At 66.9% G+C, this 47,079-nt stretch carries 47 protein-coding genes (1 of these 47 cut by a window edge); 30 read left to right on the top strand and 17 right to left on the bottom strand.

Going from position 1 to position 47,079, the window contains the following annotated elements:
• Positions 1-147 (top strand): DNA translocase FtsK (locus AC07O0_RS29280; RefSeq protein ID WP_494628243.1); only part of this gene is annotated, 147 nt, incomplete at its 5' end.
• A gap of 10 nt (positions 148-157) precedes the next feature.
• On the opposite strand, the gene AC07O0_RS29275 is transcribed toward AC07O0_RS29280, so the two are convergent.
• Positions 158-787 carry a hypothetical protein gene (locus tag AC07O0_RS29275; RefSeq protein ID WP_494628239.1) on the bottom strand — a complete coding sequence of 210 codons (630 nt, stop codon included), beginning with the start codon at positions 785-787 and terminating at the stop codon, positions 158-160.
• Between the two features lie 120 nt (positions 788-907).
• Here AC07O0_RS29275 and AC07O0_RS29270 point away from each other — a divergent pair, with 120 nt between their 5' ends.
• Entirely contained in the window at positions 908-1,171 is a 264-nt protein-coding gene (locus AC07O0_RS29270) for a hypothetical protein (RefSeq protein WP_494628237.1), read from the top strand.
• A gap of 7 nt (positions 1,172-1,178) precedes the next feature.
• Here the strand turns inward: AC07O0_RS29270 and AC07O0_RS29265 are convergent, their stop codons facing one another.
• The 4 genes from AC07O0_RS29265 to AC07O0_RS29250 all read right to left on the bottom strand — a co-directional run bounded on the left by AC07O0_RS29265 (position 1,179) and on the right by AC07O0_RS29250 (position 6,078).
• On the bottom strand, positions 1,179-2,570 hold the full coding sequence (locus tag AC07O0_RS29265; RefSeq protein WP_494628235.1) for a M20 family metallopeptidase: 1,392 nt from the start codon (positions 2,568-2,570) through the stop codon (positions 1,179-1,181).
• 23 nt (positions 2,571-2,593) lie between these two features.
• Positions 2,594-3,490 (bottom strand): ABC transporter permease, encoded by an 897-nt coding sequence (locus tag AC07O0_RS29260; protein WP_494628234.1) that lies wholly within the window; start codon positions 3,488-3,490, stop codon positions 2,594-2,596.
• Between the two features lies 1 nt (position 3,491).
• Positions 3,492-4,409, bottom strand: a complete 918-nt coding sequence (locus AC07O0_RS29255) for an ABC transporter permease (RefSeq protein ID WP_494628232.1) — start codon at positions 4,407-4,409, stop codon at positions 3,492-3,494.
• Positions 4,410-4,551: 142 nt separating this feature from the next.
• Complete coding sequence (locus AC07O0_RS29250; RefSeq protein ID WP_494628230.1) at positions 4,552-6,078, bottom strand: ABC transporter substrate-binding protein; 1,527 nt, start codon at positions 6,076-6,078, stop codon at positions 4,552-4,554.
• Between the two features lie 159 nt (positions 6,079-6,237).
• Here AC07O0_RS29250 and AC07O0_RS29245 point away from each other — a divergent pair, with 159 nt between their 5' ends.
• Positions 6,238-7,188, top strand: a complete 951-nt coding sequence (locus AC07O0_RS29245; protein ID WP_494628229.1) for a LysR family transcriptional regulator — start codon at positions 6,238-6,240, stop codon at positions 7,186-7,188.
• A complete protein-coding gene (locus tag AC07O0_RS29240; protein ID WP_494628227.1) occupies positions 7,185-8,630 on the top strand; it encodes an SNF2-related protein in 1,446 nt (481 codons plus the stop codon). Before AC07O0_RS29245 ends, AC07O0_RS29240 begins: the two co-directional genes overlap by 4 nt.
• A gap of 131 nt (positions 8,631-8,761) precedes the next feature.
• On the opposite strand, the gene AC07O0_RS29235 is transcribed toward AC07O0_RS29240, so the two are convergent.
• The gene (locus AC07O0_RS29235) at positions 8,762-8,944 is read right to left on the bottom strand and encodes a hypothetical protein (protein WP_494628225.1); all 183 of its coding nucleotides are present in this window, start codon (positions 8,942-8,944) and stop codon (positions 8,762-8,764) included.
• A 125-nt stretch (positions 8,945-9,069) separates the two neighbouring features.
• Between AC07O0_RS29235 and AC07O0_RS29230 the strand changes: the two genes are divergently transcribed.
• Entirely contained in the window at positions 9,070-9,831 is a 762-nt protein-coding gene (locus AC07O0_RS29230; RefSeq protein WP_494628224.1) for an SDR family NAD(P)-dependent oxidoreductase, read from the top strand.
• 56 nt (positions 9,832-9,887) lie between these two features.
• The gene (locus tag AC07O0_RS29225) at positions 9,888-10,286 is read left to right on the top strand and encodes a VOC family protein (protein WP_494628222.1); all 399 of its coding nucleotides are present in this window, start codon (positions 9,888-9,890) and stop codon (positions 10,284-10,286) included.
• Here AC07O0_RS29225 and puuE read toward each other — a convergent pair.
• A complete protein-coding gene (gene puuE, locus AC07O0_RS29220) occupies positions 10,283-11,707 on the bottom strand; it encodes an allantoinase PuuE (RefSeq protein ID WP_494628220.1) in 1,425 nt (474 codons plus the stop codon). The genes AC07O0_RS29225 and puuE overlap by 4 nt on opposite strands.
• 68 nt (positions 11,708-11,775) lie before the next feature.
• Positions 11,776-12,129, bottom strand: a complete 354-nt coding sequence (gene uraH / locus AC07O0_RS29215; RefSeq protein WP_494628218.1) for a hydroxyisourate hydrolase — start codon at positions 12,127-12,129, stop codon at positions 11,776-11,778.
• A 166-nt stretch (positions 12,130-12,295) separates the two neighbouring features.
• Between uraH and AC07O0_RS29210 the strand changes: the two genes are divergently transcribed.
• Both AC07O0_RS29210 and AC07O0_RS29205 read left to right on the top strand, forming a co-directional pair.
• Positions 12,296-13,528, top strand: coding sequence for a urate hydroxylase PuuD (locus AC07O0_RS29210; RefSeq protein WP_494628241.1), 1,233 nt, complete (start codon positions 12,296-12,298; stop codon positions 13,526-13,528).
• 179 nt (positions 13,529-13,707) lie between these two features.
• Positions 13,708-16,182, top strand: a complete 2,475-nt coding sequence (locus AC07O0_RS29205) for a putative glycosyltransferase family protein (protein WP_494628216.1) — start codon at positions 13,708-13,710, stop codon at positions 16,180-16,182.
• 171 nt (positions 16,183-16,353) lie between these two features.
• Here AC07O0_RS29205 and AC07O0_RS29200 read toward each other — a convergent pair whose 3' ends face one another.
• Together AC07O0_RS29200 and AC07O0_RS29195 are read right to left on the bottom strand one after the other, a co-directional pair.
• On the bottom strand, positions 16,354-17,424 hold the full coding sequence (locus tag AC07O0_RS29200; RefSeq protein WP_494628214.1) for an NAD(P)/FAD-dependent oxidoreductase: 1,071 nt from the start codon (positions 17,422-17,424) through the stop codon (positions 16,354-16,356).
• A 126-nt stretch (positions 17,425-17,550) separates the two neighbouring features.
• Positions 17,551-17,985: a GlcG/HbpS family heme-binding protein gene (locus tag AC07O0_RS29195; protein ID WP_494628213.1), complete on the bottom strand. Its 435-nt coding sequence runs from the start codon at positions 17,983-17,985 to the stop codon at positions 17,551-17,553.
• Between the two features lie 265 nt (positions 17,986-18,250).
• On the opposite strand from AC07O0_RS29195, the gene lysM reads away from it, so the two are divergent.
• The 9 genes from lysM to AC07O0_RS29150 all read left to right on the top strand — a co-directional run bounded on the left by lysM (position 18,251) and on the right by AC07O0_RS29150 (position 27,364).
• Complete coding sequence (gene lysM / locus AC07O0_RS29190) at positions 18,251-18,694, top strand: peptidoglycan-binding protein LysM (RefSeq protein ID WP_494628211.1); 444 nt, start codon at positions 18,251-18,253, stop codon at positions 18,692-18,694.
• A 328-nt stretch (positions 18,695-19,022) separates the two neighbouring features.
• The gene (locus AC07O0_RS29185; protein ID WP_494628209.1) at positions 19,023-20,075 is read left to right on the top strand and encodes a TRAP transporter substrate-binding protein; all 1,053 of its coding nucleotides are present in this window, start codon (positions 19,023-19,025) and stop codon (positions 20,073-20,075) included.
• Between the two features lie 7 nt (positions 20,076-20,082).
• Entirely contained in the window at positions 20,083-20,586 is a 504-nt protein-coding gene (locus AC07O0_RS29180) for a TRAP transporter small permease (RefSeq protein WP_494628207.1), read from the top strand.
• Positions 20,583-21,902 carry a TRAP transporter large permease gene (locus tag AC07O0_RS29175; RefSeq protein ID WP_494628205.1) on the top strand — a complete coding sequence of 440 codons (1,320 nt, stop codon included), beginning with the start codon at positions 20,583-20,585 and terminating at the stop codon, positions 21,900-21,902. Before AC07O0_RS29180 ends, AC07O0_RS29175 begins: the two co-directional genes overlap by 4 nt.
• A 19-nt stretch (positions 21,903-21,921) precedes the next feature.
• Entirely contained in the window at positions 21,922-22,236 is a 315-nt protein-coding gene (locus tag AC07O0_RS29170) for a rhodanese-like domain-containing protein (protein ID WP_494628204.1), read from the top strand.
• 100 nt (positions 22,237-22,336) lie between these two features.
• Entirely contained in the window at positions 22,337-23,290 is a 954-nt protein-coding gene (locus tag AC07O0_RS29165) for a YiiG family protein (RefSeq protein WP_494628202.1), read from the top strand.
• Positions 23,291-23,409: 119 nt separating this feature from the next.
• Positions 23,410-25,719, top strand: coding sequence for a xanthine dehydrogenase family protein molybdopterin-binding subunit (locus AC07O0_RS29160; protein WP_494628200.1), 2,310 nt, complete (start codon positions 23,410-23,412; stop codon positions 25,717-25,719).
• A gap of 132 nt (positions 25,720-25,851) precedes the next feature.
• Positions 25,852-26,283 carry a c-type cytochrome gene (locus AC07O0_RS29155; protein WP_494628198.1) on the top strand — a complete coding sequence of 144 codons (432 nt, stop codon included), beginning with the start codon at positions 25,852-25,854 and terminating at the stop codon, positions 26,281-26,283.
• 145 nt (positions 26,284-26,428) lie between these two features.
• Positions 26,429-27,364 (top strand): c-type cytochrome, encoded by a 936-nt coding sequence (locus tag AC07O0_RS29150; protein WP_494628196.1) that lies wholly within the window; start codon positions 26,429-26,431, stop codon positions 27,362-27,364.
• Between the two features lie 36 nt (positions 27,365-27,400).
• On the opposite strand, the gene AC07O0_RS29145 is transcribed toward AC07O0_RS29150, so the two are convergent.
• The 4 genes from AC07O0_RS29145 to AC07O0_RS29130 all read right to left on the bottom strand — a co-directional run bounded on the left by AC07O0_RS29145 (position 27,401) and on the right by AC07O0_RS29130 (position 30,593).
• The gene (locus AC07O0_RS29145; RefSeq protein WP_494628194.1) at positions 27,401-28,021 is read right to left on the bottom strand and encodes a helix-turn-helix domain-containing protein; all 621 of its coding nucleotides are present in this window, start codon (positions 28,019-28,021) and stop codon (positions 27,401-27,403) included.
• 119 nt (positions 28,022-28,140) lie between these two features.
• Complete coding sequence (locus tag AC07O0_RS29140) at positions 28,141-29,070, bottom strand: DMT family transporter (protein ID WP_494628192.1); 930 nt, start codon at positions 29,068-29,070, stop codon at positions 28,141-28,143.
• A gap of 133 nt (positions 29,071-29,203) precedes the next feature.
• The gene (locus AC07O0_RS29135; protein ID WP_494628190.1) at positions 29,204-29,656 is read right to left on the bottom strand and encodes a GNAT family N-acetyltransferase; all 453 of its coding nucleotides are present in this window, start codon (positions 29,654-29,656) and stop codon (positions 29,204-29,206) included.
• Between the two features lie 157 nt (positions 29,657-29,813).
• Positions 29,814-30,593 (bottom strand): SDR family oxidoreductase, encoded by a 780-nt coding sequence (locus AC07O0_RS29130; RefSeq protein ID WP_494628188.1) that lies wholly within the window; start codon positions 30,591-30,593, stop codon positions 29,814-29,816.
• A 127-nt stretch (positions 30,594-30,720) separates the two neighbouring features.
• On the opposite strand from AC07O0_RS29130, the gene AC07O0_RS29125 reads away from it, so the two are divergent.
• Entirely contained in the window at positions 30,721-31,554 is an 834-nt protein-coding gene (locus AC07O0_RS29125) for a UDP-2,3-diacylglucosamine diphosphatase (RefSeq protein WP_494628185.1), read from the top strand.
• Positions 31,554-32,654, top strand: a complete 1,101-nt coding sequence (locus AC07O0_RS29120; protein ID WP_494628183.1) for a glycosyltransferase family 4 protein — start codon at positions 31,554-31,556, stop codon at positions 32,652-32,654. The genes AC07O0_RS29125 and AC07O0_RS29120 overlap by 1 nt, the downstream gene beginning before the upstream one ends.
• A 21-nt stretch (positions 32,655-32,675) precedes the next feature.
• On the opposite strand, the gene AC07O0_RS29115 is transcribed toward AC07O0_RS29120, so the two are convergent.
• Positions 32,676-34,463 (bottom strand): cation:proton antiporter domain-containing protein, encoded by a 1,788-nt coding sequence (locus tag AC07O0_RS29115; RefSeq protein ID WP_494628181.1) that lies wholly within the window; start codon positions 34,461-34,463, stop codon positions 32,676-32,678.
• A gap of 180 nt (positions 34,464-34,643) precedes the next feature.
• On the opposite strand from AC07O0_RS29115, the gene AC07O0_RS29110 reads away from it, so the two are divergent.
• The gene (locus tag AC07O0_RS29110) at positions 34,644-35,489 is read left to right on the top strand and encodes an AAA family ATPase (protein WP_494628179.1); all 846 of its coding nucleotides are present in this window, start codon (positions 34,644-34,646) and stop codon (positions 35,487-35,489) included.
• Here the strand turns inward: AC07O0_RS29110 and AC07O0_RS29105 are convergent.
• Positions 35,464-36,096: a hypothetical protein gene (locus AC07O0_RS29105; RefSeq protein WP_494628177.1), complete on the bottom strand. Its 633-nt coding sequence runs from the start codon at positions 36,094-36,096 to the stop codon at positions 35,464-35,466. The two genes, AC07O0_RS29110 and AC07O0_RS29105, sit on opposite strands and share 26 nt — an antisense overlap.
• 79 nt (positions 36,097-36,175) lie before the next feature.
• On the opposite strand from AC07O0_RS29105, the gene AC07O0_RS29100 reads away from it, so the two are divergent.
• From AC07O0_RS29100 to AC07O0_RS29090, 3 genes are all read left to right on the top strand, one after another.
• Positions 36,176-36,739 (top strand): DUF2975 domain-containing protein, encoded by a 564-nt coding sequence (locus AC07O0_RS29100; RefSeq protein WP_494628175.1) that lies wholly within the window; start codon positions 36,176-36,178, stop codon positions 36,737-36,739.
• Positions 36,740-36,825: 86 nt separating this feature from the next.
• The gene (locus AC07O0_RS29095; RefSeq protein WP_494628173.1) at positions 36,826-37,386 is read left to right on the top strand and encodes a DUF2975 domain-containing protein; all 561 of its coding nucleotides are present in this window, start codon (positions 36,826-36,828) and stop codon (positions 37,384-37,386) included.
• Between the two features lie 9 nt (positions 37,387-37,395).
• Positions 37,396-37,641, top strand: coding sequence for a helix-turn-helix domain-containing protein (locus AC07O0_RS29090; protein ID WP_494628171.1), 246 nt, complete (start codon positions 37,396-37,398; stop codon positions 37,639-37,641).
• Positions 37,642-37,646: 5 nt separating this feature from the next.
• Here the strand turns inward: AC07O0_RS29090 and AC07O0_RS29085 are convergent, their stop codons facing one another.
• A complete protein-coding gene (locus tag AC07O0_RS29085; protein WP_494628169.1) occupies positions 37,647-38,909 on the bottom strand; it encodes an ABA4-like family protein in 1,263 nt (420 codons plus the stop codon).
• A gap of 101 nt (positions 38,910-39,010) precedes the next feature.
• Between AC07O0_RS29085 and AC07O0_RS29080 the strand changes: the two genes are divergently transcribed.
• The 7 genes from AC07O0_RS29080 to AC07O0_RS29050 form a co-directional block, all read left to right on the top strand.
• Entirely contained in the window at positions 39,011-39,715 is a 705-nt protein-coding gene (locus tag AC07O0_RS29080; RefSeq protein WP_494628167.1) for a TetR/AcrR family transcriptional regulator, read from the top strand.
• A gap of 9 nt (positions 39,716-39,724) precedes the next feature.
• Complete coding sequence (locus tag AC07O0_RS29075; RefSeq protein WP_494628165.1) at positions 39,725-40,252, top strand: SixA phosphatase family protein; 528 nt, start codon at positions 39,725-39,727, stop codon at positions 40,250-40,252.
• Positions 40,253-40,265: 13 nt separating this feature from the next.
• On the top strand, positions 40,266-41,714 hold the full coding sequence (locus tag AC07O0_RS29070; RefSeq protein ID WP_494628163.1) for a YcjX family GTP-binding protein: 1,449 nt from the start codon (positions 40,266-40,268) through the stop codon (positions 41,712-41,714).
• A 13-nt stretch (positions 41,715-41,727) separates the two neighbouring features.
• Positions 41,728-42,729 (top strand): YcjF family protein, encoded by a 1,002-nt coding sequence (locus tag AC07O0_RS29065; protein WP_494628161.1) that lies wholly within the window; start codon positions 41,728-41,730, stop codon positions 42,727-42,729.
• A gap of 347 nt (positions 42,730-43,076) precedes the next feature.
• Positions 43,077-44,486, top strand: coding sequence for a flagellar hook protein FlgE (locus tag AC07O0_RS29060; protein ID WP_494628159.1), 1,410 nt, complete (start codon positions 43,077-43,079; stop codon positions 44,484-44,486).
• 78 nt (positions 44,487-44,564) lie between these two features.
• Positions 44,565-46,430: a flagellar hook-associated protein FlgK gene (flgK, locus tag AC07O0_RS29055; protein ID WP_494628157.1), complete on the top strand. Its 1,866-nt coding sequence runs from the start codon at positions 44,565-44,567 to the stop codon at positions 46,428-46,430.
• An 11-nt stretch (positions 46,431-46,441) separates the two neighbouring features.
• A protein-coding gene (locus AC07O0_RS29050; protein ID WP_494628155.1) for a flagellar biosynthesis protein FlgL crosses the window boundary here: on the top strand, positions 46,442-47,079 show its 5' end (the start). It continues 877 nt past the right edge of the window; only the first 638 of its 1,515 coding nucleotides appear in the window; it begins with the start codon at positions 46,442-46,444; the stop codon falls past the right edge of the window.

Here is a 47,079-nt window from a genome sequence, read left to right as displayed (position 1 = left end):
ATCCAGCGCCGGCTGCAGATCGGCTACAACCGCGCCGCCTCGATCATGGAGCGGATGGAGAACGAGGGCATCGTCGGCCCCGCCAACCACGCCGGAAAACGCGAGATCCTCGTCGAAACCGGAAGGGCGAGGGAAGACGGGGAGTGAGGGCGACGGCTCAGTCCGGCCAGGACAGCAGGATCTCGTAGGCTGTCGGCTTGACGAGGCGCATGTCGGGGTTCGACGAGGAGAATTCCTTGTCGCCGGAGAGCCGGTCGAGCGCCTTGGCGTCGACGCCCTTGGGATAACCAAAGCGGATCGTCAGCGAGCAGCCGCCGAAGGCCTTCGCCAGCTTGCCGCCCTGCCAGTCGTTGGCGGTGCCGGAATAGTCCCAGTCGAAGCCGAGGATGCTGAAGGGCTTACCATTGGCGGTCTCGACCGTGGCCAGGGCGCTGCCGATGGCGAGGCGCTCACCCGCCGGCCCTGAGATGGCCCAGGCCGAGCCCTCGCGGACATAGATCGTGCCGGGCCCACGGCGCTTCTTGCCGTCGCGCCAGACCAGCTCGAGCCGGCGCTTTTTGTCCTTTGGGAAAAGGATGGCGCCGGCCGCTTTCTCACCCTCGCCGATCTCGATGCGGGCGCGCTGGACGTTTCCGGGACCGAAGGCCTTGATCAGGGCCGCCTCGTCAGCCTCGCGGGCGAAGGGACCGGAGCAGGCGAGCAGGTCGGCCGTCTGTGCCCGAGTCGGGCTCGCCGCGGCGATGAGGGCCAGAGCCGCGAACCGGAGCATTGAAGCGGCGATCTGCATCGAAGAATCCGATCTGTCGACATTGGCATGGTTGCCTGTCTTAGCCATTGCGCGGGTCTGAAGCAGGACCGAACCTTTGCGGGGCGCAAGCGTTTCCTCGGAGACTAAGAGGATGACGCGATGACAGCCACTCACCAGTCCGGCGGACCGCCGGGCGGCGTGCCGACCAGCCCGACGCCACCGCCGGAACTGCCACCGATGAACCCGGGCGAGGTGTCGCCGGCGCCGCCGATCGAGAATCCGCCAGATAACGAGCCGAACGGCATCCCCAACGATCCGCCGCCGGAACTGCCGCCGAACGCGCCGCCCGAGGGGCCGCCGGCGACGCCGATCGACCTGCCGCCGGCACGTGATCCGCGCGAACCGCAGGAACCCGGACGCTGAGCCGGGCTCAAACCGCCGGCCGGTCGCTCTCGCCGAGGTCCCAATAGAGCCCGGCCATCAGGCCGAGGGCCTCGCGCGGGATCGCGACCGGGACGTGCTCGTTCGGGGCATGCTGCGAGCAGCCGGGATAGGAATGCGGCACCCAGATCGTGCGCATGCCGACGATATCCGCGAAGATGTCGTTGGGCAGGCCGCCGCCGAGATTGGGGAGAAGCGCCGGCTTCTTGCCGGTGCTCTTGGCGAGCGAAGCCAGCGCCCATTCGACCCACGGATCGTCCGGATCGAGCCGGGTCGCGTTGAAGACCGCGTCGCGCGCCTTGGTGACCTCGACCATGTCGAAGCCATGGCGCTTCAGGTGGCGCTGCAGCGCCGGGATGACATCGTCCGGATCGATGCCGACGACGAAGCGGAGCGCACAGCGGGCCCAGGCGCTCGGCGGCACGGCGTTGACCGGGGTCTCCGGCACGCCGGACTTCATCGCCAGCACGTCGAAGGAGCACCAGCCAAAAACCTGTTCGGCCGGCGAGAGGCCCGGCTCGCCCCATTCCGGATCGATGGTGGGGCCGTCCGGTCCGCCGTCGATCTCGCAATCGGCGAGGGCCTTGCGCACCGCCGCCGGCAATTCCTTCGGCACCCATTCATGGATGCGGATCTGGCCGGTCGGCGAGGTGATGGAGGCGATGGCGTGGGCGAGCTGGATCGCGGGATCGGAGAGGATGCCGCCCCAGTTGCCGGAATGGTGGCCGCCCTCACGTGCGTTGATGGTGAGGTCGAAGGTGACGCCGCCGCGCGCGCCCAAAAAGATGGTCGGGCGCTCGGCATTGAGGCGCGGCCCGTCGGAGGCGATCAGCACGTCCGACTTGAACAGCTCCTTCTGCTCGGTGCAGAGCTCGCGCAGGCCGGGCGAGCCGCATTCCTCGCCCATCTCGATCAGGTATTTGACGTTGAAGCCGAGCGTGCCGCCGCGTGTCTCGAGCACGGATTTCAGCGCGCTGATGTTGATCAGGTGCTGGCCCTTGTTGTCGACGACGCCGCGACCGTACCAGCGGTCGCCGCGCTCGGTGAGGGTCCAGGGCGAGAGGCCCTCGGCCCATTGCGCGTCGAGGCCGCGGATGACGTCGCCATGGCCGTAGCCGAAGATGGTCGGCAGGCCCTCGGCCTCGATGCGCTGCGCAAAGAGGAAGGGCCCCTTGGCCTTGGGGTGGTTGAGGATCGTGCAGGTGAAGCCGAGGCTCTCCAGCAGCGGCAGCATCTCCTTGTCGAGATACTCGGCAAGGACCGGTGCGCGATCCGGGTTCTGGCTCTCGGTCGGCATGGCGATCAGGCGCGACAGGTCGCTCTTGAAGCTGCCGGAGTCGAAATAGTCGAGCGCATGGGCGATCGCCTTGGCGCGGGTCATGGTGGTCACTCCGTCAAAAAGGATCAGTTGCGCTTTTCGGGCGAGATCACGTCGCGCAGGCCGTCGCCCGCGAGGTTGATCGCGAAGATCAGCAGGGCCAGCGCCGTGCCGGGCAGGGCGATCAGCCAGAACGAGAAGAACATGTAGGCCTTGGCCTCGGAGACCATCAGGCCCCAGGAGGGCAGCGGCGGCTGCACGCCGAGGCCGAGGAAGGAGAGCGCGGCTTCGAGCAGGATGGCGCTCGCCGCCTCCAGCGTCGCCACCACGATCAGATGCGGGGCGATGTTGGGCAGGACCTCGCGCAGGATGATCCGGGCCGTGCTGGCGCCTGAGGCCTGCGCCGCCGTGATGTAGTCGAGCGAGCGGACCTGCTGCGTCGCGCTGCGCATCACCACGGCGAAACGGTCCCATTTCAAGAGGCCCAGCACCAGGATGACGATCCAGAGCGAGGAGCCGATGATGGCGACGACGGCGAGCGCCACCAGGATCACCGGCATGGCGAGGCGGGTGGTGACCATGAAGGTCACGGCCATGTCGATGCGGCCGCCGAAATAGCCGGCGAGCAGGCCCATGGTGGTGCCGATCAGCCCGGCGATGGCGACGACGCTGATGCCGATCAGCAGCGAGATGCGGGCGCCGTAGAGCAGGCGCGAGATATAATCGCGCCCGAGCGGGTCGGTGCCGAGCGGGTGGATCCAGTTGCCCTTCTCGTACCAGAACGGCGGGACGTTCCGCGCCGTTAGGTTCTGCAGATAGGGATCGTGCGGCGCCAGCACCGGCGCGAGCAGAGCCAGCACCACGAACAGCAGCAGCAGGCCGAAGCCGAACAGGAAGGATTTCTGGGCCAGCGCCCGGCGCAGCAGGCGGCGCCCGCCGGTGACGTCGCTGGCTGCGAGGGGGAGAGAGGTCGCGTCGCTCATCTCAGGACACCCGGATGCGGGGATCGAGCCAGGCATTGGCGATGTCGGCCAGCAGCGTCAGCAGGACGTAGACGACCGAGAGCAGCAGGACGATGACCTGCATGACCGGGAAATCCTTGTAGGTGATGCTCTGATAGGCGAGGTAGCCGAGCCCATCGAGCGCGAAGATGGTCTCGATCACGACGGAACCGCCGAGCAGGAAGCCGAGCTGCACTGCCGTCAGCGCCACCACCGGCACGGCAGCGTTGCGCAGCGCGTGGGTGATGACGACGGCGTAGGGCGAGAGGCCCTTGGCCCGGGCGGTGCGGATATAATCGGCCGAGAGCACCTCGATCATGCCGGCGCGGATCAGGCGCATGAAGGCCGGCGCGGTGTAGTAGCCGAGCGCGATCGTCGGCATGACGTAGTGCAGCCAGGTCCCCGAGCCGGAGACCGGCAGCCAGCGCAGCGTGATCGAGAACAGCATCACCAGGATCAGCGCGAAGAAGAAGTTCGGCATCGCCTGGCCGAAGACGGCGATGGCGAGCGCCAGCCGGTCGATCCAGCTGTTGGAATAGATCGCGGCGAGCACGCCGAGCGGGATCGAGATCGCCAAGGCGAAGGCGAGCGAGGAGAGGCCGAGGATCAGCGTCACCGGCAGCTTGGCGAAGACCAGCGCGGAGACGTCGGTCTTGAAATAGATCGAGGTGCCGAAATCGCCTGACAGCGTCTTGAACAGCCAGTCGAGATACTGGACGACGAGCGGCCGATCGAGCCCGTAGGTCTTGCGGATGACGTCGAGATCGGCCTGCTGCGCGCCCTCGCCGGCGATCGCGACCGCGATGTCGCCGGAGAGGCGCAGCAGGAAGAAGGCGATGGCCGAGACCGCAAGCGCGACGAGCAGCGCCAGGCCGAGCCGTTTGACGATGAAGCCGAGCATGGCTTGCTTCCAATTGTGAAGGTGATGTCCGCGCCGGTCTTACGAAAAAGCCCGGCGCGTCATGGTCGGCCTTGAGCCGACCATCTCTTTCAGGAGATTCTCGGGTCTGCGCTTCGCTTCGCCCGAGAATGACGCTTGCGCGTCACTTCCAGCCCATCTCCCAGAAGCGGACGAGCTCGTCCGGATAGGCCTTGAAGTTCAGGTCCTTGTTGGCGACGTAGTAGACCGGCAGCGAATAGAGCGGCACGGCATAGGCCTTGTCGGCGATGATCTTCAGGCCGGCCTTGTAGGCCTCCTTGCGCACCGCCGGATCGACCGAGTTGTTGCCCTTCTCCAGCAGGTCGCGCACGGCCGCGTCGCGGGTGATGTCCTCGCTGCGGAAGGCGAAGTAGTTCGGCGTCGCGGCCGAAACGTCGTTGACCGAGAACGAGCCCCAGGTCTGGTGCGTCAGCATCGCCTTGTTGGTGGCGATCTGCTCGCGCATCGCGGCGTATTGCAGGAAGCGCAGATTGGTCTTGATGCCGACGGCCTGGAGATAGCCGATCAGCGCCTCGGTCTGGTTGCGCTCGCGATAGGCGACGATGTCCATGGTCAGGCTGGGATGGCCGGCTTCCGCCAGCAGCGCCTTGGCCTTGGCGGGATCATAGGGGTAGCGCGCTGCGCCCTCGTCGGTGCAGCCGAACTGCGAGGGGAAGCAGATCGTGTTGATGACGCGCGAACCGGTGCCGACGATGTTCTTGACCATCGCCTCGCGGTCGATGGCGTGGATGATCGCCTTGCGGACGCGCTCGTCCTTGAGGGCGGGAGCAGGCGTGCCGTCCTGGATGTTCATCTGCATGAAGACGATGCGCATCGTCTCGCCGGACACGACCTGCAGCGTCGGCACCGTCTGGAGCTGGTCGGCCTGGTCCTTCGGCACGTGCATGATCAGATCGGCGCCGCCCGAGAGCATCTCGGCCATCTGGGTCTGGCGGTCGGGGATGAAGCGGATCTCGAACTTGCCGACCTTGGGCTGAGGCTTGGGCGAATCCTTGAAATAATCCTTGTTGAGCTCGAGCGTGATCGACTTGCCCGGCACATAGTTCGAGACCTTGTAGGGGCCCGAGCCGACCGGCTTCTCGTTCTGGCCCTTGGGGCCGACCTTCTCGTAATACTCGTTCGGGTGGATCACGACCGGGCCGGCGAGATACTCGATCGCGGCTGGGAAGATCTCCTTGGTCGTCAGCCGGACCTTGTACTTGTCGAGCTTCTCGGCCTTGGCGACCCAGTTGACGTTGCCCTGGGTGACGACCTTGTTCTCGGGCTTGGAGATGAAGTTCAGCGTGTAGACGACGTCGTCGGCGTCGAACTCCTCGCCATTGTGGAACTTCACGCCCTCGCGCAGTTCGAAGTCGATGGTCTTGTCGTCGACCTGCTTCCAGCTCTTGGCGAGCTGGCCCTTGTACTCGTTGGTGGCGGGATCGCGGTAGATCAGCGTATCCCAGACATTGGCGCCGATGATCACGCCGATGCGGACATTGTTGAAGAACGGATCGACGCTCTCCGGCGCCTGGTCATAGGCGAAGCGGACGGTGTTGGCGGCCTTCTGGGCGAAGGCCGGCGTCGCAATGGCGGTCGCAGCCATAACGGTCGCGGCCAGGGCCGTGGAGGCCTTGTCGAAGAAGCGCATGTTTTCCCCTCGCAGCATTATTGCTTGTCTCGTTCGGCGGGCAGCCCTAGGCCGCCGTCACGCCGGCGACACAAACTCTGCACAGCTTCGTGCTTGCCGCCATAAGAATGAATCGAAAGGATCGTTGCCGAGATGGCAAGGTGCGGCTACTGCACGCCCATGCAGACTCCGGCCTTGCGGTATTTCCTGGCGGTGGTGCGGACCGGCTCGATCAGCGCCGCGGCGCAGCGTCTGCGCGTTGCTGGCTCGGCCGTCAGCCGCCAGATCGCCAATCTCGAAAAGGAGCTGGACGCCGCGCTGTTCGAGCGGCGCTCGCACGGCATGATCCTGACCCAGGCCGGCCAGACGCTCGCGGCCTATGCACAGCGGCTCGAACTGGAGAGCGAGCAGGTCGTCAGCGAGATCCGCGAACTACGCGGCGCCAGCAAGGGCTTGATCAGGCTCGGCGTCACCGAGGGCTTCGCCGTCAGCTTCATCCCCGAGGTGATCTATGCCTTCCGCCAGCAGCATCCGGACGTCGCCTTCGACGTCAAGGTGATGTCGCCGCAGGTCGTCACCGAGCATGTCCGCACCGGTACCATCGATCTCGGATTGACCTTCGTGCTGCAGCAGGAGCGCGGCGTCACCATCAACTGGCAATGTGCGGCGCGGACCTATGCCTTCGTCGCGCCGCATCACCCGCTGGCGGGCAAGGAGGCGATCAGGATCGAGGACATCTTCGTTCACCCCATCGCGGTGCTCGACAGCGAGGCGACGGTGCGCAAGATCGTCGACATCTATTTTTCGGCGCGCGGCCTGACCGTCGACGCCGTGCTGACCTCGACCAATGTCGCGAGCCTGCGCCATTTCTGCAAACTCGGCGGCGCCGTGATGTTCGCCAGCTCGATCTCCTTCGGCGCCTCGATCCGCGACGGTTCGGTGGTGGCGTTGCCGCTGAAGGATGGTGACCTGCCGCCGCGCAGCCTGCAGATCCAGAGCATGTCGGGCCGGGCACTGCCCAAGGTGGTGACCAATTTCATGGGGGCGCTGATCGAGGAGCTGCAGCAGGCCGATACTCTCGCGACCATGGCGACCGAGCGAGCTGCGGTTCCGGAGGTCCGGCAAGCATGAGCGTTGTGGCGAAGGGCGATGCGCCCGAGATCATGGTGCCGCATCCGCACCAGCTCGTGGCGCGCGACGCGATCCTGGCGGCGCGCGCCGCCGGCAAGCCGGGCTTCCTGCTCGGCGACCTCACCGGCCTTGGCAAGACGCTCTCGGCCTGGCTCGCCATCTCGGCGATGCCGGAGCAGGAGGTGCTGGTGATCTGCCCGAAGGGCGCGATCCCGCAATGGCGGCGCACCATTGCCCATGCCGGGCTGCCGGCGAAGAAGCTCACCTTGATGAACTTCGAGCGGACGAAATCGCTGCTAGCGCCGCCGCCGGCCAGCAACAAGCGCTCGACGCGGGCGAAGAACAACGAGATTGCCAAGCATGGCACGCCAAAGCGGGTCTGGCCCCTGGTCGTGATCGACGAGGCCCATCGCATCCGCAATCCGAACTCGCAGCAGGGGCTGGTCTGCCGGCAGATGGCGGCCGCCGCGCAGTTCACGATCTATATGAGTGCGACGGCTGGGCAGGCGCCGCACGAGCTGTCCTATCTCGCGCGATTGCTGGCCGATGCCACCGGGGCGCCCGGCGCCGATCTCGACGGCTTCCGGGCGCTGATGAAGCGGCTGAAGATGGGCCGGGCCAAAGGGCGCTGGAAGAACTGGAGCTGGGAGCCGAACGAGAGCGACCGCAAGGTGATGGCGGGCCTGCTCTATCGCGGCGCTAACGCGATCGGTCTGCGGCGCCGGCCCGAGGAGATCGCCGGCTGGCCGGAGGTGCAGCGCGAGCTCGCCCCCGTTGCGCTCGATACGAGCGAGCGCAAGCTCTACGATGCGACTTGGCGCGAGTTCCGGCGCGAGCTCGGCCTCGCCGGCGGCTCGACCCGCAAGCCCGCCGGCTGGGCGGCCGATCTGCGTTTTCGCCAGAAGGCGAGCCTCTTACGCACTGCCGGTACGGCGGAGTTCTGCCAGGACCTGCTCGAGAATGACGAGCAGGTTGCGATATCCGTCGCCTTCCTCGAAACCGGGGCGATGCTGGCGGAGAAGCTCTCCGGCAAGGGCTGGCGCGTCGGCTCGATCACCGGCGAGTATTCCGGCGAGGCCAACGAAGCGACGCGCATCGCCTTCCAGACCGGCAAGCTCGACGCCGTCGTGTTCACCGTGACCGAGTCGATCTCGCTGCATAAGGCCGAGATGCCGGGCGGCGAGCGCGAGCGGGCGCTGGTCGTCCATGATCTGCGCCACAGTGCGATCCAGCTGCAGCAGATCGAAGGCCGCTGCCATCGCGACGGCCAGCACGCCACGATCTTCTATGCCTATGCCGAGGATACGGTGGAAGAGAAGGTCGCCGCGACCGTGCTCGCCCGCATGGCGGCGATGGAAGGCTTGGCTGGCGACGAAACCGCGCTGCTCGACGCGATCGCCGGAGAAGTCGAGCGGGCGGCGCTGGCGCGGGAGGCGGCCTAAGCCGCGGCTCGGTCCGTCATGGTCGGGCTTGTCCCGACCATCCACGTCTTTGTCTCGCTGATCGAGTGCAGTGTTCAAGACGTGGATGCTCGCCACAAGGGCGAGCATGACGGTGTGGGAGCGCTGATCGTTCAATTCATCTGCGAGCGCGGCGGTTCGTCCGGCGTGCGCTCGCCGACACGCTTGGCCTGGTCGACGACGCGCTCGGTCGCACCGACGGCCTTGTACCAAAGGTCGCGCGTGTAGGCGCCCTGATGGACGATGGCGTCGTAGCCGATCGCGATGACCGCGATCACCAGCAGAATGCGAAACATGGGAAATCCCCCGTCCGAATTGGTCCTCGGCGAAGAACGCTCGGGCGGCGGCAGGGTTCCTGTGCGGCGAGGTTGACCACCGCCGCGCGGCATTGTCCCCTCCCGCCGGCAGGGAGGCGTATCGGATGTTCGACGATCTCAAGGGCAAGCGGATTCTGGTGACGGGTGCTTCCTCGGGGCTCGGCGCGCATTTCGCGCGGCTGCTCGCGGGGAAGGGCGCTCTTGTCGCCGCCGCAGCGCGCCGGACCGAGCGTCTTCAGGAGCTGGCGCGTGAGTGCGAGGGCGTGCCGGGCAAAGTCTTGCCGCTTGCGCTCGATGTGAGTTCCGTCGCGGCGGTCGAGAAGGGCGTCGCAGAGGCCGCAAGGGCTCTCGGCGGGCTCGATGTGCTCGTCAACAATGCCGGTGTCGGCGAGACGGAAGCTGCGCTCTCGGTGAGCGAGGCGCAATGGGACAATCAGCTCGACGTCAATCTGAAGGGCTGCTTCTTTACCGCGCAGGCCTCAGCGAAGCTCATGGCCGAGCAGGAAGGCGGCGGGGCGATCGTCAACATCGCCTCGATCCTGGGCGAGCGCGTCGCCGGCCGGGTCGCGCCCTATGCGATCTCCAAGGCCGGGCTGATCCAGATGACCAAGGCGCTGGCGCTGGAATGGGCGCGGCACGCGATCAGGGTCAATGCGCTGGCGCCGGGCTATGTCGTCACCGACATCAACCGCGAGTTCTTCGCCGGGGAGGCGGGCGAGGCGCTGAAGAAGCGCATCCCGATGCGCCGGGCCGGCGAGCTCGACGATCTCGACGGGCCGCTCTTGCTGCTCTGCTCCGATGCCGGGCGCTACATGACCGGCTCGGTCGTCGCCGTCGATGGCGGGCATCTGGTCAGCGGGCTGTAGGCGGCGGGAACAGCCGGTTGCTCGCTAAGTTTCCTCGCAAGAGGCAGGAGGATGCCATGCACAAGCCCGAGGGGCACAACGCCGTCTCGCCCTATCTCCTCGTCGCAGATGCCGAACAGGCGCTCGCCTTCGCCAAGGCGGTGTTCGGGGCCGACCCGAGCTTCATCGCCCGGCGCGAGGATGGCGGGATCATGCATGCCGAGTTCAGGATCGACGATTCGATCGTGATGCTGGGCGAAGCTCCGGGCGGGCCGGAATGCCATGTCCATGTCTATGTCGCCGACCCCGACGCCCTGATTGCGAAGGCGGTGGCGGCCGGCGGTACGCTGATCCAGGCGCCGGCGGAAAAGGGCGACGGCGATCGCCGCGGCGGGGTCAAGGACCCGGCCGGGACGAGCTGGTGGCTGGCGCGGATGGTCGATCCGGCCGGGCGGACCAAGACGAACGCACTCTAACCTGCCGGCAGCAGATCCCGCAGCCGGATCAGGGCGATCTTCTCTACCTGGGCGAGGGCGGTGGCGAATTCCTGCTCCGGCGTGCTCTTCAATCGTTCTTCGAACGAGGCGAGGATGTCGGCCTTGGTCAGCCCCTTGACCGCGAGGATGAAGGGGATGCCGAAGCGGGCCTTGTAGGCCTCGTTCAGCGCGGTGAAGCGGGCGCGCTCGTCCGATGTCAGCCGGTCGAGCCCGGCCGAGCCCTGCTCATTGGCCGATTCCGGCGTCAGTTCGCCGGCCGCAGCGATCTTGCCGGCAAGGTCGGGATGGGCGTCGAGCAGGGCCTTTTGTCGTTCGCGCGGCGCGTTGCGCATCACCGCGACCATCGCTTTGTGCAGGCCCTCGGCGTTGTCCTGCTCGGACGAGAACCCGGAGGCGTGGGTCTGCTCGGCGATCCAAGGCGAGTGCTCCCAGACCCGGCCATAGACCTCGGTGAACAGCGCCTGCGGCAGCCGGGAGGGCTGGTAGCCGCCTTCCGGCGGATGCGTGCGCACCCAATGGCGGGCGATGTCGAGCCTAGTCGCGACCCAGACCTTGTCATGACTCTGGACATAGTCGAGGAAGCGGGCGAGCGCCGCGGCGCGGCCGGGCCGGCCGACGAGCCGGCAATGCAGGCCGATCGACATCATCTTCGGGGCCGTCTCGCCCTCGGCATAGAGCGTGTCGAACGAGTCCTTGAGATAGGCGAAGAACTGGTCGCCGCTATTGAAGCCCTGCGGCGTGGCGAAGCGCATGTCGTTGGCGTCGAGCGTGTAGGGCACCGCGAGCTGCGGGCCATGCGGCCCCTCGAGCCAATAGGGCAGTTCGTCGGCATAGACGTCAGCGGTGTAAAGGAAGCCGCCTTCTTCCATGGTCAGGGGAATGGTGTTGACGGAGGTGCGGCCCTGATAGCAGCCGAGCGGACGATCCCCAGCGAGCTCCGTCTGGATGCGGATCGCTTCGGCGATGTGCTCGCGCTCGAGTTCGGCGGGAGCGTCGCGATAGTCGATCCATTTCAGGCCGTGGGTGGCGATCTCCCAGCCGGCTTCCTGCATCGAGGTGACGATCTCCGGATAGCGCTGCAGCGCCGAGGCCACCGCGAAGACCGTCACCGGCATGTTGCGCTGCGTGAACATCCGCCAGAGCCGCCAATAGCCGGCGCGCGAGCCGTATTCGTAGATCGATTCCATGTTCATGTGGCGCTGGCCGGGCCAGGGTGCGGCGCCGACGATCTCGGAGAGGAAGGCCTCCGAGGCGGCATCGCCATGCAGGATGTTGTTCTCTCCGCCTTCCTCGTAATTCACCACGAACTGCACCGCGATGCGGGCCTTGCCCGGCCAGTGCGGATGCGGAGGGGTGCGGCCATAGCCGACGAGATCGCGCGGGTAGGGGGAGGCGTTCATCGATCGATTCAAGTCCATGCGAGCGTGATTCAAGCGCGGCTGATAAGCCGTTGGCGACAGATTTGTTTTCAACTGCCGCGATAGGTCGAGTAGCTCCAGGGCGAGGCGAGGAGGGGCACGTGATAGTGTCCGTTCGGCTCGGCGATGGCGAAGCGGATCGGCACGAGGTCGAGGAAGGCCGGCTCGGGCAGCTTCGTGCCGAGATGGCGGAAATAGTCGCCGATCGCGAAGGTCAGCTCATAGTTGCCGACCAGCAGCGTGCCGCTGAGCAGGGGCGCATCGGTGCGGCCATCGGCATTGGTCACCACGTCGGCGATCCGGCTGCGGCTGCCGTCGGGCAGCAGCGCGTCGAGCGCGATCGCGACGCCGGCGGCCGGCTTGCCGTTGACCGTGTCGAGCACATGCGTCGACAGACGCCCCATGCCTGATCCTTTCCTGTTTGCCGTGTTCGCCGAGCGGAATGCCGCTTGCCTTCCAAGGCTGCGAACCTAGTCTGGAATCCGATGCAAGTTCCCTCCCGGATTCAGCCCTGTCAATTCGCGCGCCTGCGGCCCCGCTGGGAGCCGGCTCGTGCTTGAAGCCTATCTGATGGAGTGGGGCAGCCAGCTGATTCGCTGGCTGCATGTGATCGCAGCGATCGCCTGGATCGGCTCGTCCTTCTTCTTCATCCACCTCGACGCCTCGCTCCGGGCCGCGCCCGATGCGCCCAGGACCGAATCCGGCCAGCCGACGCAGTTCCTCGCCTGGCAGGTCCATGGCGGCGGCTTCTACGCGATGCGCAAATATCTGGTTGCGCCGGAGGTGCTGCCGAAGGAGCTGACCTGGCACAAATGGCAGGCTTATTGGACCTGGATCTCCGGCTTCTTCCTCTTGGTCTGGGTCTATTACGCCCAGTCGGAGCTATACCTGATCGATCCGGCGGTGATGGCGCTGTCGCCGGTCGCGGCGGGGGCTATCGGCATCGCGGCGCTGGCCGGCGGCTGGCTGTTCTACGACCTGCTCTGCAAGTCGCCGCTCGGCAAGAACGATGTCGTGCTCGGCCTGCTCGGCTTCGGCTATGTCGTCGCGGCGAGCTGGGCCTTCGCCTCGGTCTTCTCCGGGCGCGGCGCGCTGATCCATACCGGCGCGCTGATGGCGACGATCATGTCGGCCAACGTCTTCTTCGTGATCATGCCGGGCCAGCGCAAGACCATCGCCGCAATGGTCGCCGGCGCGGTGCCCGATCCGAAATACGGCAAGCAGGCCAAGCAGCGCTCGCTGCACAACAACTACATCACCCTGCCGGTACTGTTCCTGATGCTGGCGAACCATTACCCGGTGACCTACGCCAACTCGGCGGTGATCCCGGTGCTCGTCGCGCTGATCATCGTCGCCGGCGCGCTGATCCGGCATTTCTACAATGTCCGCCATGCCGACCATGCCAAGTCGCCCTGGTGGACCTGGGCGGTGGCGGCGCTGGCGCTCTGGCTCGCCTTCTGGGTGGCGATGGCGTCGTCGCCCGGCGGGCGCGAGCGCCTCGGCCTGAAGCCGCTCGACCCGGCGAAGCCGGTGATGCTCGCCGGCCTGGTGCCGCCGTCGCCGGAAGTCGCCAACATCGTTACCGGGCGCTGCGCCATGTGCCATGCGCCGGAGCCGTCCTGGCCGGGCATCGGGATCGCGCCGAAGGGCGTCTTCCTGCACGAGCCCGAGCTGATCGCCCGCCAGCGCCGCGCCATCGGCGTCCAGGCGGTGCTGACCCATGCCATGCCGCCGAACAACCTCTCCGGCATGACCGCGGACGAGCGGCGCGTGCTCGCTGCCTGGGTGGCGCAGAAGCGGTGAAGCCGCGTTTCGGCGCGGCATGGTGACGCTGCGAAGCCACAGCCAGGCGCCTGATCCACAGCGTTCAGTTTCATTCAGTTTCGGTTCATCGCGGAACCTTCATCGTCGACCCTGATCACATCGGCGTGATCGGCGCGTGATCATGCGTGCCGGGTGCGCCGGGGGCCTTGGGGGTCCAGTTGAAAGCCGTTTGGAGATCGGGCTCCAGCTACTGGCTGGCGGCCGCGCTGTTCTGTTGTGCCTGGGTGGCGCTGTGCTGGCCCTGGCTGTCGGGGGCGGTGACGATTCCGTTCGACGCCAAGGCGCATTTCCAGGCGCAGATCCAGTTCCTGGCGCAGGCGCTGCATTCCGGCCAGTCGCCGTTCTGGACGCACAACGTCTTCGCCGGCTCGCCCCAGGTCGCCGACCCGCAATCGCTGATCTTCTCGCCGGCCATCCTGCTGGCGCTGTTCAATCCCTCGCCGAGCTTCCGTGCGGTCGACGCCTATGTGCTGGCGCACCTCTTGGTCGGCGGGCTCGCCATGCTGATGTTCTTCCGCGATCGCGGCTGGCATCCGGCCGGAGCGCTGCTGGCAGCGCTGGTCTTCGCCTTCGGCGCCTCGGCCGCCTGGCGCGTCCAGCATGTCGGGCAGATCGCCAGCTTCGCCTTTTTCGGCCTCGCCTTCTGGCTGACGGCGCGGATGCTGCTGCGCGGCTCGCTGCGCTATGGGCTGCTCGCGGGCTTCGCCGCCGGCATGATGGTGCTCGAGCCCGATCAGGTCGCGCTGCTCGGCGCCTATATCCTGATCGGCATGGTCGTCGCCTACTGGCTTTCGGAAGGCTGGGCCGGTTTCCGCGCCAGCCTCGCGCCGATCGCAGCCGCCTGCTTCGCCGGCATCGTCACCATCGCCGTACCCTTGCTCTGGACCTGGCTCTTTGCCGAGGCGACGACGCGGCCGGCGATCGATCTCGTCGAAGCCGGCAGGGGCTCGCTGCACCCGGCCTCGCTATTGACCGCCTTCGTCGGCGATTTGTTCGGCGTGCGCGATCCGGCGACCGAGTTCTGGGGGCCCTACAGCCCGGAATGGAACGCCAAGGAGCTCTTCCTGTCGAAGAATATGGGACAGGTCTATCTCGGCGCGCTGCCCTTCCTGCTGCTGATCGTGCCCGGGCTGACGCGCGGCTGGCTCTGGGACAAGGCGATCCGGCCGTTCAGCATCCTGTTCGTGCTGATGGTGCTTTTCGCGCTCGGCCGCTACACGCCGTTCTTCCACCTCGCCTATGATTATCTGCCGGGCGTCAAGGTATTCCGGCGCCCGGCCGACGCGACCTTCCTGATCGGCGGCCTCGGGGCGGTGCTGTCGGGCTATCTGCTGCACCGTATCCTCAGCGAGGAGAAGCGGGGCCCGATCTGGCGCGACCTTGGCATCGGTGCCGGGGTGATCGCGCTGCTCATCGGTCTCGCCTTGCTGGTGGCGCGTCAGGCGGGGCATCTCGGCCAGGCCTGGCTCCCGAGTGCCACGGCCGCCGCCTGGTTCACGACCGCGCTCATGCTGCTCGTCGTGCTGACGCGCTGGCGCGGTGCTGCCGCTCCGCTCGTCGCGAGCCTGATCGTCACCGGTGTCGTCGCCGCCGACCTTGCCGCCAACAACGGCCCGAACGAAGCCACGGCGCTGGCGCCGGAGGTCTATGACGTGCTGCGGCCGGAGACCAAGAACGAGACCGTCGCGGTGCTGAAGAAGCTCACCGTGCAGCCGCCGGAGTCGCCGCGGCGCGACCGGGTCGAGCTGCTCGGCATGGGCTTCGAGTGGCCCAATGCTGGCATGATCCACGGCTTTGACCATACGCTGGGCTATAACCCGCTGCGGCTTGCCGATTTCTCGGATGCGGTCGGCACGCGTGATTCGATCGCGGCGCCGAGCGAGCGGGTGTTCACGCCGCTGTTCCCGTCCTATCGCTGCCGCCTCGCCGACTTCCTCGGCCTGCGCTACATCGCGACGCGGGTGCCGATCGGCCAGGTCGACCGGACGCTGCGCGACGGCGACCTCAAGCTCGTCGCCTACACCAAGGACGGCTACATCTATGAAAATCCGCGGGCGCTGCCGCGCGTGATGTTCGTCGGCGGCTGGCAGCTCGCCGATTTCGAGGGGATGAAGTCGGCCGGCAAGTGGCCGGAAGCCGACCCCCAACGCGTCGTCCTGCTCGAACAGGAGCCGGAGCCCGGCGTGCCGGAAGGGCCGGTCGCGGCCAGTGCCGAGGTCAAGCTCAAGCGCTACCGCAATACGGTGGTCGAGATCGAGGTCACGACCGCGCAGCCCGGCTTCGTCGTGCTGAACGACATCTGGCACCCCTGGTGGCGGGCCGAGCTCGACGGCCAGGAGGCCGAGATCCTCAAGGCCAACGTCCTGTTCCGGGCCGTGCAGGTTCCGGCCGGCACCCACAAGATCCGCTTCAGCTTCCATCCGCTCGATGGTGCGATCGCCGAATTGCGCGACCGCGTGACGCCGCCGGAGGAGGAGGGCGTGGTCGCCGAGGCGCCGACGCATAGCGGCCCGTCCGGCTCGCCGGCGACGCGGATCCAGCCGGTGCCGCCGGAGCCGGTCGCGCGCCCGGCGCACGACATGGCCGCGCATGACATGCTGCCGGCTTCGTCGGCGATGTCGGTGCTGCGGTAGGGGGACGGTTTCTCGCCGTCTTTCCGGGGCAGGCCGCAGGCCTGAGCCCGGAATCCAGAGCCGCCGCGGTTGATCGTGAGGGCTGGCGGCTCTCGCTTGTTCCAGAACCGCATCGGTTCTGGGTTCCGGGCTCGCTGCTGCGCAGCGCCCCGGAATGACGACCCAATAGCCTTAGGCCACGCCGAGCTTCTTCTGCAGCGCAGTCGAGGAGGTCGTGTACTGGAAGGTCAGCCGCTTCTCCGGATAGACGTAGCGATGGACCTTCTGGGCGGCGAGCGCCGCCTCGTGGAACCCTGACAGGATCAGCTTCAGCTTGCCCGGATAGGTGTTGATGTCGCCGACGGCGAAGATGCCGGGCACGTTGGTCTCGAATTTCTCGGTGTCGACCGGAATCAGGTTTTCATGGAGGTTCAGGCCCCAATCGGCGATCGGCCCGAGCTTCATCGTCAGGCCGAAGAAGGGCAACATCGTTCCGCAGGCGACCTCGAATTCGGCGCCGGCATTGTCGCGGCAGATCGCGCCGTGCAGCTCGTTGCCCTCGCCCTTGAGGCTCATCACCTGGCCGAGCCTCAGATCCATCGCGCCGGAGGCGACGAGGGCGCGCATCTGCTCGACCGAATGGGGGGCGGCACGGAAATCGTCGCGCCGATGCATCAGCGTCACCCGCTTGGCGATCGGCTGCAGGTTGAGCGTCCAGTCGAGCGCCGAATCGCCACCGCCAACGATCAGTATTTCGCGGTCGCGGAAGGTCTCCATCTTGCGCACGGCATAGTGCACGCCGCCGCCGTCATGGCGGCCCTCATAGGCCTCGATGCCGGGGATCGGCGGCTTCTTCGGCTGGAAGGAGCCGCCGCCGGCGGCGATCAGGATCGCCTTGGCCTCGAACACCGTGTCGGCGTCGGTGCGCAGGCGGAAACGCGGCGCCTCGGCGCTGCCGAGCACCTCGACCTGCTCGATCATCTGGTTGAGATGGAAGGTCGCACCGAAGGGCTTGATCTGCTCCATCAGATTGTCGACCAGCCCCTGGCCGGTGACGATCGGGAAGCCGGGAATGTCGTAGATCGGCTTTTCCGGATAGAGTTCGGCGCACTGCCCGCCGACCTTGGGCAGGATGTCGACGAGATGGGCGTTGATGTCGAGCAGGCCGAGCTCGAACACGGCGAACAGGCCGCAAGGGCCGGCGCCGATGATCAATGCGTCGGTCTCAACGGTCTCGCCCTCAATGGCGGCGGCGATATTCATCGTTGTGGTTCCTAAAGACGGCTTCAAGGGCCGCCGGTGACCACCCGTTGCCGGAAATCCCTCGGCCTTGCAATGCGACATGGCGCAGGGCCGGGCAGGCCGGGCCGCATACGAGGATACCAGAATTCAGCCGCCGGTTTCGGCGGTAAGACCTGCTGCGGCGATGCCGGCGAGGGCGGCCGCCTCGTCATTGTCCGAGGTGTCGCCGGAAATGCCGACGACACCGATGAGGTTGCCTTCAGCATCGCGGACGAGCGCGCCACCGGGAACCGGCACCACCGGCCCGCCGACAGAGAGCGCGACGCCGTTGATGAAGTGCGGGCGCTCCAGCGCCATCTTGTTGAGCGTGCGCGGGCCGACGCCGAGCGCAATCGCGCCATTGGCCTTGCCGAGCGCGATTTCGCCGCGCTTCAGGCTGGTGCCGTCCTGGGCGAGGAAGAATTTCTGCGCGCCGCGCGCGTCGAGCACCGCGATGGCGAGCGGCTTCAGGCCGTTCTCGCGCGCATATTTCAGCGCGCCGTCGACGATCACGCTGGCCTGCTCAAGAGTAAGTGCGGTCATGACTGGCCTTTCGCGATGCCGGTGCCGGAAGACGCCGGCTCGCTCCCGTTTTGCCAGCGCCGACGACGTGAGGGAAGTGCAGACGTCACGTTTCGTCTTGCAGTTGTCGTTGCGAGCGGGCTTCATGGGTGCCCGTCTCGGGACATGTTCCGCAAGGTGACCGCCACTTTTGCGACCAGAACATGCTCCAAGGCTGTGGAGCTGCGCGAAGCCCGATCGTTCGGCCAATCCTGGCGGGGCGGCCAGCGCATTAGGAGAACATGCTATGGGTCTGTTCAGTTTCATCAAGGAAGCCGGCGCCAAGATCTTCGGGTCGAGCTCGGCCAATGCGGCGACGGCTGATCAGTTGCAGAAGGAACTGGCGGGCCACGGCCTGCCCTCGGACGTCAAGATCGACGTCTCGGGCGACAAGGTGAAGGTCTCGGGCAAGGCGCTCAGCACCGAGGAAGCCGAGAAGATCATCCTCGCGATCGGCAACACTGCCGGCGTCGGTTCGGTCGAATCGGAGCTGATCGTCAACAAGGAGGCGCCCGCCGCCGTGTTCTACACGGTGAAGAAGGGCGACACGCTCTGGAAGATCGCCGAGGAGCAATACGGCAAGGGCAAGGGCGCCAAGTACACCGAGATCGTCAAGGCCAACACGCCGCCGGTGAAGGATCCCGACCTGATCCTGCCGGGCTGGGTACTGCGCATCCCGCCGCTGGCCTGAGATGGCATCGGCCTGGCGGTGGGGCGAACAGCCCTGCCGCCGGGACTTGCCAATTGGTTGCGAATGAAACTATTGTGACCTGGGCGCCATCCTCCGTGGCGCCCGAGTTTGTATTACGGCTGGCTTCATCCTCGATCTTGCAGCGTTGCGATAAGCCAAATCACGGTGTGCCGGCTGAAATGCGAGATCGGGGGGCTCGTTTTTTGTCCAAGCATCGAACCGAAAAGTGAATTCCACTTTTTGGTGCGATGCACTAGGCGATCTTAGCCGCTCAAAAAAATGCGGCAGGGGTGAACGAAACAATCCAGAATTCCCGGGAGGGGACCTCATGACTTTCGATCGTCGCAGATTCCTGACGCTCGCCGGCTCGGCCGTAGCTGCGCCGGCCGTGCTGCGCGCCACGCGCGCCAATGCCCAGGAAGTGACGCTGCGCATGCACCACTTCCTGCCGCCGGTGGCGAACGGACACTCCAAGTTCCTGAAGCCCTGGGCCGACAAGGTCGGCGCCGAATCGAACGGCCGGATCAAGATCGACATCTTCCCGTCGATGCAGCTCGGTGGCACCCCGCCGCAGCTCTACGATCAGGCCCGTGACGGCGTCGTCGACATCGTCTGGACGCTGCCCGGCAACACGCCCGGCCGCTTCACCGGCATCGAGGCGTTCGAGCTGCCCTTCGTCGCCAACAAGCGGGCGCTGGTGAACTCGCTGGCGCTGACCGACTATGCCAGCGAGCATCTCAAGGACGAGTTCAAGGACATCCATCCGATCTGCTTCTGGGCGCATGATCACGGGCTGATCCACGCCAACAAGCCGGTGAAGACGATGGAGGACCTGAAGGGCCTGAAGCTGCGCTTCCCGACCCGCCTCGCCGGCGAGGCCCTGCGCGCGCTCGGCGTCAACGCCATCGGCATGCCGATCCCGCAGGTGCCGGAATCGCTGGCGCAGCGCGTCATCGACGGCTGCGTCGTGCCTTGGGAGGTCGTGCCCTCGATCAAGGTGCAGGAACTGGTCAAGAACCACACCGAGATCCCGGGTTCGCCGACCTTCTATGTCGCTACCTTCGTGCTCGCCATGAACAAGGCGAAGTACGAGGGCCTCGCGCCCGATCTCAAGGCGATCCTCGACAAGAACTCAGGCGCCGCAGCCTCGGCCATGGCCGGCAAGGTCTGGGACGAGCAGGCCGTGGTCGTCTCCGAGATGGTCAAGAAGCGCGGCAACAGCATCGTCACGATCGAGCAGGCCGAGGCCGATCGCTGGCGCAAGACGACCGAGCCGGTGATCGAGGGCTGGGTCAAGACCGCCAAGGACAAGGGCCTCGACGGCGAGAAGCTGCTCGCTGCCGCCCGCGCCGCGCTGACCAAGCACCAGAACGCCGCCTGAGCGCGCAATGACAGACAGGGTGGTGGAAAGGCCGCCATCGCGCATCGACGCGGTGGCGGAGGCGGTCGCGCTCATCGGCGGAGGACTGCTGATCGCGCTCGCGACCATGGTCGTGGTCAGCGTGACATTGCGCAGCGATCTCGTCGGCTCGGCCGGCGTGCCCGGCGATTTCGAGCTGGTGCAGATGGCGACCGCGGTCGCGGCCTTCTGCTTCCTGCCGTTCTGCCAGCTCAGGCGTGGCAACATCTTCGTCGACACCTTCACGCTGAAGCTGCCGCAACGCTGGCGCGACGGGCTCGATGCGCTCTGGGACGTGGTCTATGGCCTCGCCATGGCGCTGATCGCCTGGCGGCTCGGTGTCGGGGCGCGTTCGGCGCTCGCCAGCGGCGAGAACACCATGGTGCTGCAGCTGCCGAGCTATCTGCCGATCGCGCTCTGCGCAGTGCTGGCCGGCTTCGTCGCGCTCGCGGCCTTTGTCAGCGCCAGCCGCCTGCTGAGGCAGCCCCGATGAGCGGCTTCTCCCTCGCGATCACCGGCTTTGCCGTCATGCTGGCGCTGATGGCGCTGCGCCTGCCGATCGGTCTCGCCATGCTGGTCGTCGGCAGCGCCGGCTATATCCAGCTCAACGGGCTCGAGCCCTTCCTCAACTATATCCGCACCACGCCCTACCAGATCTTCGCCAATTACACGCTTTCGGTGATCCCGCTCTTCGTGCTGATGGGCGCCTTCGCCGAGCGCTCCGGACTGGCGGGCGACCTGTTCAAGGCGGCTTCGGCCTTCGTCGGGCATCGTCGTGGCGGGCTTGGCATGGCGATGATCGGCGCCTGCACCGGCTTCGGCGCGATTTGCGGCTCCTCGGTCGCGACCACCGCGACCTTCGCCCGTGCGGCGCTGCCGCAATTGCGCAGCTATCGCTACGATCCCGGCTTTGCCTGCGGCGTCACCGCCGTCGGCGGCACGCTCGGCATCCTGATCCCGCCTTCGGTGATCCTCGTCGTCTATGCGATCTCGACCGAGCAGAACATCGCCAAGCTGTTCCAGGCGGCGCTGATCCCCGGCCTGATGGCGGCGACGTTCTACTGCATCACCATCTGGATCATGTCGCGGCTCGACGGCACGCTCGCCCCGGCGCATGAGCGCACGCCTTGGCGCGAACGCTGGCCGCTGCTGCTTGGTGTCATCCCTGCGCTGGCGGTCGCGGTGATCGTGGTCGGCGGCATCTATGGCGGCGTCTTCACTCCGACGGAGGGGGCATCCGTTGGCGCCTTCATCATGCTGGCGATCGGTGTGTTCCGTCGGACGCTCGGCCTTTCCGAGATCAAGCAGGCGATCCTGCAGACGGCCGAGACCTCGGCGATGATCTTCGCCATCCTGCTCGGCGCAGAGGTGTTCAACGCCTTCCTGGCACTGACGCAGGTGCCGACGGCAGCGGCCGAGATGATCGCGGCCTCCGGCTGGGCGCCTTACACCGTGCTGGTCGGCCTGCTGCTGTTCTACATCGTGCTCGGCGGCGTAATGGACGAGCTCGCCATGATCCTGCTGACGCTGCCGGTATTCTTCCCGATCGTGACCGCGCTCGATTTCGGCATGCCGACCGACGACATCGCGATCTGGTTCGGCATCCTGGTGCTGGTCGTGGTCGGCATCGGCATGACCTGCCCGCCGATCGGGCTCAACGTCTTCGTCGTCGCGTCGCTGGCGCGCGATGTGCCGGTGACGCGGATCTATCGCGGCGTCCTGCCCTTCGTCGCCGCCGATGTGATCAGGCTCGGCATCTGCGTGGCATTTCCGGCGCTCAGCCTCTATCTGGTGAAGCTCCTGAACTAGTTGCACGAGAAGAACCGGGATGATCGTACACGACCTCGACATCGACGCCGTCAAGGCGGGGCTCGCCGACGGCTCGATCCTGCTCGTCGACGTGCGCGAGCCGCATGAATATGCCGCCGGGCGCATTCCGGGCTCGGTGTCGCGGCCGCTGTCGCAGTTCGATCCGGCTGACCTGCCGGACGAGCCGGGCAAGCGCGTCGTGCTCTCCTGCGCCGCCGGCGTCCGCTCGCTGCGGGCGCTGGAGTTCGCGCAGGCCGCCGGTCTCGACATCGACAGCCATTATCTCGGCGGCTTCAAGGACTGGGCCATGCGGGGCGAGCCGGTGGAGCGCTAAGGCGCGCCCTCGAGTCGCCTTCCGGTTGCGGTTCAGGACGCTAGCGTCGATAACGTGGCGCGGCCTGAAAATCCGGCCGCGGTCGACCAAAGGTGTCCTGATGAAGGCCTCCCGCCTGCTGAACCTTACCCTCGCGGCCCTGCTTTGCACTGCCACCGCAGCCCCGCTCGCCTTCGCGCAGGTTGCCCCGCAGGCCGGAGCGAAGAAGCCGGCGCAGGACGCCGAGCTGCAGGCGGCGATCGCCAAGTCGAATGCCTATACCTCGCTCTCCAACCGGACGATCCGGGCGATCGAATCCTGGGATCGCTACAAGAGCTGGGTCGACATGAAGAAGGGCCCGACCGGCAAGGAACGCTACATCGCCTACGGGCTCTACAGCCTCTATGACGTCAAGGACGAGATCGCCAAGGCCGAGGCGGCGGCTGGTCAGCCACCGGCACAGCCGGATCTCGACGGCGCGGTGAAGCGCTATATCGCCGCCTATCAGGAGCTGGCGCCGCTCATCACCCGGGCCGAGCGCTATTACGAGCGCAAGGACTATCGTGACGACAACGCCGCCGAAGGCCGCGAGCTGCACACCAAGATGGTGCCGGCGGCGGAAGCTTTCTTGCGCGAGCGAACCGTCTTCAGCAACCAGCTCAACGGCTACAAGAAGGGCATCGACGCGCGCGAGCTCGCCGCGATCGAGGCGAGCGAAGGCCGCCAGGCCCGCTGGCAGTTGCGCAACATCATGATCAATGCACGCGCCGTGATGGACGTGATGCCGAGCAATGAGAGCCCGATCGTCGACCTCGCCGCCTTCGACACGGCGGTGGCCGGCTATTCGGCGGCGATCAAGGAGATGGACCGCTTCAAGGACAGCAACCCGTCCGGCGTGCCGATGATCGATTCCTCCGCCAGTTCCTGGCTCGGCAATCTGCGCGATTTCCGCGAGAAGCTCGGCAAGTCGAAGGGCGATGTCCGCAAGGGCGCCGCCAACGACGCCAACCGGATTGTCTCCAGCTACAATATGATGGTGACCATGTCCGACAGCGCTGCGCGCATGATCCGCTGAGTTTCAAGACCACATAGCCTGCACTCCGTGCATCCCGGTCCCTATATGTGGCCCGGGGTGACGGCGCGGCCATCCTGCGCCAGTCTTTCTCATTCGAGTGATCCGAAGGAAGTTTGCCGATGCGTCCGATGAAGTTCGGGATGGGCCAGCCGGTGCGGCGGGTCGAGGATCAGCGCCTGACCACCGGCACCGGCCGCTATACCGACGACACCGCTGTCGAGGGCGCGTTGCACGCCTATGTGCTGCGCTCGCCGCACGCACATGCGACGTTCAGGATCGTCGACAAGGACACGGCCAGCAAGCGCAAGGGCGTCAAGCTGATCCTGACAGGCGAGGATGTCGCTCATCTCGGCGACATCCCCTGCAAGGGGCTGATCCAGGACATCAATGGCCAGGAGGTGAAGCCGAACCCGGTGCCGGTGCTGCCGGTCGACACGGTGCGCCATGTCGGCGAAGCGATCGCCTTCATCGTCGCCGAGACGCTCGATCAGGCGCGCGATGCCGCCGAGGCGATCGAGATCGAGTTCGAGACGCTGCCCTCGATCACCGGCATCGCCGAAGCGCTGGAGGCCAAGGCGCCGCAGGTCTGGCCGGACCGCGACGGCAATGTCGCCTTCGAGGCCGAGCAGGGCAACGCCAAGAAGACCGAAGACGCCTTCGCCAAGGCCGACCGGACGGTTTCGGTCACCATCGTCAACAACCGCCTCGCCTCCAACTATATGGAGACACGCGCCTGCATCGCCGAATACGACAAGGCGACCAAGCGCTGGACCCTGACGCTCGGCAGCCAGGGCAGCCACGGCACGCGCGAGATCCTCGCCGACTACATCCTCAAGGTCGATCAATCCCGGATCCGGGTGATCACGCCCGATGTCGGCGGCGGCTTCGGCACCAAGATCTTCATGTATCGCGAATACCCGCTGACCATGGTCGCGGCCGAGAAGCTGAAGCGGCCGGTGCGCTGGGTCGCGGACCGGACCGAGCACTTCCTCGCCGACACTCATGGCCGCGCCAACCTGACGACCGCGACGATGGCGCTCGACAAGCGCGGCAAGTTCATCGGCCTCAAGGTCGATCTCGCCGCCGACATGGGCGCTTATCTCTCGCAATATGGGCCCTTCATCCCCTGGGTCGGCACGACGATGACGCCGGGCTGCTACAATATTCCGGCCGTGCATGTCCGCTTCCGCGGCGTCTTCACCAATACGACTCCGGTCGATGCCTATCGCGGTGCCGGGCGGCCCGAGGCGGCCTATCTGATCGAGCGGCTGGTCGATGCGATCGCGCGCGAGACCGGCAAGACGCCGGATGCGGTGCGGGCGCTCAATTTCGTCAAGCCAAGCGAGATGCCGCACAGGACGCAGACCGGCCCGGTCTACGATTCCGGCGAGTTCGAGGGCCATATGCGCCGCGCCATGGAGGTGGCGGACTGGCAGGGCTTCAAGAGCCGCCTGAAAATCTCGCAGAAGGCCGGCAAGATCCGCGGCATTGGGCTCGCCTGCTATATCGAGGCCTGCGGCGGCGGCGGGCCGGAGAGCTCGACCGTGATCCTGGAGAAGGATGGTACCGTCACGGTGCTGATCGGCACCCAGTCGAACGGGCAGGGGCATGAGACCGCCTATTCGCAGCTGGTCGCCCAGCATCTCGACATCCCGCTCGACCGCATCAAGGTCGTTCAGGGCGACACCGACCGGGTCGCGACCGGTTCCGGCACCGGCGGCTCCCGCTCCATCCCTGTGGGCGGCGCGGCGCTCAATGCAGCGACCGGCATCCTCGCCGACAACCTCAAGAGCCTCGCCTCAGATGCACTCGAAGCCGCGCCTGGCGACCTCGAGATCGTCGATGGCGCCGTGCGCATCGTCGGCACCGACAAGCAGCTCGACCTCAAGGCGATCGCCAACCTGCCCGGCGCCAAGGCCGAGCAGCTCAGCGTGCATCAAAGCTGGACGCCGCCGGAGGCGACCTATCCGAACGGCACCCATGTGGTGGAGCTGGAGGTCGATCCCGCTACCGGCGGCACTGAGATCCAGAACTATGTCGTGGTCGACGATTTCGGCGTGACGCTGAACCCGATCATGCTGCAGGGCCAGGTCCATGGCGGTGCGGCTCAAGGCATCGGCCAGGCGCTGATGGAGGAGATCCGTTTCGACTCGTCCGGCCAGATGCTGACCGCGACCTTCATGGACTACGCCCTGCCGCGCGCGATCGACATCCCGAACTTCCATTTCGAGACCCGCAACGTGCCTTGTGTCACCAACGCCCTCGGCGTGAAGGGCGCGGGCGAGGCCGGCGCGATCGGCGCCTGCCCGGCGGTGATGAACGCCATGGTCGATGCGCTGAACCGGGCTGCCGGCGTCCAGGCGATCGACATGCCGGCGACCCCGGCCAAGGTGTTCGCGACACTCAAGGGTGCGGGGTATCAGCTCTGATGCAAGGCGCTGATTGCGAGTTTGCAATGAATTTCACGACAATGCGACTTGGCGCTGTCGTGCGCCTGCGTTGATCTGGAAGAGTTCAAAACAGCGTCGGGTCCGGCGCTGCCTTCCGGAGGATTCCCACGCATGCTTCGCTCTGCTTTCGTCGCCCTCGGTCTCGCCGTCGGCGTCTCCGCCGTTCTGGCCCAGGCCAACCCGATCTCCGAGCGGCGCGACACGATGAAGGCCGTTGGCGCCGCGACGCGCGATGGCGCGGCGATGGCCAAGGGCGAGGCGCCGTTCGACGCCGCCAAGGCGCAGGCGGTGTTCAAGGCCTATGGCGATGCCGCCAAGAAGATGCCGGGCCTCTACCCGGACAGCGCCAAGACCGGCGGCGAGACCACGGCGGCGCCGAAGATCTGGGAGGACCAGGCCGGCTTCAAGGCGGCCTTCGCCAAGTTCGAGGCCGATGCCGGCAAGGGCGCGGCCGCGACCGATCTCGCCGGCTTCCGCACCGCTTTCGGCGACGCCACCAAGAATTGCGGCACCTGCCACGAGACCTATCGCATCAAGAAGTGACGGCGGCTTCAAGCCCCCAGATTTGACCTGATCGAAGGAGCGGGCTTCCTTTGGGGACGCCCGCTCCATTCGTGTCTGCGGCGTGAGGTGCGAACCCTGTCGCGATACGAGCGTTGTTTGCCGGGGACAACCGAATGAGGAACCGATGCGCCGCCTGCTGATCACGCTTCTGGTCTTCATCGCGCTCGGCATCGCCGGCTTCTTCGTCCTCACCGATCCCCGCGTGGTTTCGCCGGGGCCGGAGGTCGGCACGCTGCCGGCGCCCGACATCGAGAACGGCAAGCTGCTATTCGCGGCCGGCGGCTGCGCCTCCTGCCATGCGACGCCGGGACAGGACGACAAGACCAGGCTCGGCGGCGGGCTGGTGCTGGAGTCGCCCTTCGGCAAGTTCCACGTCCCGAACATCTCGCCGCATACGCGCGATGGCATCGGCAATTGGGGCACGGCCGACTTCATCCAGGCGATGACCGCCGGCGTCTCACCCTCGGGCCAGCATTATTACCCGGCCTTCCCGTACACCTCCTACCGGCAGATGCCGGCAAAGGCGGTGGCCGATCTCCTTGCCTATATCCGCACGCTGCCTTCGGTCGAGGGCAAGGCGCCGGCCCATGAACTCGGTTTCCCATTCAACATCCGCCGTCTGGTCGGCGGCTGGAAGCTGCTCTTCTTCGACGGCACGCCGTTCAAGGCCGATCCGTCCAAGAGCGAGGAATGGAATCGCGGCGCCTATCTGGTGAACGGGCCGGGCCACTGCGCCGAATGCCATTCCAGCCGCAACCAGTTCGGCGCCATCGTCCAGGCGACGCGCTTCGCCGGCGGGCCTGATCCCGAAGGCAAGGGCTGGGTGCCGAACATCACTCAGTCCGAGGACGGGCTCGGAAAGTGGTCGAAGGCCGAGATCACCGAACTGCTCAAGACCGGCTTCACACCGAGCTTCGACAATGTCGGCGGCACGATGGCGGCGGTGGTGCGCAACATGGCGCAATTGTCGGATGCCGACCGGCTGGCAATAGCGGAGTATCTGAAGTCGCTGCCGGCGGTGAAGGGGCCGCCGCGGCCGCAGAAGGCGGCCGGCGGTTAAGGGGATGACATAAGGGCCTGCTTTACGAAGCGGCCTTCAGTCCATCACCGCCGCCTTGAGGATGCAGACCATCAGGGCCGTGCCCGGCTGGTCGCCGATACAGCGGACGACATGCTGGCGGTCGCAGCGATAGCGCAGGGTCTCGCCGGCCTTGGCGCGCTGGGTGATGCCGCCGACCTCGACCTCGAATTCACCGGCGCTGACCGAGAGCGATTCGATCGAGCCGCGCTGATGGCCCTCCGAATCGAGCTCGCCGCCGGGCTCGGCGCTGACCTCGTACCATTGCAGCCATTCGACCGTCTTGATCCAGCCGATGATGGCGAGGCGCAGCTTGCCGTCCTCCGAGACCAGGATCGGCGTGTCCGGCCGGGCGATCTTCTCGATGAAAGCCTCTTCCTCATTGGTCGAGAGCACGCGTTCGATCGAGACATCGAGCGCCTGTGACAGTCGCCAGATCGTCGCCAGGGTCGGATTGGTTTCGTTGCGCTCGATCTGGCTGATGATCGACTTGGCGACGCCCGACTGTTCGGCGAGCTCCGAGAGCGAGAGATTATAGGCCTTGCGCAGGCGCTGGATCGTCTTGCCGAGCTGGCCCGAAATCACCTGCGCGCCGGATGCGAGCTCGCGCCCGCCACGATCCTTGGTCTCGATGCCCATTGCGCTCTTGCCTGCCGTCGCCGCTTGCCCGTTCAGGAATTTGCCGTTTGGGAAAGAGAACGATTGTTTGTCTAAGCGGACAATGCCTCGGATCGCTCCAAGCGGCAAGTCGAGCCGCCTCACACTGAGCGGGACGGGCCGGCCTCGCGCGTCTCTTTCTTGAGCAGGCCGAGCTGCTGCTCGCGCAGGATGACGTAGATGCCTGAGGCGATCACGATCAACGAGCCGATGAGCACGGCGAGGACCGGCCATTCGCCGAACACGAACCAGCCGAGCGCCGTCGCCCAGATCATCGTGGAATACTCGAAGGGTGCGATCAGCGAGGCGTCGCCATAGCGATAGGCCTGGACCAGCAGCATCTGGCCGAGACCGCCGAGCACGCCGATGGTGACGAGCAGGACGAAGTCTTTCAGATCGGGCACCGTCCAGCCGAGCGCGAGCGTCAAGAGGCCGAGCAGCGAGGTCAGCGTCATGAAGTAGAAGACGATGGCGCCGGTCTTCTCGGTATGGGTCAGCAGCCGGACCTCGATCGAGGCAAAGGCAGAGCAGAAAGCGCCGGCAAGCGCGAGCAGGGCGCCGATGGCGGGCCCGCCCGAGAGGCCGTGCCCAAAGGCCTGCGCACCCATATGCGGCGAGAGCATCAGGAGCACGCCGAGGAAGCCGACGGCGACGGCGGTCCAGCGATAGATGCGCACGCGCTCCTTCAGGATCAGTGCCGCCAGCACCACGACGATCAAGGGCGCGGCATAGCCGATCGCAACGGCGTCCGAGAGCGGCAGCAGATGCAGCGCGGCGAAGCCGAGGAACATGCCGGTCGAGCCGATGACGCCGCGCTTGAGATGGCCGCGCAGATTACTCGTCTTCAGCGCTTCGGGGAATTCATGGCGCCAGGCCAGCCAGATGATCAGCGGGATCAGCGCGAAGAACGAGCGGAAGAAGACGAGCTCGCCGGTGGGATAGCGCGAAGCCAGCGTCTTGATGCCGGCCGACATCAGCGTGAACGATAGAGCCGAAAGCAGCTTGAGGCTGATGCCGAGGAGCGGTGACAAGAGAACAGGTCGGGCACGAGGAATGGAAGTCTTGTGCAAGACGTCCGTTCCTTAGACCACGAGCAGGGAGCCGTTCCAAGCGCCGATCTTGCAAATCGGACCGGCGCGGTGCGGGACGCGATGGCAGCGCGGGTCAGGCGAAGCGGTATTCGAGGATTTCGTCGTCCCGGTCGTCGAAATTGCCGGTCGAGGTCCAGCCCAGATGCCGGTAGAAGCCATAGGAGCGTACGGCAGGGTCGGACGAGCAGCTGAGGAACAGCCTGGCGAGGCCGAACTCCTTGAAGTCGGCGACGACAAGGCTCAGCAGCGTCCTGCCAACGCCCTGGCCTTCATGCTCTGGCAGCAGCGCCAGCACGGCGATCTCGCCGGTCTCGCGCTCGCCGAAGCAGTAGCCGACGATCCGTCCTTCGACGGTCGCGACATGGCCGGGCAGGCTGCCGTCGGCGATGGCTGAGCGCCAGCTTTCGAGCGTGACGCCCGCTTCGGCGAGGCGCTCGACCGAGAAGGCGTTCTCCCGTGTCATGCCGCGCAGGACGACGCAGGCGGGCGTGTCCTCGGGGATGGCTCGTCGATAGGCGATGGTCATTGGCGGGATTTCCTCGGCCCTCATCCTGAGGAATCATTCCGTCAGGAATGGCGTCTCGAAGGATGCTCCAGATGCCTCTGAAGCATCCTGAAGCATCCTTCGAGACGGCCGCTGACGCGGCCTCCTCAGGATGAGGGCTCACATTTCTGGTGTGCCTTCAGAAGTTCGCCCGGAACGAGCCGCCGTCGATCAGGAAGTTCTGGCCGGTGATGTAGCCGGCATGGGCGCTGGAAATGAAGGCGCAGAGCTTGCCGAACTCGTCGGGCGTGCCGAGGCGGCCGGCCGGGACAGCGGCGAGCCGCCGCTTCGTCGCTTCCTCGATGCTGATGCCCTGCATCTCGGCGACCTTGTTGGTCGCGGTCTTGATCCGGTCCGTATCGAACACGCCCGGCAGGATGTTGTTGATGGTGACGTTGGCATGGGCGATCTCGCGCGCAACGCCGGCGAGGAAGGCGGTGAGGCCGGCACGGGCGCCCGAGGAGACATCGAGCCCGGTCAGCGGGGTCAGCACGCTCGCCGAGGTGATGTTGACGATGCGGCCGAAGCGCCGCTCGATCATTCCGTCGACGACGCGCTGCACCAGCTCGAGCGGGGTCGCCATGTTCTGCGCGACGCCTTCGAGCAGCGCCTCGCGCGTCACCTCGCGGAACGGTTTTGGCGGCGGGCCGCCATTGTTGTTGACGAGGATGTCAGGGTTGGGCGCAGCAGTGAGCAGCGCATCCTGCCCGGCCTTGGTCGAGACGTCGGCGACGACGGCGATCACGGTCGCGCCGGTGCTGGCGCGAATCGCGCTGGCGGTCTCCTCCAGCGTCTTGCCGTCGCGGCCGTTGACGACGACGGTGCATCCCGCTTCGGCCAGCGCCTGGGCGCAGCCTCGGCCCAGCCCCTTGCTCGAGGCGCAAACGATGGCCGTGCGGCCGGCAATTCCAAGGTCCATCAGTCTTCTCCCGAATAGGTTTGCGCTTTCGTGAGCGCAGGCAGAGCACGGTTTTCGCGCCGCGTCATCAAAGCGTAGTGCAAATCAGACACACGCCGCAGGCATCGCAACAGTTGGACTGGCGAGCATGAGCGACGACAGCGACGCCAAGCAGGTTCGCAGCATCTTCATCTCGGATCTGCATCTCGGCACGCGTGGAGCCCAGGCAGACCTCGTGCTGGAGTTCCTGCGCGCCTACGACGCGCCGACGATCTATCTGGTCGGCGACATCATCGACGGCTGGCGCCTCAAGAGCGGCTGGTACTTCCCGCAGGCTCACAACGACGTGGTGCAGAAGCTGCTGCGCAAGGTGCGCAAGGGCTCCAAGCTGATCTACGTCACCGGCAATCACGACGACTTCCTGCGCGACTATGCCGGCCTGCAGTTCGGCGGCATCACGCTGGTCGACGACATCGTCCACGAGACCGCCGACGGCAAGCGCATGCTGGTCATCCATGGCGACCTGTTCGACCTGGTCGTGCGCAACGCCAAATGGCTCGCTCTGCTCGGCGACTGGGCCTACACGATCGCGCTCGTGCTCAACCACGGCATCAACAAGGTCCGCCGCGTCCTTCGCCTGCCGCATTGGTCGCTCTCGGCCTGGGCCAAGCACAAGGTCAAGAACGCCGTGAACTATATCGGCGAGTTCGAGCAGTGCCTCGCCGACGAGGCGCGCCGGCACAAGGCCGACGGCGTGATCTGCGGCCACATCCACCATGCCGCCCAGCGCGAGATCGACGGGCTGACCTACATCAATACCGGCGACTGGGTCGAAAGCTGCACGGCGGTGATCGAGCACGACGATGGCCGCTTCGAGATCGTGCGCTGGCCGCAGCACCGGCTGAAGGGCGAGAAGCCGGCGCTGCCGACGCCGACTGCGACACGCCCCGCACCAGTTCCGAGCCTCGTCGAGGCGGCGTGATGCGCGTCCTGATCGCGACGGACGCCTGGCGCCCGCAGATCAACGGCGTGGTGCGCTCGCTGGAGCGGATGGTCGAGGCAGCGCCGGAATTCGGCGTTACCCCGCAGATGCTGACGCCGGAAGGCTTCTGGCAGGTCGGCCTGCCGTCCTATCCCGACATCCGCATCGCCCTGGCGACGCGCCGGCACATCGCCAAACGCATTGCCGAGTTCGGCCCCGACCACATCCATATCGCGACCGAAGGGCCGATCGGCTGGCTGACGCGCGCCGTCTGCCTCGCCCAGAAGCGCACCTTCACCACGAGCTACCACACCCGCTTCCCGCAATATGTGGCGGCGCGCTGGCCGATCCCCGAGAGCTGGAGCTACCGCTTCCTGCGCCGCTTCCACGGGCCGGCGGCCGGTGTGATGGTCTCGACCGCCACGGTCGAGGCGGAGCTGCGCGCCCATGGCTTCGAACGCATCCTGCGCTGGGGGCGTGGCGTCGATCTCTCGCTGTTCCATCCGCGGCCCGAGAGCGTGCTCGACCTGCCGCGGCCGATCTTCCTCAGCGTCGGCCGCGTCGCGGTCGAGAAGAACCTCGAGGCCTTCCTGTCGCTGCGCCTGCCCGGCAGCAAGGTCGTGGTCGGCGACGGGCCGGCTCGCGCCGACCTCAAGCGTGCCTTTCCGGAGGCGCATTTCCTCGGCGCGCGCGAGGGCGAGGAGCTGGCGGCGATCTATGCCTCCTCAGATGTGTTCGTCTTCCCGAGCCTGACCGACACCTTCGGCATCGTGCTGCTGGAGGCTGCGGCGAGCGGGCTGCCCGTCGCGGCCTTCCCGGTGCAGGGGCCGAGCGACGTCTTCGCCGGCAGCGAGGCGGCGGTGCTGCACGAGGATCTGCGCCAGGCCGCGCTCTCGGCCCTGCGCCTGCCGCGCCAGGCCGGGCTCGAACTCGCCCAGCGTCACAGCTGGCACAGCAGCGCTGAACAGTTCTACGGCCATATGCGCCGCGCAATGCAGGCCGCTGCCGTCGGCAAGACGGCGCGCCCCGAACTGGCGCCGGCCCCGACGACTGCGCTGTCCGTGCGGCTGGAGCCGACGGAACGCAAGGAATTCGCCTGAGGCGAGGTCAGATGCCGGGCGTCACAGCCGGCGCGAGCGGGCATGGCGCGGCAGCGTCGGCTGCGGCGCGCTCGCCGGCTTGAGCTCGCTGCGGAAATCGTCGCGGCGTTGATGCACCGAGGCGATGACGAGGCCCATCGGCACGCCGAGGCCGACCAGCGCCGCTTCCGACAATTGCAGACTGGCCTCGATCGTCTCCGGCACGGCGTCGTTGACGCCGAGCTCGTAGAGATGCCGCGCATGCTTGGCGTCACGGGCGCGAGCGACGATGATGAGGTCCTGCCGCACGGCCCGCGCCGCAGCGACGATCTCGTCGACGGCACGGGGGTTGTCGATGGTGACGATCAGCGCGGTCGCTTCCTCGAGCCCGCAGAGCCGCAGGAAATCCGTCTTTGTGGCGTTGCCGTAGAAGGCCGGGCGGCCCGCGCGGCGCTGCGCCGCGATCAGGGTCGCGTCGGCATCGACGGTGATATACGGCACCCTATGCTGCTCCATCATCTCGCTGACCAGCCGGCCGACGCGGCCGAGGCCGACGACGATGGCGCGCGGGGCGTGATCGTCCGGCGGCAGGATGTTTGCTTCCGCGGGTAGGTTCACCGCAGGCGCCAGGCGCGCCGAGAGCTTCCGTGCCATGCGGGCGGCGAGCGGCAGGAAGATCATGGTTAGCGAGACGCCGGCCAGCACGAGCGCCGCAGCGTTCTGATCAACCAGCTTGGCGGCGACGGAGGCGGTCAGCAGCACGAAGGCAAATTCGCCGCCCGGGCCAATCATGATCGCGGTTTCGAGCGCGGTCGACCGTGACAGCTTGAAATAGCGGGCGAGCAGGAAGGTGATCGCGACCTTGGCGAGGAAGAGCCCGGCGGCGATGCTGAGGATCGCGGCCGGCTGAGCCGCCAGCGCGGCCGGGTTCACGCTCATGCCGACGGTCAGGAAGAAGACGCCGATCAACAGCGACTTGAACGGCTCGATCGTGACCTCGATGGCGCGGCGATACTCCGTTTCGGCCAGCAGCAGCCCGGCGATGAAGGCTCCGAGCCCCATGGAGAGCCCGGCCCCTGCTGCGATCAGTCCCGTGCCGAGTGCGACCAGCAGGGTCGCCGCCATGAAGCTCTCGGAGGAATCGGTCGAGGCCACAAGGCGGAAGAGCGGGCGCATGGCGAGGCGGCCGATGACGATGATCGCGGCAACGGCGGCGACCGCCTGCAGCAGGGCCTGCGTCAGGCCGGCGATCAGCGAACCGCCGTTCTGTGCGCCGAGCACGCTGACCAGGAACAGCAAGGGGATTACGGCGAGATCCTGGCAGAGCAGAATGGCGAAGCTGGAGCGCCCGGCCGAGGAGGTGATGCGGCGATGGGCCGAAAGCAGCTCAACGACCATCGCGGTCGATGAGAGGGCGAGGGCAGTGCCGATCAGCAGCGCGGCGGCTGCCGGCTGTCCGAAGCCGTAGGCGATGGCGCTGATCACAGTGGCCGAGAACGCGACCTGGCCAAGGCCGAGTCCGAAGACCAGCCGGCGCATGGTCATCAGGCGCTCATAGGAGAGCTCCAGCCCGATGACGAAGAGCAGGAAGGCGACGCCGAGCTCGGCCGGGCCGGCAAGCGCCTCCGCATTCGAGACGGTGATCGCACCGAGGAAAGGAATCTTGGCGGCGAGACCGCCGAGGCCGTAGGGGCCGAGCAGGGCGCCGCAGGCCATGAAAGCGACGACGGAGTTGACGCGGAAGCGCTTGGCAAAGGGCACGATCACGCCGGCCGTAGCGAGCACGACCACGGCATCGCGATAGGCGGAAGGATCGATCGTCCCGGCCACGTCACCCTCGAAGAATCAAGCGAAGCTGCTGATCTCGAAGCTTTGCTTGGCAAAGCCTTGCAACACAAACCAAAACTCGCGCCGGGCCGACGAAAACTTGCCCCGCCGCCGGCCGACCTCTAAGCACATGCCATTCGCGGCGGCAGCATGGCCGCAGAGCAGCCATATGAAGGGCCTCGCATGCGCTTTACCGGCACCGCTTCCTATGTCGCCACCGAAGACCTGACCGTCGCGGTCAATGCCGCGATCCGGTTGGAGCGACCGCTGCTGGTCAAGGGCGAACCCGGCACCGGCAAGACCGTGCTGGCCGAGGAGATCGCCGCCGCGCTCGGCGCGCCGCTGCTGACCTGGCACGTCAAGTCGACCACCAAGGCGCAGCAGGGGCTCTACGAATACGACGCGGTCAGCCGCTTGCGCGACAGCCAGCTTGGCGAGTCCAGAGTCTCCGACATCGCCAACTACATCAAGCGCGGCAAGCTCTGGGAGGCTTTCGTCTCGCCGGTGCGGCCGGTGCTGCTGATCGACGAGATCGACAAGGCCGACATCGAGTTCCCGAACGATCTCCTGCTCGAGCTCGACCGCATGGAATTCCATGTCTACGAGACCGGCGAGACGATCCGCGCGGCGCAGCGGCCGGTGATGATCATCACCTCGAACAACGAGAAGGAACTGCCGGACGCGTTCCTGCGCCGCTGCTTCTTCCATTATATCCGCTTCCCCGACGCCGAGACGATGCAGAGAATCGTCGAGGTGCACTTCCCCGGCATCAAGAAGCGCTTGATGGAGGAGGCGCTGCGCCTGTTCTTCGAGGTGCGCGAGGTGCCCGGCATCAAGAAGAAGCCCTCCACCTCCGAACTGCTCGACTGGCTGAAGCTGCTCGTCGCCGACGATATCGGCCCCGAGGTGCTGCGCGAGCGCGACCCGCGCAAGCTGATCCCGCCGCTGCACGGCGCGCTGCTCAAGAACGAGCAGGACGTCTCGCTGTTCGAGAAGCTCGCCTTCATGGCGCGTCGGGAGAGCCGCTGAGCTTCACCCCCGGCACCGCATCGCAAGGCGGGATCGCCGTGGCGAGATCGACTTTGGGATCGATCTCGCGGACGGCCTCCTTGAGGTCGAAATCGCGCAGCAGCAGGACATAGTCCTGCGTCTCCGACGTTCTGAGGTAGCCGGTCATCGTGATCGGCTTGCCCGAGAGTTCGCCCAGCCGGCAGGCCTTGTCGGCGCCGAGCGCCAGGCTGCCGCGATTGCCGCTGTTCTGCGGGCCGGCGAACATCTCCTCGCGGAAAGCGCCGAGGCGCGCGGCGTCGGCGTGGTTCAGCCTGAACACGGTGAAGCGGCGGCCCGGCGAGGCCATGGCCGGCAGCTTCGCCAGTTCGACCGCGTCCCGCACTTCTTCAAGCACGACCTTGCGTTCATGGCGGCCGCCATCCTTGGGAAGGGCGACGAGCGTCATGGTGACACCGCCGGGCAGCGTGCGGATGTCGGCCGGCAGGCTGATGCCAGCGCGCAACTGGGCGAGATCGGTGGTCTTCATGTCGATCTTGGACAGCTTCGGCAACGAGGTCAGCGGTACGTGGCCGCAGCCGGCGAGAAGGCCGCAAACCAGGACAGTAGCGGGCAGGGCGGTGCGCATCGAGTTCCTCAGTGAAATGGCTTTGACATTTATAAATTCATCTCTTAGTTTAATTTTGTCAATCGCGGAGTGAAACGATATGGCATCCCTTACAAGCCCGGTTCAAAGCCGGTCCGCCATGGTGCGGCTACGCCGTGTGAGTACGGCGGCACGCATCCTGTGTGCCGCCGCGGCAGCGCTGATGGCCATCGGCACGGTCTGGCTCTGGCACGACTCCGAGCAGCTTGCCGCCTATGCCCGCACGATCGGGGTGAGTGCGCCGATCGGCCCGCTGTCGGAACGCGGCTACTGGATCGCGCTGACGATCGGCCTCGTGCCTGCCGGCCTCTTCGTTGCGGCGATGCTGCGGCTCGCCAGCCTGTTCGGCCGCTTCGGCCGCGGCCAGGTGCTGGAGGAGGAGAACGCGCAGCGGCTGGTGCGCGTCGGGTGGCTGCTGACGGCGATGGGCGTGGCGACCCCGCTGACGCGCGGTTTGCAGAGCGTGGCGCTGACCTTCGACAATCCATCGGGACAGAAGCAATTGGCGATCACGCTCGATCCGGGAGTGCTCGGCGCGCTGGCGGCCGGGGCGGCGCTGGTCGCCTTCGGGCTGGTGCTCAAGGAGGCGGTCCGTCTGGCGGACGAGAATCAGAGCTTCGTGTAGGCGCCAGGTGATGCCGGGTGGGCTTCGAGCCAGGCTGCCGCGGTTCATGTGTGGGTTCAATTTTGTCAGTTTTGGAGCCTGTTTCCATGAGCGCCATTGCGGTCGACACTCCTCAGACGCGCCTCCGCCGCCGGATCGGCTGGCTCTGCCACCTCACACGCTGGGCGGCCCTGGCCTATGCCGCCTGGATACTGGTCGTCGTCCTGCAGGTCTGGGGGGAGGAGGGCCGTGCCGTGCAGGTCTATGGTGCGTGGCTGAGAGCGGATCTTTCCGGCATGCAGGGCTGGCAGCGCCTCGCCGGGCTGGCGCTCAGCCTCGCGATCTGGTCGGCTACGGTGATCGCCTGCTACAGCGTCTGGCGGCTGTTCACGGGCTACCTCGCAGGCAGCATCTTCACGCGCGAGGCGGCGCTCTGGCTGCGCCGGATCGCCCTGTTCGGTCTTGGCGCTCAAGCGGCCGATATCCTCTTGCGGCCGTTATTGTCGATGATCGTCTCGGCGCATCTTCCGGCCGGGCGTCGCCTGGTGGGCCTGACCGTCAATCCGCAGGATCTGCTGATCCTGCTCTTTCTGCTCGGCTTTCTGGCGCTGGCGCACGTCTTCATGGCGGCCACGGAAATCGCCGACGAAAACGCCCAGTTCGTGTAAGGCCGCGCGATGCCGATCATCGTCGAACTCGATGTCATGCTGGCGCGTCGCAAGATGCGCTCCAAGGAGCTGGCCCAGCGGATCGGGCTGACGGAGCAGCAGGTCTCGCAGCTGAAATCCGGCAAGGTCCGCGGCATGCGCTTCGATACGCTGACGCGAATATGCGTCGTGCTCGACTGCCAGCCGGGCGACCTGCTGCGCTACGAGCCGGCCGCGGAGGACCTCGCGCTCGATCCTGATTCAGCTGAGCCGTAGCAGGCTCAGCCAAGCCCGAGCAGCGGGCGCGCCTGCAGCGCCGCGACGAGCGCCGTCGCGGTGACAGCGGCATAGGCGGCCGAGACCGTGCCGAGCGCGACGAGCCCGGCTTTCCTCTGCCGCAGTGCAAACCAGAGCAGCAGGCCGACCGCCGGGATGATCTGCAAGGCGTGCAGGCCGAGGAAATGCGCGACGCGCAAATCCCCGATCGCCAGCGACCAGCCGAAGAAGGGGATTGTCTGGTGCGCCCCCGGCACGACGCCGACATAATGCCCGCTGGCGCTGGAGCCGAGCAGGGCGCCGCTCGCCAGGCCGAAGACGCAGGTGAGGGCGAGCCCGGCGACGAGCGACCAGCGCACGACCTCCGGCATCGGCGCGGTATCGCGACGGGCAAGCCCATAGGCGAGGAAGCCGGGCGCGATCGTGAACATCACGGCGCCGACGCCCATCAGCGTGTAGAGCCAGGCGCCAAGCGCGCTGTCGCTGTTGTAGTGCGAGGCTTCGACACGCGAGGCGCGCCAGGCGATGTAGAGCACTTCGAGGATGATCGGCACGATCACCGGCCAGACCATGTAGCGTCCGAGCCAGGAGGAGCGGAAGCGCTCGCTCGCGAGCGGCAGGAATAGTGCCAGGGTGAACAGGTAGAAGGCGACCGAGAGCTCGAATTTCAGCGGCTTGATCCAGGTGTCGACGCCCTGGAATTGTCGGCTGTCGATCAGCCAGGCGAAGACGGTCGGGACCGCCAGAGCGAGCATGGCGAAAGCTGCGGCGGTGAGGCGCGGCTCCAGTTCGAGATCGGGCAGCCAGGCGGGAAGGCGCGCCTGGAGACGGGCGATGCGGTCTTCGCGCGCCAGGCGGAAACAGGCCTCTAGCAGCAGATAGGTGACATAGCCGAACGGCCCGAACAGGAAGACCATCGGCAGCACCGGCAGTATCAGCCAGTGCGGGATCCCCTCCGCCTGCGAGCGCCGCAGGATCCAGTTGCCGAGGAAGAGGTCGAAGGCGAGGTAGTGGACCCAGCCGGCGAGCAGCAACGGCTTGGAGGCGAACAGGGCCGCAACCGAGTCGAGCGAGGAGAAGCCACCCTTCGCATCATGCCAGTAGACGGCGATGAGCACAGCATAGCCGAGCGAGAGCAGGGCCGGGATGATCCAGCCGGCGAGCGCGGCCGAGATGCCACGCCAGCGCGGCAGCAGGATCAGCGCGCCCCAGCCCAACATCGCAAGTTGGCCGGCCCGGGCGAAGGCGTCGTCCAAGGTGAAAGGCATTGCCCATTCCAATCTTGACGCTGTTCAGTTGCGGGCTTGTCCTATTGCGTTATCTTAACGGCGTCAAGTTTGATGGCGGCGGCGTGCGGGCAGGGCGGGCGATGGACAGCAAGGTCGGCAAGCGGGGCGGCTATCACCATGGCGATTTGCGCCAGGCGATGATCGAGGCGGCCGAGGCGGTGCTGGCGGAGAAGGGCGTCGGCGGCTTTACCTTGCGCGAATGCGCCCGCCGGGCCGGGGTTTCGCCGGCAGCGCCGGCGCATCATTTCGGCAATCTCGTCGGCCTGCTCACCGCGATCGCGACACTCGGCTTCGACGACCTCTCGCAGGAGATGGAAAGTGCCGTCGCGAAGGCCTTAGGCTCCGGTGGCGACCGGCTCGCTGCGATCTGCGAGGCCTACCTTGCCGTTGCGCTGGCGCGCCCCGGCCGCTTCCGTGTCGCCTTCGGGCGCCTCGGCCTGAAGAACAACGATGAGGATCTGCGTCGCTCCGCCATCCGCGCCTTTGGCATCCTGGTCCGCGAGACGAAAGTGGCGCTCGGGAGCAACGTCGATGGCGATGTTTTGACGCGGCTGCCGTCGAGCTATGCCGGCGATGCCGACCTCGCCGAAATCCTGTTCGTCTGGTCGATCACCCACGGCTTCTCGACCATGCTGATCGACGGCCAGCTCGCGCCGCTGGAAATGCAGCCGGGCGGGCGTGAACGACTGATCGCACTGTATTCGGGCCGGCTCATGGAGATGCTGCTCGCCGCCATGCAGCCTTCCACGGCCAAGCCACTCGCAAATCCCGCCAGCCATGGTTAGATGGCGGCCATGCGCCGCCTGATGCTCCTGCGCCACGCCAAATCGGCCTGGCCTGCCAACACCGCCGACCGCGACCGCCCGCTCGCCACGCGCGGGCGCGAAGCCGCCCCGGTCATGGGCCGCTATCTCGCCGAGGAGCTTTTGCTGCCTGACCTCGTCCTGATCTCGCCGGCCAAGCGCACGGCCGAGACCTGGGAGCTGGTCAAGCCGATGCTGCCGGAGAAGCCACCGACGCATTACGAGCCGCGCATCTACGAGGCCAAGCCCGAGCGCCTGCTCAACGTTGTGCAGGAGACCGATCCGCAGGTCCGCACGCTCCTGATGATCGGCCATAATCCCGGCTTCGAGGAACTCGCCGCCAAGCTCGCCGGGCATGGCGATCGTTATGCCGCGGCGCGGATGGCGGAAAAGTACCCGACTTGTGGGCTCGCCGTGATCGATTTCTCGATCGAGGATTGGCGCGACCTCGCTGCAAGAAGCGGCAGGCTCGACCGTTTCGTCACGCCGGCCTCGCTCGGCGAGGGGCCGGACGAATGATGCGGACCGCCTGATGGCGTCCGGTTCCTATCTCGAGGAGGCGCGTAGTGCCGCGCTTGCCTTCGGCGACAGCCTGCTCGGCCTGGCGCGGCCGCGCCTGCGCATCGGCGTCACCGGCCTGTCGCGCTCGGGGAAAACCGTCTTCACCACGGCGCTGATCCAGAACCTGGTCGAGGGCGCGAAATTGCCGGTGCTGAAGGCCTCGGCCGAGGGACGGATCGCGCGGGTCAGGCTGGTGCCGCAGCCCGATCCCGAGATTCCGCGCTTTCCCTATGAAGCGCATCGTGCCGCGCTCTCCGGTCCGGATCGGCGTTGGCCGGACTCGACGCGCCGCATCTCGGAGCTTCGGCTAGAGGTCGACTACGAGCGCGCCGAGGGCTGGTTCAAGGGCCCGGCGACGCTGACCCTCGACATCGTCGACTATCCCGGCGAGTGGCTGCTCGATCTTGCTTTGATCGGGCAGGATTATGCGAGCTGGTCGGCGCAGGCTGTCGCGGATGCGCGCAAGACGCACCGGCTCGCCGTCGCCGCGCCCTGGCTCGAGGATCTCAGGCAGCGCGATCCGGCCGGGCCGGCGGACGAGATGGCGGTGGAAGCCGCGAGCGATGTCTTCAAGGCCTATCTCGCCGCCTTGCGCGCCGATCCGGAAGCGGTGGCGGTGACGCCCCCCGGCCGCTTCCTGATGCCGGGCGATCTCGAAGGCTCGCCGGCCCTGACCTTTGCGCCGCTCGATTTGCCGCCGGGCGCGCAGCCGCAGGCCGGCACGCTCGCCGGGCTGATGGCGGAGCGGTTCGAGGCCTATAAGCGGGTCGTGGTCGGGCCATTCTTTCGCGAGCATTTCGCCAGGCTCGACCGGCAGATCGTCCTCGTCGACGCGCTGGCGGCGCTCGATGCCGGTCCCGCCGCACTCGCCGATCTTGAAACCGCGCTCGGCCAGGCGCTCTCGGCCTTTGCGGTCGGCCGCAACAGCCTGTTGTCGAGCCTGTTCGCGCCGCGGATCGAGAAGGTGCTGTTCGCCGCGACCAAGGCCGACCATCTCCACCATACCAGCCATGACCGGCTCGCCGGAGTGATGTCGCATCTGGTCGCGCGGGCCGCGGCACGGGCCCAGGGTGCGGGCGCCAAGGTCGAGGCGATGGCCTTCGCCGCGATCCGCGCCACGCGCGAGGTCCGTATCCGCGAGGGGCGCGAGGAGCTGCCGGCGATCGCCGGCGTGCCTGAGGCGGGCGAGGTCGTCGATGGCGAGGTCTTCGACGGGGAGGCCGAGGCCGCCATCTTCCCGGGCGACCTGCCGGAGCGGCCCGAGGCGATCTTCGATGCCGGCGCACCGCGCTGGCATGTCAGGGCGCCACGCTTCCGGCCACCGCTGGTCAAGCCGGATGCCGGCGGGCGCCTTGCTCCGCCGCCGCAGATCCGCCTCGACCGTGCGCTCGAATTCCTGATCGGCGATCGGCTGGTGTGAAGGAGGGGCGAGCATGAGCAAGGCACCGCGCGCCATCCGCCTCGATCCGCAGGGTGGCTCGTCCGAGGACGCCGTCTTCGGCGACCGCGGCGATGTCGCCGTCGTGCCCGAGGTCGAGCCGATCGAGCCCGAGGCTGCGCCGACGCCGCAGCCCAGGCGCCGCCGCTTCAGCTGGGGCAGCCTGTTCGTCGCGGCATTGTCCGGCCTGCTGGCGCTCTCCGTCACGGTCTGGGCGGAGCAGACGATCAGGTGGCTGCTCGCCCTCAACCCGGCCGTCGGTATCGCGGCGCTGGTCTGCGCCGGCGTTGCCGCGCTGGCACTGCTGGTCATGCTGCTACGGGTGCTGCGCGACATCCTGCGCGAGCGGCGGGTCGAGGCCGTGCGCGAGCGCGCCGTCGTCGCATTGGCCGAGAGCGATCTCGCCAGGGCACGCAGCGTGGCTGGCGATCTCGACAAGCTCTATGCCGGCCGGCCCGAAACCGCGAAGGGCAGGGCGGAACTCACCGCCCATACGCCGCAATTGCTCGCCGCCCGCGACCTGCTCACCGTCGCCGAGCGCAGCCTGCTCGCGCCGCTCGATGCGTTGGCACAGGCGCAGGTGGCGCAGGCGGCGCGGCGGGTTTCGCTGGTGACGGCAGTGAGCCCGCGGGCGCTGGTCGATGTCGTCTTCGTGCTCGTCGCCTGCGCCCGGCTGCTGCGGGCGATCGCCACCATCTATGCCGGCCGCCCCGGAACGCTCGGCCTGCTCCGGCTGGCGCGGCAGGTGCTCGGCCATCTCGTCGTCACTGGTGGCATCGCGGCGGGTGACGCCGTCATCCAGCAGGTGCTCGGCCAGGGGCTGGCGGCGCGCCTCTCGGCCAAGCTCGGCGAGGGCGTGCTCAACGGATTGCTCACCGCCCGGATCGGGCTCGCCGCCATCGCGGTCTGCCGGCCGCTGCCCTTCGTCGAAGTGAAGCCGCCGGGATTGTCCGACGTTGCCGGCGATCTGTCGGGCTGGGGCGGGAAGAGCGACTGAACCCCACTGTCATTCCGGGGCGACGCGGAGCGTCGAGCCCGGAATCCATATCCGCCGGCGCTGCCGGCACGGGCGCCACTGTATCAGCCCTTTTTGAAGAGCGCTGTGTTCATGGGTTCCGGGCTCAGGCCTTTCGGCCTGCCCCGGAATGACGCCGCCGCTCGGCAGAATTTGCCGGTAGCGGACGAATCTGCCCGGTCGGAATCGTCGGGAAACCTTTCGAAAACCATCCAAGCTCTTGAAATATCTCAGGCATGGCCGTGGCACAGGCCGTGCAAACTCACCCTCGGTTCGACATGCCGCCCATGGGGGGCGCTGTCCAGGTCAGATGACCAGGTGAGGTTGCGATGGGTGTTTTCAGTGCTCTGACGACGGCCGTGACGGGCATGCAGGCCCAGTCCTATGCCCTCGAGAATATCTCCGGCAACATCGCGAACTCGCGCACCGCCGGCTTCAAGCGGGTCGATACCAGCTTCTCCGACCTGGTGCCGGATTCGGCGCTGAACCGGCAGATCGCCGGCTCGGTCGCCTCCTATAGCCGCGCCACCAACACGATCCAGGGCGACCTCAACGCCACCCGCATCGACACCAATGCCGCGATCAACGGCGACGGCTTCTTCGTGGTCGACCAGCGCCAGAGCGGCGTCGGCGCCTCGACCCTGTTCGCCAACACCAACCTCTACACCCGCCGCGGCGATTTCGACTTCGACGCCGACGGCTACCTGGTCAACGGCGCCGGCTACTACCTCAAGGGCCAGAAGATCGATCCCGTCACCGGCCAGGTGATCGGCAGCCAGCCCGACGTGCTGCGCATCACCAAGGACCAGTTCCCGGCCAAGGCGACGACCCAGATCGAGTACAGCGCCAACATCCCGGCCTATCCGAAGACCAACAGCGCCAATACCGCGACACCCGGCTCCGAGCTGCTCAATGCCGGCACGGGCTTCGGCACGAATCCGAGCATACCTCCCGGCGGCACCGGCACGGTGGTCGGCAGCGACCTGACCACCTTCCTCAACCGCTCGATCCCGGGTGGTTCGGTCACCGTCTACGACTCGCTCGGCAAGGCAACCAGTGTCGAGTTGCGCTGGGCCAAGATCTCCAACGCTGCGGCTGGTCCGCCGGCGGTGGTCGACACCTGGAACCTGTTCATCGCCGAGAACACCGGCGCGACCGGCGCCACGGTCGCCTATCGCAATGTCGGCGTCCCGGTCACCTTCGATTCGACCGGCAAGATGTCGGCGCCGGCGAGCGGCAACATCACCATCCCGCCGATGACCATCGGCGGCACTGCGATCTCTCCTGCCGCCGCCCCGATCACCATCGTCACAAACGGCACCAGCCTGACCCAGAACGGCGACACCAGCGGCCAGATCGACGCCCGCAGCATCAGGCAGAACGGCTACACCGCCGGCACGCTCGACCGGGTCTCGATCTCGAATGAAGGTCAGGTGATCGGCACCTTCAGCAACGGCCAGGTCGTGGCGCTGGCGCAGATCGCGGTCGCCCGCTTCAACGCCGGCAACGCGCTGAAGCGCCTCGATGGCGGCGCGTTCGAGGAGACGATCGAGTCGGGCGCTCCGATCGTCGGTCTCGGCACCTCGGCGCTGATTGGCGGCAATGTCGAGCAGTCGAACACCGACATCGCCGACGAATTCTCGAAGATGATCGTCACCCAGCAGGCCTATTCGGCCAACACCAAGGTGATCTCCACGGCGCAGGAGATGCTGCGCGACGTCTTCAACATCATCCGCTGAGCAGCTGAACACCGCCTGGCCTGACGGCCCAGAAGGGCCGGGCCGAACGGAACGAGCCAAAGACGACAGGAGTTGACGATGGGTCTCAACACCGCGCTCGGTACTTCGATTTCCGGCCTGCGCAGCGCGCAGGCCGGCATTGGCGTCATCTCGCAGAACGTCGCCAATGCCGGCACGCCGGGCTATGTCCGGCGGACGATCTCGAACGTCGACTCGGTCAGCGGCAGCACGGTCGGCGTCAGTAATCCCAACGTCCAGCGGCTGCTCGACCGGATCGTGCAGCACCAGCTTCTGCAGGAGAGCTCGGGCGCGGCCTATACTTCGACGCGCGCCCAGGTCTTCGCCAATCTCGACAAGCTCTACGGCGCCCCGGGCAGCGCGACGGCGCTCGACTCGATGTACAGCAAGTTCACGAGTTCGCTGCAGGCGCTGCAGAACGATCCGTCCTCCTACACCAACCGCACCGCCGTGATCGATGCGGCGAGCCAGCTCGCCAACCGGCTGCGCGGTCTATCGGATGGCGTCCAGCAGCAGCGCGCCCAGACCGAAGCGGGCATCGGCGCGGCTGTGACGCGCACCAACGAGCTGCTCGAGCAGCTCACCGACGTCAATGCGCGTATCGTCAACGCCCAGCAGAGTTCCGGTACGGCGGATCTGCGCGACCAACGCGACCGGATCATCTCGGAGCTGTCGCAATACGTCGAAATCCGCACCGACGAGCGTCCGAACGGCTCGGTCAGCATCACCACCGCATCGGGCACGCAGCTCTTCGACGGGCGCCCGACGATCAAGTTCGAGTTCGACGCGCGCGCCAATATCGGTCCGCAGTCGCAATGGAGCAGCGATCCCGCCCAGCGCGGCGTCGGCACGATCGTGGCCCGGGACCTCTCCGGCAACAGCTTCGACGCCATCGCCAACAACACCTTCCGCTCCGGCGAGATCGGCGCGCTGGTCGAATTGCGCGACAAGACTTTGGTGCAGGCGCAAGCCCAGCTCGACGAGATCGCCGCCCAGCTCTCCAGCGCGCTCTCCGATCGCGAGATCGCCGGGACGGCGGTGACCGCCGGCGCCGCCACCGGGTTCGATGTCGATCTCGCCGGGCTGCAGTCCGGCAATTCGGTGACGCTCGATTACAAGGTCACCCCTGGCGGGCAGACGCAGCGCTTCACCTTCGTGCGCGTCGACTCGGCGGCCTCTCTGCCCTTGCCGGCCTCGGCCCAGGGCGATGCCAACAACCGCGTCATCGGCATCGACTTCTCCGGCGGCCCCGCCTCGGTCGCGGCCCAGATCCAGGCGGCCGTCGGCACGGGCTTCACCGTCTCCAACACTGGCTCGGTGTTGCGGATCGTCGATGACGGAGCGGCCGGGACGCGCGACGTCGTCGGCCTGACGGCGCGCCCGACCCAGACCTCACTGACCGGCGGCACCGGCGAACTGCCCTTCTTCGTCGATGGCCGCAACAACGCCGCCTATACCGGCTCCTATGAGGGCGGGGCGCAGTCGGTCGGCTTCGCCTCCCGCATCGCGGTCAATCCGGACCTGATCGCCGATCGTTCCCGGCTGGTGGTCTACAACACCAGCCCGGCGACGCCGCAGGGCGACACGACCCGGCCGAAATTCCTCTATGACCGGCTGACCTCGAGCCAGCGCAGCTTCACCAACGCGACCGGCTTCGACGGTTCGGCGGCGACGTCGAGCGGCACGGTCTCGAGCCTGGTGCAGCGCGTCGTCGCCGGCCAGGGCCAGGCCAGCGAGCAGGCCAAGCGCCTCGACGAGGGGCAGCAGGTCGCCTTTTCCTCGGTGCAGAGCCGCTTCCTCGAGGACACCAAGGTCAATGTCGACGAGGAAATGTCGACGCTGATCGAACTGCAGAGCGCCTACGCCGCCAACGCACGCGTCATCTCCACGGTCAAGGAGTTGCTCGACGTGCTGATGAGACTGTGAGGAGATAGGTCATGACCATCACCCCCACCGGTACCGGCGCCTATCGCCTCGCCAATCCGCACCAGTTCGTCTCGATGCGCGGGCAGCTCGACGACCTGCAGCGCCAGCTGGCGACGCAGAAGAAATCCGAGACCTATGCCGGCCTCGGCATGGATCGCGGCGTCAGCCTCGACCTCAACAACAAGCTCTCGACGCTCGACGGCTATCTGACCGGCATCCAGCGCGCCGACGTCAACCTCAAGCTGATGACCAAGGCGGTCGAGAACTTCACCAAGCTCGCCGGCGAGACACGGGCCGATGCCCGGCCGGACAGCTATGTCGAGACCTCGACCGGCCGCACCTCGCCGCAGGTTCTGGCCGAGGAGAAGTTCAAGCAGACGCTCGACCTGCTGAATTCGCAGGTGAACGGCCGCTACCTGTTCTCCGGCCGCACCTCCGATGTCGAGCCGGTGGTGGATTACTCGCTGATCATGGATGGCGATGCCACTCACGCCGGCCTGAAGCAGTTGATCTCCGAGCGCAAGCAGGCGGATCTCGGCGCCGGCGGCATGGGCCGGCTCGTCACCGGTGGCGCCGGTACGAATGCGACCATCGCCGAAGAGGCCGCCGGTTTGCCTTATGGCTTCAAGCTGACCAGCGCCTCGAGCAG

Source organism: Allobosea sp. GW821-FHT10B12, assembly GCF_059415545.1.
This window is presented reverse-complemented; position numbering and strand designations above follow the sequence as displayed.

What these genes read in the sequence shown, in the direction of transcription:
- AC07O0_RS29120 (WP_494628183.1), top strand. Translation starts at nt 31,554, where the DNA reads ATGCGCGTCCTGATCGCGACGGACGCCTGGCGCCCGCAGATCAACGGC.
- AC07O0_RS29250 (WP_494628230.1), bottom strand. Translation starts at nt 6,078, where the DNA reads ATGCGCTTCTTCGACAAGGCCTCCACGGCCCTGGCCGCGACCGTTATG.
- AC07O0_RS29060 (WP_494628159.1), top strand. Translation starts at nt 43,077, where the DNA reads ATGGGTGTTTTCAGTGCTCTGACGACGGCCGTGACGGGCATGCAGGCC.
- AC07O0_RS29160 (WP_494628200.1), top strand. Translation starts at nt 23,410, where the DNA reads ATGCGTCCGATGAAGTTCGGGATGGGCCAGCCGGTGCGGCGGGTCGAG.
- AC07O0_RS29080 (WP_494628167.1), top strand. Translation starts at nt 39,011, where the DNA reads ATGGACAGCAAGGTCGGCAAGCGGGGCGGCTATCACCATGGCGATTTG.
- AC07O0_RS29235 (WP_494628225.1), bottom strand. Translation starts at nt 8,944, where the DNA reads ATGTTTCGCATTCTGCTGGTGATCGCGGTCATCGCGATCGGCTACGAC.
- puuE (WP_494628220.1), bottom strand. Translation starts at nt 11,707, where the DNA reads ATGAACGCCTCCCCCTACCCGCGCGATCTCGTCGGCTATGGCCGCACC.
- AC07O0_RS29090 (WP_494628171.1), top strand. Translation starts at nt 37,396, where the DNA reads ATGCCGATCATCGTCGAACTCGATGTCATGCTGGCGCGTCGCAAGATG.
- AC07O0_RS29245 (WP_494628229.1), top strand. Translation starts at nt 6,238, where the DNA reads ATGCAGACTCCGGCCTTGCGGTATTTCCTGGCGGTGGTGCGGACCGGC.
- AC07O0_RS29075 (WP_494628165.1), top strand. Translation starts at nt 39,725, where the DNA reads ATGCGCCGCCTGATGCTCCTGCGCCACGCCAAATCGGCCTGGCCTGCC.
- AC07O0_RS29230 (WP_494628224.1), top strand. Translation starts at nt 9,070, where the DNA reads ATGTTCGACGATCTCAAGGGCAAGCGGATTCTGGTGACGGGTGCTTCC.
- AC07O0_RS29225 (WP_494628222.1), top strand. Translation starts at nt 9,888, where the DNA reads ATGCACAAGCCCGAGGGGCACAACGCCGTCTCGCCCTATCTCCTCGTC.
- AC07O0_RS29070 (WP_494628163.1), top strand. Translation starts at nt 40,266, where the DNA reads ATGGCGTCCGGTTCCTATCTCGAGGAGGCGCGTAGTGCCGCGCTTGCC.
- AC07O0_RS29110 (WP_494628179.1), top strand. Translation starts at nt 34,644, where the DNA reads ATGCGCTTTACCGGCACCGCTTCCTATGTCGCCACCGAAGACCTGACC.
- AC07O0_RS29100 (WP_494628175.1), top strand. Translation starts at nt 36,176, where the DNA reads ATGGCATCCCTTACAAGCCCGGTTCAAAGCCGGTCCGCCATGGTGCGG.
- AC07O0_RS29135 (WP_494628190.1), bottom strand. Translation starts at nt 29,656, where the DNA reads ATGACCATCGCCTATCGACGAGCCATCCCCGAGGACACGCCCGCCTGC.
- AC07O0_RS29065 (WP_494628161.1), top strand. Translation starts at nt 41,728, where the DNA reads ATGAGCAAGGCACCGCGCGCCATCCGCCTCGATCCGCAGGGTGGCTCG.
- AC07O0_RS29240 (WP_494628227.1), top strand. Translation starts at nt 7,185, where the DNA reads ATGAGCGTTGTGGCGAAGGGCGATGCGCCCGAGATCATGGTGCCGCAT.
- AC07O0_RS29130 (WP_494628188.1), bottom strand. Translation starts at nt 30,593, where the DNA reads ATGGACCTTGGAATTGCCGGCCGCACGGCCATCGTTTGCGCCTCGAGC.
- AC07O0_RS29105 (WP_494628177.1), bottom strand. Translation starts at nt 36,096, where the DNA reads ATGCGCACCGCCCTGCCCGCTACTGTCCTGGTTTGCGGCCTTCTCGCC.
- AC07O0_RS29185 (WP_494628209.1), top strand. Translation starts at nt 19,023, where the DNA reads ATGACTTTCGATCGTCGCAGATTCCTGACGCTCGCCGGCTCGGCCGTA.
- AC07O0_RS29170 (WP_494628204.1), top strand. Translation starts at nt 21,922, where the DNA reads ATGATCGTACACGACCTCGACATCGACGCCGTCAAGGCGGGGCTCGCC.
- AC07O0_RS29195 (WP_494628213.1), bottom strand. Translation starts at nt 17,985, where the DNA reads ATGACCGCACTTACTCTTGAGCAGGCCAGCGTGATCGTCGACGGCGCG.
- AC07O0_RS29175 (WP_494628205.1), top strand. Translation starts at nt 20,583, where the DNA reads ATGAGCGGCTTCTCCCTCGCGATCACCGGCTTTGCCGTCATGCTGGCG.
- AC07O0_RS29155 (WP_494628198.1), top strand. Translation starts at nt 25,852, where the DNA reads ATGCTTCGCTCTGCTTTCGTCGCCCTCGGTCTCGCCGTCGGCGTCTCC.
- AC07O0_RS29145 (WP_494628194.1), bottom strand. Translation starts at nt 28,021, where the DNA reads ATGGGCATCGAGACCAAGGATCGTGGCGGGCGCGAGCTCGCATCCGGC.
- AC07O0_RS29265 (WP_494628235.1), bottom strand. Translation starts at nt 2,570, where the DNA reads ATGACCCGCGCCAAGGCGATCGCCCATGCGCTCGACTATTTCGACTCC.
- AC07O0_RS29210 (WP_494628241.1), top strand. Translation starts at nt 12,296, where the DNA reads ATGGAGTGGGGCAGCCAGCTGATTCGCTGGCTGCATGTGATCGCAGCG.
- AC07O0_RS29125 (WP_494628185.1), top strand. Translation starts at nt 30,721, where the DNA reads ATGAGCGACGACAGCGACGCCAAGCAGGTTCGCAGCATCTTCATCTCG.
- AC07O0_RS29200 (WP_494628214.1), bottom strand. Translation starts at nt 17,424, where the DNA reads ATGAATATCGCCGCCGCCATTGAGGGCGAGACCGTTGAGACCGACGCA.
- AC07O0_RS29180 (WP_494628207.1), top strand. Translation starts at nt 20,083, where the DNA reads ATGACAGACAGGGTGGTGGAAAGGCCGCCATCGCGCATCGACGCGGTG.
- AC07O0_RS29275 (WP_494628239.1), bottom strand. Translation starts at nt 787, where the DNA reads ATGCAGATCGCCGCTTCAATGCTCCGGTTCGCGGCTCTGGCCCTCATC.
- flgK (WP_494628157.1), top strand. Translation starts at nt 44,565, where the DNA reads ATGGGTCTCAACACCGCGCTCGGTACTTCGATTTCCGGCCTGCGCAGC.
- AC07O0_RS29270 (WP_494628237.1), top strand. Translation starts at nt 908, where the DNA reads ATGACAGCCACTCACCAGTCCGGCGGACCGCCGGGCGGCGTGCCGACC.
- AC07O0_RS29150 (WP_494628196.1), top strand. Translation starts at nt 26,429, where the DNA reads ATGCGCCGCCTGCTGATCACGCTTCTGGTCTTCATCGCGCTCGGCATC.
- AC07O0_RS29255 (WP_494628232.1), bottom strand. Translation starts at nt 4,409, where the DNA reads ATGCTCGGCTTCATCGTCAAACGGCTCGGCCTGGCGCTGCTCGTCGCG.
- AC07O0_RS29165 (WP_494628202.1), top strand. Translation starts at nt 22,337, where the DNA reads ATGAAGGCCTCCCGCCTGCTGAACCTTACCCTCGCGGCCCTGCTTTGC.
- AC07O0_RS29095 (WP_494628173.1), top strand. Translation starts at nt 36,826, where the DNA reads ATGAGCGCCATTGCGGTCGACACTCCTCAGACGCGCCTCCGCCGCCGG.
- AC07O0_RS29085 (WP_494628169.1), bottom strand. Translation starts at nt 38,909, where the DNA reads ATGCCTTTCACCTTGGACGACGCCTTCGCCCGGGCCGGCCAACTTGCG.
- uraH (WP_494628218.1), bottom strand. Translation starts at nt 12,129, where the DNA reads ATGGGGCGTCTGTCGACGCATGTGCTCGACACGGTCAACGGCAAGCCG.
- lysM (WP_494628211.1), top strand. Translation starts at nt 18,251, where the DNA reads ATGGGTCTGTTCAGTTTCATCAAGGAAGCCGGCGCCAAGATCTTCGGG.
- AC07O0_RS29260 (WP_494628234.1), bottom strand. Translation starts at nt 3,490, where the DNA reads ATGAGCGACGCGACCTCTCTCCCCCTCGCAGCCAGCGACGTCACCGGC.